The sequence below is a fragment of the Paenibacillus sp. FSL H3-0321 genome (genome assembly GCF_038002865.1).
GTDB lineage: Bacteria > Bacillota > Bacilli > Paenibacillales > Paenibacillaceae > Paenibacillus_AQ.
The window spans coordinates 1,787,812-1,845,099 of record NZ_JBBODH010000001.1 but is presented as its reverse complement, the minus strand read 5'-3'; the positions used below and the strand labels follow the sequence as shown (position 1 = coordinate 1,845,099).

Annotated in this window: 55 protein-coding genes and 1 riboswitch (2 of these 56 cut by a window edge); of the genes, 36 read left to right on the top strand and 19 right to left on the bottom strand. The window is 50.8% G+C overall.

Annotated elements, in window-relative coordinates:
* The 3 genes from MHI45_RS08205 to MHI45_RS08195 form a co-directional block, all read left to right on the top strand.
* Nucleotides 1–1,010, top strand: the 3' portion of a protein-coding gene (locus MHI45_RS08205; protein ID WP_340897196.1) for a hypothetical protein. Its footprint begins 7 nt before the window's first position; only the last 1,010 of its 1,017 coding nucleotides appear in the window; the start codon falls outside the window, past its left edge; its stop codon occupies nt 1,008–1,010.
* A gap of 103 nt (nt 1,011–1,113) precedes the next feature.
* A complete protein-coding gene (locus MHI45_RS08200; RefSeq protein ID WP_340897197.1) occupies nt 1,114–1,980 on the top strand; it encodes an alpha/beta hydrolase in 867 nt (288 codons plus the stop codon).
* A 23-nt stretch (nt 1,981–2,003) separates the two neighbouring features.
* On the top strand, nt 2,004–2,663 hold the full coding sequence (locus MHI45_RS08195) for a carboxylesterase family protein (protein WP_340897198.1): 660 nt from the start codon (nt 2,004–2,006) through the stop codon (nt 2,661–2,663).
* On the opposite strand, the gene MHI45_RS08190 is transcribed toward MHI45_RS08195, so the two are convergent.
* The gene (locus MHI45_RS08190) at nt 2,653–4,014 is read right to left on the bottom strand and encodes a response regulator transcription factor (RefSeq protein ID WP_341118954.1); all 1,362 of its coding nucleotides are present in this window, start codon (nt 4,012–4,014) and stop codon (nt 2,653–2,655) included. The two genes, MHI45_RS08195 and MHI45_RS08190, sit on opposite strands and share 11 nt — an antisense overlap.
* Nucleotides 3,992–5,722, bottom strand: a complete 1,731-nt coding sequence (locus MHI45_RS08185; protein ID WP_340897201.1) for a sensor histidine kinase — start codon at nt 5,720–5,722, stop codon at nt 3,992–3,994. The genes MHI45_RS08190 and MHI45_RS08185 overlap by 23 nt, the downstream gene beginning before the upstream one ends.
* A 264-nt stretch (nt 5,723–5,986) precedes the next feature.
* Between MHI45_RS08185 and MHI45_RS08180 the strand changes: the two genes are divergently transcribed.
* The 5 genes from MHI45_RS08180 to MHI45_RS08160 all read left to right on the top strand — a co-directional run bounded on the left by MHI45_RS08180 (nt 5,987) and on the right by MHI45_RS08160 (nt 13,010).
* Complete coding sequence (locus tag MHI45_RS08180) at nt 5,987–6,931, top strand: ABC transporter permease (RefSeq protein ID WP_340897202.1); 945 nt, start codon at nt 5,987–5,989, stop codon at nt 6,929–6,931.
* A 15-nt stretch (nt 6,932–6,946) separates the two neighbouring features.
* Nucleotides 6,947–7,816, top strand: a complete 870-nt coding sequence (locus MHI45_RS08175) for a carbohydrate ABC transporter permease (RefSeq protein WP_038595090.1) — start codon at nt 6,947–6,949, stop codon at nt 7,814–7,816.
* 23 nt (nt 7,817–7,839) lie between these two features.
* Nucleotides 7,840–9,516, top strand: coding sequence for a hypothetical protein (locus MHI45_RS08170; protein ID WP_340897203.1), 1,677 nt, complete (start codon nt 7,840–7,842; stop codon nt 9,514–9,516).
* A 55-nt stretch (nt 9,517–9,571) separates the two neighbouring features.
* On the top strand, nt 9,572–10,954 hold the full coding sequence (locus tag MHI45_RS08165) for a family 43 glycosylhydrolase (protein WP_341118953.1): 1,383 nt from the start codon (nt 9,572–9,574) through the stop codon (nt 10,952–10,954).
* A gap of 61 nt (nt 10,955–11,015) precedes the next feature.
* Nucleotides 11,016–13,010 (top strand): beta-galactosidase, encoded by a 1,995-nt coding sequence (locus MHI45_RS08160; protein WP_340897205.1) that lies wholly within the window; start codon nt 11,016–11,018, stop codon nt 13,008–13,010.
* Between the two features lie 203 nt (nt 13,011–13,213).
* Here the strand turns inward: MHI45_RS08160 and MHI45_RS08155 are convergent, their stop codons facing one another.
* Together MHI45_RS08155 and MHI45_RS08150 are read right to left on the bottom strand one after the other, a co-directional pair.
* On the bottom strand, nt 13,214–14,836 hold the full coding sequence (locus MHI45_RS08155; protein ID WP_076113363.1) for an MDR family MFS transporter: 1,623 nt from the start codon (nt 14,834–14,836) through the stop codon (nt 13,214–13,216).
* Between the two features lie 22 nt (nt 14,837–14,858).
* Complete coding sequence (locus MHI45_RS08150; protein ID WP_038595081.1) at nt 14,859–15,287, bottom strand: MarR family winged helix-turn-helix transcriptional regulator; 429 nt, start codon at nt 15,285–15,287, stop codon at nt 14,859–14,861.
* A 549-nt stretch (nt 15,288–15,836) separates the two neighbouring features.
* Here MHI45_RS08150 and MHI45_RS08145 point away from each other — a divergent pair.
* Nucleotides 15,837–16,775 carry a glycoside hydrolase family 43 protein gene (locus MHI45_RS08145; RefSeq protein WP_340897206.1) on the top strand — a complete coding sequence of 313 codons (939 nt, stop codon included), beginning with the start codon at nt 15,837–15,839 and terminating at the stop codon, nt 16,773–16,775.
* Between the two features lie 61 nt (nt 16,776–16,836).
* On the opposite strand, the gene MHI45_RS08140 is transcribed toward MHI45_RS08145, so the two are convergent.
* From MHI45_RS08140 to MHI45_RS08110, 7 genes are all read right to left on the bottom strand, one after another.
* Nucleotides 16,837–18,774, bottom strand: a complete 1,938-nt coding sequence (locus tag MHI45_RS08140) for an NAD(+) synthase (RefSeq protein WP_340897207.1) — start codon at nt 18,772–18,774, stop codon at nt 16,837–16,839.
* 311 nt (nt 18,775–19,085) lie between these two features.
* Complete coding sequence (locus tag MHI45_RS08135) at nt 19,086–19,928, bottom strand: sugar phosphate isomerase/epimerase family protein (protein WP_340897208.1); 843 nt, start codon at nt 19,926–19,928, stop codon at nt 19,086–19,088.
* Between the two features lie 22 nt (nt 19,929–19,950).
* On the bottom strand, nt 19,951–20,655 hold the full coding sequence (locus MHI45_RS08130) for a rhamnogalacturonan acetylesterase (protein WP_340897209.1): 705 nt from the start codon (nt 20,653–20,655) through the stop codon (nt 19,951–19,953).
* Between the two features lie 71 nt (nt 20,656–20,726).
* Complete coding sequence (gene uxaC / locus MHI45_RS08125; RefSeq protein WP_340897210.1) at nt 20,727–22,127, bottom strand: glucuronate isomerase; 1,401 nt, start codon at nt 22,125–22,127, stop codon at nt 20,727–20,729.
* A 42-nt stretch (nt 22,128–22,169) separates the two neighbouring features.
* Complete coding sequence (locus tag MHI45_RS08120; protein WP_340897211.1) at nt 22,170–23,657, bottom strand: UxaA family hydrolase; 1,488 nt, start codon at nt 23,655–23,657, stop codon at nt 22,170–22,172.
* Between the two features lie 135 nt (nt 23,658–23,792).
* Complete coding sequence (locus MHI45_RS08115; RefSeq protein WP_340897212.1) at nt 23,793–25,208, bottom strand: tagaturonate reductase; 1,416 nt, start codon at nt 25,206–25,208, stop codon at nt 23,793–23,795.
* Nucleotides 25,209–25,367: 159 nt separating this feature from the next.
* Entirely contained in the window at nt 25,368–26,363 is a 996-nt protein-coding gene (locus MHI45_RS08110) for a LacI family DNA-binding transcriptional regulator (RefSeq protein ID WP_340897213.1), read from the bottom strand.
* 162 nt (nt 26,364–26,525) lie between these two features.
* On the opposite strand from MHI45_RS08110, the gene MHI45_RS08105 reads away from it, so the two are divergent.
* The gene (locus tag MHI45_RS08105; protein WP_341118952.1) at nt 26,526–27,482 is read left to right on the top strand and encodes a pectinesterase family protein; all 957 of its coding nucleotides are present in this window, start codon (nt 26,526–26,528) and stop codon (nt 27,480–27,482) included.
* Nucleotides 27,483–27,967: 485 nt separating this feature from the next.
* Here the strand turns inward: MHI45_RS08105 and MHI45_RS08100 are convergent, their stop codons facing one another.
* The gene (locus tag MHI45_RS08100) at nt 27,968–28,186 is read right to left on the bottom strand and encodes a hypothetical protein (protein WP_340897216.1); all 219 of its coding nucleotides are present in this window, start codon (nt 28,184–28,186) and stop codon (nt 27,968–27,970) included.
* A 164-nt stretch (nt 28,187–28,350) separates the two neighbouring features.
* Here MHI45_RS08100 and MHI45_RS08095 point away from each other — a divergent pair, with 164 nt between their 5' ends.
* From MHI45_RS08095 to MHI45_RS08065, 7 genes are all read left to right on the top strand, one after another.
* Nucleotides 28,351–28,701, top strand: coding sequence for a DUF3139 domain-containing protein (locus MHI45_RS08095; RefSeq protein ID WP_340897218.1), 351 nt, complete (start codon nt 28,351–28,353; stop codon nt 28,699–28,701).
* A 30-nt stretch (nt 28,702–28,731) separates the two neighbouring features.
* Nucleotides 28,732–29,262: a hypothetical protein gene (locus tag MHI45_RS08090; RefSeq protein WP_340897220.1), complete on the top strand. Its 531-nt coding sequence runs from the start codon at nt 28,732–28,734 to the stop codon at nt 29,260–29,262.
* 26 nt (nt 29,263–29,288) lie between these two features.
* Nucleotides 29,289–29,810, top strand: a complete 522-nt coding sequence (locus MHI45_RS08085; protein WP_340897222.1) for a GNAT family N-acetyltransferase — start codon at nt 29,289–29,291, stop codon at nt 29,808–29,810.
* Between the two features lie 98 nt (nt 29,811–29,908).
* Nucleotides 29,909–31,045 (top strand): hypothetical protein, encoded by a 1,137-nt coding sequence (locus tag MHI45_RS08080; protein ID WP_340897224.1) that lies wholly within the window; start codon nt 29,909–29,911, stop codon nt 31,043–31,045.
* Nucleotides 31,042–31,323: a Dabb family protein gene (locus MHI45_RS08075; protein WP_340897226.1), complete on the top strand. Its 282-nt coding sequence runs from the start codon at nt 31,042–31,044 to the stop codon at nt 31,321–31,323. The genes MHI45_RS08080 and MHI45_RS08075 overlap by 4 nt, the downstream gene beginning before the upstream one ends.
* Nucleotides 31,313–31,855, top strand: a complete 543-nt coding sequence (locus tag MHI45_RS08070; protein WP_340897228.1) for a GNAT family N-acetyltransferase — start codon at nt 31,313–31,315, stop codon at nt 31,853–31,855. The genes MHI45_RS08075 and MHI45_RS08070 overlap by 11 nt, the downstream gene beginning before the upstream one ends.
* 158 nt (nt 31,856–32,013) lie before the next feature.
* Nucleotides 32,014–32,571: a hypothetical protein gene (locus tag MHI45_RS08065; RefSeq protein WP_340897231.1), complete on the top strand. Its 558-nt coding sequence runs from the start codon at nt 32,014–32,016 to the stop codon at nt 32,569–32,571.
* 220 nt (nt 32,572–32,791) lie between these two features.
* On the opposite strand, the gene MHI45_RS08060 is transcribed toward MHI45_RS08065, so the two are convergent.
* Entirely contained in the window at nt 32,792–33,346 is a 555-nt protein-coding gene (locus tag MHI45_RS08060; RefSeq protein ID WP_076108818.1) for a hypothetical protein, read from the bottom strand.
* Nucleotides 33,347–33,437: 91 nt separating this feature from the next.
* Between MHI45_RS08060 and MHI45_RS08055 the strand changes: the two genes are divergently transcribed.
* From MHI45_RS08055 to MHI45_RS08040, 4 genes are all read left to right on the top strand, one after another.
* Nucleotides 33,438–34,013, top strand: coding sequence for a TetR/AcrR family transcriptional regulator (locus tag MHI45_RS08055; protein WP_076108819.1), 576 nt, complete (start codon nt 33,438–33,440; stop codon nt 34,011–34,013).
* A gap of 150 nt (nt 34,014–34,163) precedes the next feature.
* A complete protein-coding gene (gene rnhA, locus MHI45_RS08050) occupies nt 34,164–34,829 on the top strand; it encodes a ribonuclease H (RefSeq protein WP_076108820.1) in 666 nt (221 codons plus the stop codon).
* A gap of 117 nt (nt 34,830–34,946) precedes the next feature.
* On the top strand, nt 34,947–35,615 hold the full coding sequence (locus tag MHI45_RS08045; protein WP_340897235.1) for a uracil-DNA glycosylase: 669 nt from the start codon (nt 34,947–34,949) through the stop codon (nt 35,613–35,615).
* Between the two features lie 31 nt (nt 35,616–35,646).
* Nucleotides 35,647–36,051, top strand: coding sequence for a hypothetical protein (locus MHI45_RS08040; protein ID WP_038595039.1), 405 nt, complete (start codon nt 35,647–35,649; stop codon nt 36,049–36,051).
* A gap of 106 nt (nt 36,052–36,157) precedes the next feature.
* On the opposite strand, the gene MHI45_RS08035 is transcribed toward MHI45_RS08040, so the two are convergent.
* On the bottom strand, nt 36,158–37,258 hold the full coding sequence (locus MHI45_RS08035) for an AI-2E family transporter (RefSeq protein WP_076108822.1): 1,101 nt from the start codon (nt 37,256–37,258) through the stop codon (nt 36,158–36,160).
* Nucleotides 37,259–37,491: 233 nt separating this feature from the next.
* Between MHI45_RS08035 and MHI45_RS08030 the strand changes: the two genes are divergently transcribed.
* Entirely contained in the window at nt 37,492–37,965 is a 474-nt protein-coding gene (locus MHI45_RS08030; RefSeq protein WP_340897238.1) for a hypothetical protein, read from the top strand.
* Between the two features lie 31 nt (nt 37,966–37,996).
* Here the strand turns inward: MHI45_RS08030 and MHI45_RS08025 are convergent, their stop codons facing one another.
* Nucleotides 37,997–38,287: a hypothetical protein gene (locus MHI45_RS08025; RefSeq protein ID WP_340897240.1), complete on the bottom strand. Its 291-nt coding sequence runs from the start codon at nt 38,285–38,287 to the stop codon at nt 37,997–37,999.
* 307 nt (nt 38,288–38,594) lie between these two features.
* On the opposite strand from MHI45_RS08025, the gene MHI45_RS08020 reads away from it, so the two are divergent.
* The 7 genes from MHI45_RS08020 (at nt 38,595) to MHI45_RS07990 (ending at nt 46,200) form a co-directional block, all read left to right on the top strand.
* Nucleotides 38,595–39,359: a DeoR/GlpR family DNA-binding transcription regulator gene (locus MHI45_RS08020; RefSeq protein ID WP_038595031.1), complete on the top strand. Its 765-nt coding sequence runs from the start codon at nt 38,595–38,597 to the stop codon at nt 39,357–39,359.
* A gap of 32 nt (nt 39,360–39,391) precedes the next feature.
* Nucleotides 39,392–40,303 (top strand): 1-phosphofructokinase, encoded by a 912-nt coding sequence (gene pfkB / locus MHI45_RS08015; protein WP_340897243.1) that lies wholly within the window; start codon nt 39,392–39,394, stop codon nt 40,301–40,303.
* Nucleotides 40,304–40,339: 36 nt separating this feature from the next.
* On the top strand, nt 40,340–42,262 hold the full coding sequence (locus MHI45_RS08010; RefSeq protein ID WP_076108826.1) for a PTS fructose transporter subunit IIABC: 1,923 nt from the start codon (nt 40,340–40,342) through the stop codon (nt 42,260–42,262).
* Nucleotides 42,263–42,403: 141 nt separating this feature from the next.
* Complete coding sequence (locus MHI45_RS08005) at nt 42,404–42,904, top strand: Crp/Fnr family transcriptional regulator (protein ID WP_038595026.1); 501 nt, start codon at nt 42,404–42,406, stop codon at nt 42,902–42,904.
* Nucleotides 42,905–43,220: 316 nt separating this feature from the next.
* Nucleotides 43,221–43,892 (top strand): YitT family protein, encoded by a 672-nt coding sequence (locus MHI45_RS08000; protein ID WP_038595024.1) that lies wholly within the window; start codon nt 43,221–43,223, stop codon nt 43,890–43,892.
* Nucleotides 43,893–44,385: 493 nt separating this feature from the next.
* The gene (locus MHI45_RS07995; protein ID WP_076108827.1) at nt 44,386–45,318 is read left to right on the top strand and encodes a phosphotransferase family protein; all 933 of its coding nucleotides are present in this window, start codon (nt 44,386–44,388) and stop codon (nt 45,316–45,318) included.
* An 87-nt stretch (nt 45,319–45,405) separates the two neighbouring features.
* Nucleotides 45,406–46,200, top strand: coding sequence for a TIGR00266 family protein (locus tag MHI45_RS07990; RefSeq protein WP_076108828.1), 795 nt, complete (start codon nt 45,406–45,408; stop codon nt 46,198–46,200).
* 138 nt (nt 46,201–46,338) lie between these two features.
* Here the strand turns inward: MHI45_RS07990 and MHI45_RS07985 are convergent, their stop codons facing one another.
* Together MHI45_RS07985 and MHI45_RS07980 are read right to left on the bottom strand one after the other, a co-directional pair.
* Nucleotides 46,339–47,073 (bottom strand): class I SAM-dependent methyltransferase, encoded by a 735-nt coding sequence (locus MHI45_RS07985; RefSeq protein ID WP_076108829.1) that lies wholly within the window; start codon nt 47,071–47,073, stop codon nt 46,339–46,341.
* A 29-nt stretch (nt 47,074–47,102) separates the two neighbouring features.
* Nucleotides 47,103–47,897, bottom strand: coding sequence for a class I SAM-dependent methyltransferase (locus MHI45_RS07980; protein WP_076108830.1), 795 nt, complete (start codon nt 47,895–47,897; stop codon nt 47,103–47,105).
* A 118-nt stretch (nt 47,898–48,015) separates the two neighbouring features.
* Between MHI45_RS07980 and MHI45_RS07975 the strand changes: the two genes are divergently transcribed.
* Both MHI45_RS07975 and MHI45_RS07970 read left to right on the top strand, forming a co-directional pair.
* Nucleotides 48,016–48,717, top strand: a complete 702-nt coding sequence (locus MHI45_RS07975; protein WP_076108831.1) for a response regulator transcription factor — start codon at nt 48,016–48,018, stop codon at nt 48,715–48,717.
* Nucleotides 48,714–49,688: a sensor histidine kinase gene (locus tag MHI45_RS07970; RefSeq protein ID WP_038595014.1), complete on the top strand. Its 975-nt coding sequence runs from the start codon at nt 48,714–48,716 to the stop codon at nt 49,686–49,688. Before MHI45_RS07975 ends, MHI45_RS07970 begins: the two co-directional genes overlap by 4 nt.
* Here MHI45_RS07970 and MHI45_RS07965 read toward each other — a convergent pair.
* Together MHI45_RS07965 and MHI45_RS07960 are read right to left on the bottom strand one after the other, a co-directional pair.
* Complete coding sequence (locus MHI45_RS07965; RefSeq protein WP_076108832.1) at nt 49,678–49,956, bottom strand: PQ-loop domain-containing transporter; 279 nt, start codon at nt 49,954–49,956, stop codon at nt 49,678–49,680. The two genes, MHI45_RS07970 and MHI45_RS07965, sit on opposite strands and share 11 nt — an antisense overlap.
* A gap of 127 nt (nt 49,957–50,083) precedes the next feature.
* Nucleotides 50,084–50,410 carry a MarR family winged helix-turn-helix transcriptional regulator gene (locus tag MHI45_RS07960; protein WP_438491385.1) on the bottom strand — a complete coding sequence of 109 codons (327 nt, stop codon included), beginning with the start codon at nt 50,408–50,410 and terminating at the stop codon, nt 50,084–50,086.
* Nucleotides 50,411–50,766: 356 nt separating this feature from the next.
* Between MHI45_RS07960 and MHI45_RS07955 the strand changes: the two genes are divergently transcribed.
* The 5 genes from MHI45_RS07955 to metE form a co-directional block, all read left to right on the top strand.
* Complete coding sequence (locus MHI45_RS07955; RefSeq protein WP_340897249.1) at nt 50,767–51,537, top strand: ABC transporter ATP-binding protein; 771 nt, start codon at nt 50,767–50,769, stop codon at nt 51,535–51,537.
* A complete protein-coding gene (locus MHI45_RS07950) occupies nt 51,512–53,461 on the top strand; it encodes an ABC transporter permease (RefSeq protein WP_340897250.1) in 1,950 nt (649 codons plus the stop codon). Before MHI45_RS07955 ends, MHI45_RS07950 begins: the two co-directional genes overlap by 26 nt.
* A gap of 17 nt (nt 53,462–53,478) precedes the next feature.
* Complete coding sequence (locus MHI45_RS07945) at nt 53,479–54,111, top strand: DedA family protein (protein WP_076108835.1); 633 nt, start codon at nt 53,479–53,481, stop codon at nt 54,109–54,111.
* Between the two features lie 71 nt (nt 54,112–54,182).
* Nucleotides 54,183–55,043 (top strand): undecaprenyl-diphosphate phosphatase, encoded by an 861-nt coding sequence (locus tag MHI45_RS07940; protein ID WP_038595003.1) that lies wholly within the window; start codon nt 54,183–54,185, stop codon nt 55,041–55,043.
* A gap of 286 nt (nt 55,044–55,329) precedes the next feature.
* Nucleotides 55,330–55,540: riboswitch (cobalamin riboswitch) on the top strand.
* A gap of 162 nt (nt 55,541–55,702) precedes the next feature.
* Nucleotides 55,703–57,288, top strand: the 5' portion of a protein-coding gene (metE, locus tag MHI45_RS07935; RefSeq protein WP_341118951.1) for a 5-methyltetrahydropteroyltriglutamate--homocysteine S-methyltransferase. Its footprint extends 715 nt past the window's final position; 1,586 of the gene's 2,301 nt are visible here — the first part of the coding sequence; the start codon lies at nt 55,703–55,705; the stop codon falls past the right edge of the window.

Below are 57,288 nucleotides of genomic sequence, written 5' to 3'. Positions count from 1 at the left end.
TTACGAAATTACATTACGCCCTATGGGATAACTTGGATTCCTTTGATCTGGGCGATTCCGGGGCAATGCCCGGGGAGTGGAATGGAAGTAAAGCTTTGTATTTAAGCAAAGTAAATGCTCCAATACACTTGCGGGAAGCCATTCCTTTTGAAGCCTTCCGGATTCAGGCTCAGGTAGCCATTCCTGGGGAGGTCGGATTTATTGGATTCATTTTTGGAGCCAAGGACCAAGGGAATTATGAGCTGGTCTATCTTGCGCCGGTTGAAATTCAATATGATCCGATTATGAACGGCTCCATGACTTGGCAAATCTATAACGGCCCCATGTATCAGAAACCATTGCCAAACACAACCGGTCAATGGCAGAAGTTTACGCTGGAAGTTCAGGCTAACGGTGTCTCCGTATTTCTTGGGGATGACCCTAAACCGCAATTGGTGATACCCAATCTGCAGCATGGCGATGAAAACCGGGGGAATATCGGAATCTGGAATTTCCTGCCGACTTACATACGGGATTTAACCATTGAAGAGATCCAACCGGCTCCCATTGCCAAGAGAACGATGGATATGAAACAGTTGCAGTCGGATTCCTTTGTTACCGAGTGGCTCGTCTCTTCCCCGTATACCGCTCCTTCTTCGCCGGATGGGGCATGGACCAAAGCGGTTGTGGAAGAAAATGGTGTGCTAAATATTAACCGGATTCATAAAGCTGAGCCGGGAATCTCCGTAGAAGCCAAATGCGAGATTATCGTTCCCGAGGAGAAGGAGAGCCTCTTGTCTTTCGGCTTTAGCGACCGCATCCGTTTATGGGTGAATGATCAAGAAGTTTACCAAGGAAATTGGAATTGGAATCCCCCTGCCAGCGATGGCCGTATTCAAGGTGATTTTGCAGGTATTCCAGTCAAATGGCGGGCAGGATTAAATACGGTTCGTGCCGAAGTCACGCAAAATGAATCCTTTGGATGGGGATTAGCCATGAGAACAGGGTTGTCAGCAATACCAAACCATTAAGAAATAAATAAATTCTAGTAAATAAGGTGGAGCGACTGTTGAGAAGTTGCTCCATTTTTCTGTAAGCAATATCCCTGTTCATTCTGCGTTTGGAGGTGTTACTATGGTGAAAAAAACGGTAGTTTTTAAGAAAACAGCATCCTGTGAGCTGAAAGCTGATGTTTATGATAAGGGAAATAATAGCCCGGTTTTAATTTATCTTCATGGTGGAGGGTTTATTTTTGGATCAAGAAGCTGGTTGCCGCCTAGCCAGATCGAATTTTTTAGTGAACATGGGTTTTCTTTGGTGAGTGTCGATTACCGGCTGTCGCCTGAAACTAAGCTTCCGGATATCGTTCAAGATTTGAAGGATGCATTTGACTGGCTCGTTCATCATTCCGGTCATATGTTTGGATTTAATCCCTTGAATTTTGCTGTAATTGGAAGCTCTGCAGGTGGGTACGCTGCTTTATTGATGGGAGCAATGGAATTGAGGCCCAAAGCGATAGTCTCTTTATATGGCTATGGGGATCTGCTGGGTGATTGGATAACAAAGCCCAGTGGTCATTACAACTTGCTCCCTGCTGTGAAAGAACACGGAGTCAAGAATACAGTTAACGGTAAAGAAACGGCAGAAGGGGGATGGGGCCGATATGACTATTACTTGTATTGCCGTCAAAAAGGGATTTGGGTTCAGGAGGTAACAGGTTATGAACCCGCAAAGGATCGGGATACTCTATTGGAATTTTGCCCTATCCATAGAATTACAAACAATTACCCTCCGGCTCTTCTGTTACATGGAGAAGAGGATACCGATGTTCCTATTGAACAATCGAAAATCATGAACGAAAAATTGGCAGGCGCAGGAATCCATAGTGAGCTCATTACGATTACGGGTGGCGGGCATGTATTTGACCAAAATTTCTCACATCCCGATGTGCAAGCTGCATTTCAGAAAGTGAAGGATTTCTTATGGACCCATTTACATTAGAGGTTAGGAGGAGATGATCGTTTATGTCGCTTCAATGCTTTAGACAGGATGACCGCTCAAACCTTAGCTTTTTTCTATGGATACCCGAAGGATATTCTGAAGAGGAAGTAAAGGAATGGCCACTGCTGCTTTTCTTGCACGGATCGAACAAACGAGGAAATGACCCGGAAGTTTTATCTAATTACGGACTTCATAAAGCTGCGAATGATCAATTGGATTTTCCGTTTTTTGTTATTTCTCCCCATTGTCCCGATCACACAGACTGGGTAGCGGAACGGGGTCAGGTATTGAAATTGATTCATGAAACTGCAGACAGCTACCAGATTGATCGGACCAGGATTTACGGAACTGGTTTCAGTATGGGAGGAGAAGGGATATGGGACTTATCTGTCCAACATCCGGATTTGTTCGCTGCGGTGGCTCCAATTGCCGGGTGGTATGATAAGACCCAAGTAAGGATACTTAAAAATTTGCCTATTTGGAATTTCCACGGAGAGGAGGATTTAATAATTCCGATAGAAAGATCCGAAGAACTTGTACAAGCCCTGGAACAAATAGGAGGAAATATCATCTTTACTAAGTATCCTGGGGAAGGCCATAACATTATAGATTTGACGTATAGCAATAGGGATTTGTTCAAATGGTTGTTATCTCATAGGGTTGCGGCCAAGCCTAAGTTGTGAAGTTTTGTCTGCGGTATTGATAAGGTGTGATTCCATACTGATCCTTGAACAGCTTGATGAAATACTGCGGCTTCTTGTAACCGACCATATGAGAAATATCGATCACATGCAAATTGGACTCTATCAATAGCTGGGAGGCTTTTTCCAATCGTTTGGCTGCAATGAAGTTCGATAGATTCTCACCGGTTTCCTGCTTATACACTTTGGACAGATAGACAGGATGAAGATGAACAATTTTACCCAGATCGTCCAGGCTCAAACCATCGCCGATATGACCGGCAATATGAGATTGTATGGTTTGGACAATATGATTGTTAGACAATTTTGCGCTTCGCTCGAATTGGGTGATGCAGAGCAGAATGGACTCAAGCGCAGCATCCGGCTCTGCCAGTTGACTGAAGGTCCAACCTGCGACCTCAACCTGCTGCAGCCGGCTGGCAGTGAAATACACCCTCTGAATAAAGTCGAGCAGAAAGAGGATTTTCTGTTTTCTGGACGCAAGCTGGGCGAAGGTCTTGAGAATGTTCTTTCTGGTCAGCTCCCATTCTCCCGGCTCCCACTTAGGATGAGCAGTAAAGTCCTGCAGCAGGGTACAGTCACCCGCGTGAACTTCCTCCTGGTAATAAAACTGGCAGAAGATATGCCGGACGGCATTCTTCCGGGTAAATTCAAATTTCTCCGAAAAGGAAATATTGCTGATGCTGTGCGCGAGCTTCTGAGCGTCGGATTCCAGAATTAATCCTGCCAGCCCCGAGCCTGTTGTCCAAATCAATTGATCCAGCTCCCGGCTGTTGTCTCTTAAGGTGATTTCATCTGCCCCCTCTGCATCTGGAACCTGAAAGAAGCAAAAGGTCTCCTTCAGCAGTACGGTATCATAAGCACTGAAATCAGTGCCTGCGGGGGAGGGTCCGCCAATAACGGACAGCAGATAACCCAGTCCGTCAAATTTCTCCCACATAATCTGGGGCTTCAGCTGCTGCTCATCAATGCTTTTGAGCACTTGCTTCATCGCTTTCTCCATATCCTCTTTATCCACGGGCTTCAGCAAATAATCCAGAGCACCCAGCCGGATCGCTTTCTGCGCATAATCAAATTGGGAATAGCCTGATAGAAAAACGACCTTGGTTTTCAGCATGTTCTCATTAATATGCTCCAGCAAATCAATGCCTGACACCTCGGGCATGCGGATATCCGTAATCAGAATATCAATCTGATTCTGATTCAATAATTGCTTGGCTTCAACCGAATTAGTTGAGGTCACAATCTGGTGTATGCCGAATTTATTCCAATCCAGCAGATGTTTTAAGTATTCAACAATGTAATGCCCGTCATCCACAATCAGTAATCGCATGTTCTCCTCCTTCATCCAGCGAGAAATCAATGTAAGCCATCACGGACAAGCCGCCCCAGTCATTGGTGAAGAAACGCAGGCCGCTTAATTCGCCGTAAGCATTTTTAAGACGCTGATGTATATTCCACAGACCGATTCCTCTGGAGCCTGGCGGAGGGGATTCGCTTTCGACCCTGGCTGCCAGGAGAATCATTTGCTCCGGCGTAAGCCCCTTGCCGTCATCCGCAATTATGATCAGTGCACCGTCATCAAGAGCTTTTATCTCTATGGATACCCGATGGGCGCCTTGCCGTTCCTCAATGCCATGCTGGATGGCGTTCTCTACGATCGGCTGGATAATGAGCGGCATAATTCGATGTTCTCCCAGCTCCGGGGGCAGGTTGATTTCATAATGAATCTCTTTGCACAGGGACATGATGGATAAAAAATGATCCGCAAGCTGCAGCTCAGAGGCCAGAGTGGCGTCATGACGATCCAGCTTCGTCAGATAGCGGTAATATTCAGCCAGATGTTTGCTCATCTGCATGACAGCCTCCGGAGACGTCTTCGCCATCGACATAATAAAGAACAGGCTGTTATACAGAAAATGCGGATTGATCTGCGCCTGCAGCTGCTTCACCTCGGCATCTCTCCGCAGCTCTGTTTCAATCTTCAGGGACGCAAACAGATTCTGGGTTTTGAGCACCATATGGTTAAAGCTTTTGAACAGATTAAAAAATTCATTAACGGGATTCTCGCTGATCCGTGTGCTGTAATTTCCTTGCTCCACCTGATAAAATTTCTTGCCCAGCAAATGAACATTCCGGTAGAAATTCCGGTAGAACATCAGAATGACGATCAGCCCAATAATCAGAATGACCAGGATACTGCCTACGAATACCTGCTGATTCCGGTCCAGCGGATTCAAAAAATCACTCATCCGTGTATATGTCACAAGATATGTGTCAATAGGCTCGATATATTTAGACAATACATAATAGTCGTCCTCGCCGGTATGATAGTCAAATTTCAGGATTCTCTGCGTATCCGGCGTAATCGTCTCCTTGGCTTTTTGCTCGATACGGCTGTCTACAGGTTTGCCGCTGATTACCAGATTGTCGTTCACAAGGAAAAAAGCATTGGAGCTGTCGCCGTTAACCGCTTTGCCCAGCAGGCTGACCAGATATTCCTTCTTGAGCTTCACCCCCACGATGTATTGAATATTTGCCGGGTTTTTGGGCTGATGGATGTAGGGGTAGACTGAAAAATAATACAGGCTGTTATTATAGGTCTGCCAGCCGCGCTCAGTGACCTGTTCGAAGGGAAGCTTAGCCAGAGAATCATGGCCGGTCTGAATAAAGGTGCTATCCGGCTTCCAGTAAATCCCGATTGATTCTACCGCCAGACTCGAAAAGAGCTGATCCGATAACCGGTCCGAGATTTCATTCTTGTTCATCTGTGCATCATAATTGCTTAATTCCTGTTTCCGGCTCTGATAGAACCGCACATCATTGTCGGCGGTATACTGGATGCCGTACATGCTTGCCTCGGAGATGACGCCATCCATAATGCTCTCCGCATATGCCAGCTGATTTTTGGAGGAGTTGATCAGACTTTCCTGAATCGTTCTTGAGCCCAACGTATTCATGATAAAAAACAGTCCCAGCGTAAGCAGCAGAAAAAAGACGAAAAAGTAGATGAACCGTTTCATATTCACTTTTTTAATCATATTCACTTCCTCGTTCCCCAAAACTGGCGGTTGCCGGATTCGTATCATTCCGTATAAATCTATCATAATTCATTAAATTCAAAAGAAAAAGATAATCCAGCCACAAAATGAAAGCGCTTATCAAACATGTTTAGGGATTGGTTATGATCTTTAGATTAAGACATTTTAGAATGAAAGCGCTTTTGCTAACATTAAACCTGAAAGAAAAACTTCTTGGCATGATAAAAGGGGGTAACACAAATAGCTCAGGTTATAAATACCCAAGTGGGGACGTTAAAGACAGATGACAGGAAAAAAAGCAGCAAAAATCCCTGGAACAAGGAGATCAGGAAAAACTGGCCGCTGTATGTGCTCTGTATCCCGGCACTCGTATTCGTTCTTATCTTTGCGTACGGACCGATGGTCGGCCTGGTGATGGCTTTTCAGGATTACAAGCCCTGGCTGGGACTTACCGGCTCAACATGGATCGGCTGGGACAACTTCGCGAGAATCTTCCAGTATAAAGAAGCGACACAGGCCATTACCAACACGCTCATCATTGCTGTAATCAAAATTATTGTCGGCATTATCGTTCCAATCTTCATGGCAATCCTCTTAAGTGAAATCAGAAATGTGGGAGTCAAGAAAAGTATCCAGACCTTGGTGTATTTGCCCCATTTCTTATCATGGGTAACCGTTGCCGGAATTATGATTGATATTCTGGGACTGGACGGCGGCATCAACCACTTTTTATCCAATCTGTTTGGATCGAAACCGATCTTCTTCCTGGGTGATCCGGTCCTGTTCAGGCCGACGGTTATTATCAGTGACCTGTGGAAAAATTTCGGCTTCGGCATGATTGTCTACCTGGCGGTCATCACCGGGATAGACCCTTCCTATTATGAGGCTGCAGAGATCGACGGCGCTTCACGCTGGCAGCAAATCAGGCATGTTACTTTGCCGAGCATGATGCCGATGATCATCGTCATTGCTACGCTGAGCCTGGGGAATATCCTCGATGCGGGCTTTGACCAAATCTTCAACCTGTACAATCCGCTTGTCTATAGCACAGGAGATATTATCGATACGTACGTGTACCGGTCTTCCTTATTGAATGGACAATACGGGTTCGGTACTGCCGTCGGGTTGTTCAAATCTGGCATCAGTTTTATATTGATCGTCGTTTCATACCGGATTGCCTATAAGGTTGCCAACTACAAGATATTCTAGAAAGGAGCATGGAGAGTGTATCATAAGTCCAAGGGATATAAGATCTTTTCGTTCTTCAATTATATATTTCTGATTCTGATTGCATTATCATGCTTCTTGCCTATGCTCCATCTGCTCGCGCAATCTCTTAGCAGCAAAGCAGCGATAAATGGCAATCTGGTCTCTTTTTGGCCGGTGGATTTCAATGCGGACGCTTATGTCAAAACCTTTAAAAACTCCAACTTCACCGGTTCCATGCAGGTATCCGTGTTCAGAACCGTACTGGGAACCTTAATCAGCATGTTTATTATTACTACTGCGGGTTATGCCTTATCCAAGGATTTCCGCGGACGCAATGCCTTGATGTGGGTCTTCATCTTCACCATGCTGTTCTCCGGGGGATTAATTCCGTCCTATATCCTGGTCACGAAGCTTGGATTAAAAGATACGATCTGGTCCTTGGTGCTTCCGGGTGCCTTTGGCGCGTACAATTTGATTCTGATCATGAATTTCTTCAAGACCATTCCGAAGGCGCTGGAAGAAGCAGCGTTTATCGACGGAGCTTCGTTCTTCGTGATTTTCCGCAAAATCTACCTGCCGCTGTCGCTTCCCGGTTTGGCCACTGTGGGATTGTTCATCATGGTCGGGCACTGGAACGCCTGGTTTGACGGCATCCTGTATATGTCGAATACTGAGAACTACCCGCTGGCTTCGTTCCTGCAGACGGTCGTCGTCCAAGGCTCTGCCCAGAGTATGGCGCTCAGCCAATCGGAAGCGGCAGCGATGTCGGAGCAGAGCATCAAGGCGGCCCAGATTTTTATCAGCACCTTGCCGATCATTCTGGTCTATCCCTTCCTGCAAAAGTATTTTGTGAAAGGCATCGTGTTAGGTGCAGTCAAAGAATAACCCACTATAAAGGAGCCTACTCAATGAAAAAAACAGGTGTTTTACTCTCCGCTGCTTTACTGATGACTGGATTGCTCGCCGGCTGCGGCTCAGATAACAAGGGATCAAGCTCCGCTGCGGAAGCAACGCTGAAGGACGGGAAATATGATCCTCCGATTACGATCAGCATTGCGAAGCAGCAGGATGAAAATGCCGGGAAATACATTAACGGCGAAAGCCTGAATGACAATGTCCTGACCCGCTGGGGTAAAGAGCATCTCGGCATCCAGATCGAGACGACGCTGCTGGGCGGCGATGCGACCCAGTATAACACCAAGCTGCGGCTCGCGCTCACCGGCTCCGAGAAACTCCCGGATGTTCTGCCTGTCTACGATACCTCGCTTGAGAATGACCTGATTCAATCCGGGCTGGTCAAAGATATTACAGAGGACATCAGCAAATATATGCCTGATCGGCTGAAAGAGATTTATAAGGAATACCCGACGGCCTTCAATCCGGTCATACAGGACGGCAAGGTGTACGGCATGCCGATTGCCCCTAATTTGACGGAAGGCCAAGTGATGCTCATCCGTCAGGACTGGCTGGATAAGCTGAACCTAAAGGCACCGACAACCCTCGATGAGTTTGAAAAAGTGATTGCGGCCTTTACGAATGATGATCCCGATGGCAATGGCAAACAGGATACCTATGGATTTGATTTCTCCGGTAAGGATTCCTACAACACAGGCTGGGTCAGTGACTCCGTGATGATCTTCAGTGCCTATACCGGCAAGCATCTTCCTGGCCAATGGTATAGCGAGGACGGTAAGCTCACTTACGGGTCGGTTTCTGAAGGAACCAAGGATGCGCTTGCCAAACTCCGCGACTGGTATTCGAAAGGGTATCTGAACAAGGAATTGGCTACACAGGGCGCATGGGATGCACTGGCTGACTTTACCGAAGGTAAAGCAGGCATTATCATTGGCCGGCCTTGGCTGTACGGCAGTGTAAAGGATGTTGAAACCAACGTTCAAGGTGCCAAAATTAGTGCTTACCCCACTATCAGCGGTGTCAGCGGAGATAAGACCTACCAATCCGGTCAACAGAATGACGGAGTGTTCATGTTCAATAAGGATTTTAACAATATGGAAGCTTTCTTCTTGTACTACGACAAGTTGTACGATGCGGCATTCGGCACGGGTGACTTCAAGTACGGATATGCCGAGGGGTACGATTATGATACCGTAAACGGCGAAGTAGTTTTTGATTCCAAGAAATTCAACACGCCCATGGATGCTGCACAAGGCGTAGGCAAGATGTCCTTTACCAAAAATACGCCAAGCGTTGACGGCCCGGGCAAATCGTTCTATGATCTTGCGCAAGGTGCGAAGCCGGATAATGGGGTTCTGATGAGATCCGCAGCCAATGATCCTACCGCCAAAGACGGATATGTTATTTCTTATGAGAACAGAGATGTGCTGCTTCCTAACGCCTTCAACGGACCGCCGACCAAAACGATGCAAACTTCGTGGGAACAGTTGAACACCATGGAGAAGGAAACCTTCACAAAGATCATTTACAGCAAAGAACCGCTTGAAGCTTACGACACCTTTGTTAAGCAATGGCATGACAAAGGCGGCACGCAAATTACAGAAGAAGTGAACGAATGGTACACCAATGCCAGCAAAGTCGATGTAATGTCCAATATGGGCCTGAAATAAGCCAATGATGGAAAATAACTTAAACACGGCAGTCATCCAAAACGGTGTTCCGCTGATGGACACAAACGGAAATCCCGTACATGCACATGGCGGACATATACTCTTCGAGGACGGATTCTATTACTGGTTCGGAGAAAACCGCACAGGACGATGTAAAGTGAGCTGCTACCGCTCCGCGAACCTGGCGGACTGGGAATGGCGGAAGGATGTACTGACGCTGGATTCTCCGGTACGGCCGATTTATCACCGTACTTCCCTGGAGCTGGAACCCGGGGAAGCACAGAACGGCGGGTACGGAAAGGGGGCTGTCATCGAGCGGCCGAAGGTGCTTTACAATGCGCTTACCGGCAGATACGTCATGTGGATGCATTGGGAGAACGGGCGTGACTATTCCGACGCGCGGTGTGCGATTGCCGATTGCGGGACAATCGACGGAGACTATGTCTTTCGCGGCAGCTTTAATCCGGTAGGCAATATGTCCCGGGACTGCACCCTGTTTCAGGATGACGACGGTACGGCCTATTTCCTGGCCGCGGCCAGGGAGAATGCAGACCTTATCATGTACCGGCTGTCACCGGATTATCTCAGTATAGAGGAGCAAGTGAAGACATTGTGGCCGGGGCAGGCGCGCGAAGCTCCTGCGTTGATGAAGCGTGGAGGTATCTACTTTCTGATCTCGTCAGCTTGTACCGGCTGGCTGCCTAACCAGGGTGCGTATGCCTGGGCCGGGCAGCTGACCGGCCGCTGGTCGCCCCTGATGCCGCTTGGCGACATTACGACCTACAACACTCAGCCTGCATTTATCGTTCCTGTAACGGATGCCGCACAGAGGCAGACCTCTTATTTATATGTGGGCGATCGCTGGGACCCTGCGGATTACTGCGCCTCGTCCTATGTGTTCCTACCGCTTGAGTTTCCGTCAGAAAGAGAGATGCGGCTTACGTGGGGAGAACGGCTGACTATAGATTTTGGTTCTGGAAAAATGAAGGCGGAATGCAGCTCCGGCAGCGGGCTGTTCCGGCTGAAGAGTGTAGGCACGGAACTTTATCTTGCCGCAGCAGGAGAGCTTGGAGAACAAGGCCAAACTCTGAGTGTGGAAGTCCGCAAGCTTGCTTATAGCGATAAGCAACAGCAATGGGCCGTGGAGTACAACGATGACGGGACTGTGAAGCTCATGAACGGGGAGTTCACATTATACTCCGGTACTGCCGGTGCCTTGACACTGGAGCCTGCACCGGACGACCTTGATAAATCACACTGGCTGCTTACAGAGACGGAAGAAGAGGCGCTGATTATCAGCTCCAGGGACAGCAAAGTGCTTAAGGCAGTGAGAGATTCAAGGGAAGGACCGGGCCGGGTGTTCCTTGAACCGGAATCTGCTCATGATCCACGCCTTGGCCCGGATAGGCAGTTGTTTCAGCTGATACCGGTAAGATAACGGGCTTACGGCCGGTCTTATAATTATGAAATCATTTATTTCTGAGAAAAGAGGGTTACTTATGAACCTTACGATCCCATTCTCCAATGAATGGTTTCAAGCTGCTCATAATTCACAAGTATCCGCGGCTCCGTCCGGCGGCTTCCGGTTGAACACAACGCCCGAGGGCGGGGGAATGGAGCTTCTGCAGGGCAGTCTGGACAGTTCTGTATGGCAGGAATACGAGTTTATGAATGCAGAGGTGTATCACGATTCACATGATGTACTGGTGCTGCTATTCAGTTTCCGTGATCAGGACAGCCGGATGATCACCTATCATACTGGCATTTTGCCGGGCGTCAGAACGGTGATCTGTTTGCCGCTGAAGCACTTGAACGGGGAGAAGCTGTTCCTTGACCGTTATCCGGGTGTGATGCAGACCGTGCTCCGCGGAGATGCAAAGGTCGACCGGAAGCGGATTGCCGGGTTCTCCATTGCGACCATTCCTTCAACGACAAGCCGGAGTGTGGAGATTAGCGGATTGTCTCTAAGCGGAGCCGAGCCGGATTTCACCTACGAATACCACCCTTTTATTGATGGGCTGGGCCAGCTGAAAGGCAGGGATTGGCAGGGGAAGACGGCCAATCAGGCGGAGTTGAGCGAAAGGCTGCATTTAGAAAGGCAGCTTGCAGCTACGGCTGATTTCAGCGGGAATGGTCTCGGCCGGTACGGAGGCTGGAAGGGACTCGCATTTCAGGCGACCGGCTATTTCCGGACAGAATTTGACGGCAGCAACTGGTGGTTTGCTGATCCGGACGGCTATGCCCTGTTCAGTACGGGAATGGACTGTGCCGGTCCGGCTTCTCCCATGCGCGTAACCGGCATGGAGCATTTGATCCCGCAGCTGCCGGAGCGGGAAGGGAGCTATCATGAGGCCTGGTCACAGGCAGGGCAGGAATTCAGCTTCGGGATCGCCAATCTGATCACAACCTTTGGGTCACAATGGCGCTCCGCCTGGACGGAGCTGACCGAATACCGGCTGAGACAGTGGGGATTCAATACGATCGGCAATTGGTCCGATGACGGATTTATCAAGGGTTCGGTGCTTCCCTATGTGTATCCGCTGTCTGATTTTCCGGCGACGGAGCAGAGAATCTTCCGCGATTTCCCCGACGTGTTCAGCCGGGAGTATGAGCAGAATGCAGAGGAATTCGCGAAGCAGCTGGTTCCGCTGCGCGAAGACCGGCGGATGATCGGCTATTTCATGCGCAATGAGCCGCATTGGGCATTCGTGGACAGTTTGAATTTGACGCAGCTAATGCTGAAATCACCGGTCCGTTATGCCAGCAAGGAGCGGTTCGTCCAGTGGCTGGGCGAAAAGTACGGGACTGTGGAGCAGCTGAATGAGGCGTGGGCCAGCAGCTACGCCAGCTTTGAACAGCTGTACACACCGCATGGTACGGCAGCTTCGGATCATCCCGTAAGGGAAGCAGATTACGCACAGTTCAACCGGATGATGATCCGGCGGTATGTCGAAATTCCGGCACGTCTATGCAAGCAGGCGGACCCGAATCATCTCAATCTGGGCATGCGTTATGCCTGGGTGGGCAGTGACGATGTGCTGGAGGGCTGCGAGTGGTTTGATGTCTTCTCGCTGAACTGCTATCAGTTCGCTCCTGACCGGGAACAGATCATGCATATCAGCGAGCGGCTGGGCAAGCCGGTCATGATCGGAGAATATCATTTCGGCGCAGCGGACGGCGGCATGCTGGCTTACGGCATACGCGCGGTGGCAACCCGGGAGGAGCGCGGCGCTGCCTACCGCTACTATGTCGAGCAGGCTGCAGCCATTCCGCAGCTGATCGGGGTGCATTATTTTCAGTGGAATGATCAGCCGGTGCTGGGGCGTTTTGACGGGGAGAATTACGGGATCGGCGTTGTGGATGTCTGCAACCGGCCGTATGAACATTTTGTAAAAGCAGCGAAGCAGGCCCATGAGCAGATGTATCAGGTGCGGACCGGCCTTGTTGAACCCTATAATGTACTTCCTGCAGAGATACCCAAAACAGGATTCTGACGGCACAATCCTTACTGTCTACACTAAAAGGGCAATCCCGGGTCATAGTGACCATGGATTGCCCTTTATTTAAAGATAAGAATTTATATGTTTCACGCTATAAATTATCCTTCTATTTCTCGCTGAAACGGATACCGTCCTTTTGAGGACGGCAAAGCCGTTTCCACTTGAGAATATTAGAAATATGATTTAATCCATTATACTTAAGCTTTTTCTACCGTAAGCTTGGAAGGATTCAAGCCTTCTGCTTCTCCTTCGGCAGGAGCCTTGTTCGAGGTGCGGAGCGGCAGCTCCTTCAGGAAGAAGACCAGAAAAAAGGCCACAACCAGTACGATGGTCCCTGTCAGGAACACGGTGGACAATGTCTGGCCCAGAGCGTCACGGATGCTGTCAATCATCTGAACGAAGATCGGCTGGGCATCGGCAGGCAGGCTGGCTTGTGTCTGCTCAAGCAGCGGCTTGTTCATCAGCGCCTGCGGATTGGCAAAGGCTGTCATTTGCTGGGTCACTGCCGGATCCAGCTGAGAGAAGTCTGCTGCCGAGGAAGACTGCAGGGCTTCCTTGAGATGTTTTGTAAGATTGTTCGACATAACAGTCCCCATCACGGCGATACCGATGGTACCGCCGAGGTTACGGAACAGCTGAGACGAAGCGGTAACTGCACCAAGCTCCGTATGGGAAACTGCATTTTGCGTAGCCAGCGAGAATACAGGCATACCCAGACCAAGGCCGAGGCCGAATACGATCATACTCAGAACTGCCATTGGCACATTGTTCATGAATACCATAATCGCCATGCCGGCAATCATAACCGGTACGCCAATCAAGGCATAACGTTTGTATTTTCCTTTTTTGGCGATCATCTGACCGGTAAAGGTACTGGCAACCACCATAACGATCGACATCGGCATTGTGACATAACCGGCGTAAGTAGCGGAGATACCGAGCACACCCTGCACGAAGAACGAGAGATAAATCATCGCACCCATCATGCTGAAGTTCATAATGAACCCGATCAGGTTGGAAATCGTAACTACACTGTTTTTAAATAGATGAAGCGGCAGAATCGGATTCTTCGCTCTGGTTTCGGTGAAAATAAAGACAAGCAGCGAAATAACAGATCCGGCTAACAGGCCGAGAATTTGGGATGAACCCCAGTTATATTCTGTACCTGCCCAAGAGAAGGCCAGCAGCAGCGGAACAATGGTCGTCGTCAGGAACAGTGAGCCGAGATAGTCGATGCTTGTAGACTCTCCGCGTTTGGCTTTCGGGAACAGGGCCAGGATCAGCGCAAAAGCAACAAAGCCGAGCGGCAGGAAGATCCAGAAGAGCCAGTGCCAATCCATATGGTCAACAAGATAACCGCCGAGTGTCGGTCCGAGTACACTGGAGAAGCCGAAGACAGCTGTCATTAGGCCCATCCATTTGCCGCGTTCACGCGGAGGGAACAGGTCGCCTACAGCTGTGAATGCGGTGGACTGGATAATACCGGCGCCCACGCCTTGAATCCCGCGGTAAATGATGAATTGATACACATCATCCGAAGTACCGGTCAGAAAAGCTCCGACCATAAATATCAGAATCCCTGCCAGCAGAAAAGGCTTGCGGCCGAACATGTCGGACAGCTTGCCGACAAGCACCGTGGCGATTGTTGAAGTCAGCATGTAAATATTGATCGTCCAGGTATAGTAATCCATACCGTCCAGTATCGCGATAATGCGCGGCATAGCCGTGCTGGTAATCGTCTGATTGATCGCCGCAAACAGCATAGCTGCCATAATGGCGATCATAATGGTAAGCTTGCGCTTATCAGATAAATGTTCCATTGATTTTTTCCCCACCGTTTATTTATTTTTTGTCTAATTCCGAAATTAATACTCCAAAAATTCTTCTTAAATGTGCGATATCCTCATCAGGCAAGATGCTGAAGTAGGAGCCCATGATCTCCTTTTGTTTATTATGCGCCTCCTCGATTGCAGCTTTTCCTTCCTTCGTCAGTGTAATATTAACCACTCGTCGATCGTCAGCCGCCCGTTCCTTCTCGACGTAACCTTCAGCAAGCAGCGAGTCTGTAACACCTGTGATTGCCGCGGGGGTCATGTTAAGCGCAGCGGCCAGCTGGGATACCATCATCGGGCCTTCCTTGGACAGAAAATGCAAAGCCTTGAATTGGGTCAGGCTAAGGGCAAAGCCTTGTTTATTCCAGCCCTGAGCCATTCCTTTCAGGAACGTTTTGAACATGGTAGAGATTTCAAAAAAATCATTGTGATCGGACAAAACTTCACCTCCGAAAGCTGTATGGAAAACGCGGACAAGTTAATTTAGCGTTTAATGATTAAGTGATAAATAGTTAAATACTAAATTATTAAGCTGTGAATCAATATATCACCAATTTTTTATCCCGTCAAGACAACAAGCTATATAGATTGAACTTTCGGATTTCTACCGCTAAATAGCGGTTTAAATCAAGAAATTTGAAGACAACAGCGGCCGGAAGTCCAAATATTCACCGTAGTTGCGACTGATCCAGTACTCTAAAACCACAAGTTCAATTTATATAGGGAATTTTCTTTGATTCTAATCGTTAAGAAGTAAATGGTTAAATACTAAAATAATAAACCGTGAATCAATATATCATCAAACTTTTATCCAGTCAAGAATGATATAAGTGGAATTTCATCGGATTTCTTGCCGTGAAAAGTGCAGGATAGTTCAGTTATGTCCCATAATAGATCATTTATGTTTATTTCCCGCCAGGGTACTATTAATGCTGGAGAAGTTCGGCACCAAAGAGATTATGAACTTTGATTAGGAGGAACCTATTTTATGGAAGCCTATTTGTTTGTACATTTTAAGGAGAAAAAGACTCCCGACGGAGAACAGGTCTACTTCGCACTCAGCACCGATGGATTCAATTGGGAAGCGGTTAACGGGGAACAGCCTGTTTTATGGAGCAATTTGGGTGAGAAAGGCGTCAGAGATCATACCATCATCAGAACACATAACGGCAAATTTTATATTCTTGCGACTGACCTGAGTCTGGCCAATTGTTTCCACACCAAATACAAAGGAGATTGGTCCAACATTGGCAGGGATGCGAGCAAATGCCTCTCCTTGTGGGAATCGGATGATCTTGTGAACTGGTCCGATCAGAGAATGATTGAACTCGGCGATACGGATTTCGGCTGCCTGTGGGCTCCGGATGTGATTTATGATTACCAGAATGAAGACTATGTCATTCACTGGTCTTCTTCGCATGCCTCCAATAATTATGGGGATAAGGCCATCTATTATACGCGTACTAAGGATTTTGACAGCTTTAGCGAACCACGGATGCTGTGCCGGAAGGATGGCAGCGGAATTATCGATTCGGCAATTTATGAAGAGAACGGCATGTATTACCGCTTCTTAAAGAGCGAGGCCAACCCGGCGGGGATTATTCTGCAGAAGGGCAGCACTCTTACCGGAGAGTACACCCGAATTGAAGCCTTTGATGAAGAAATGGCCAAGCTGGGACACAGTGCTTATGAAGCACCTACAGCGTTTAAGCTGAGCAACGGCAAATGGTGCCTGATGCTGGACTTTTTCGGTGTGGAAGGGGAGGGTCAGGGCTACGTTCCTTTTATAGCGGATGAAATCGACAGTGGACGGTTTATCCGCTCAGACGAGAGCTTCAGCTTCCCGTACGGTTTCAAGCACGGCACAGTGTTGGCTATCACAATGGAAGAATACAACCGGATCAAGGAAGCATTCGCCGGACAATAGAACAAAAGGAGCATCCGCCAGCGCAGCGGATGCTCCTTTTGTTGTTCATAAGCCTGTATCTCTACAATTCCTCGACTTCCCGCAGCCAGAGCGCGGCGGAAGCGTCGCTTGGCATCCGCCAGTCGCCGCGCGGTGAAAGACTGACGGTCCCGACCTTCGGGCCGTCCGGCAGGCAGGAGCGTTTGAACTGTTGGGTGAAGAAACGGGTGATGAATACTTTCAGCCACCCGACCAGCTGTTCCCGGGTATATCCATCGCCAAAGGCATGTTGGGCGAGGTACAGGATTTTGCCGGGGGAAGCGCCGGTGCGGAGCATATAATAGAGGAAGAAATCATGCACAACATAAGGACCGAGTATATTTTCGGTCAATTGGACAATTTCCCCTGTCTTCGAAGGCGGCAGCAGCTCTGGGCTGATCCCCGTTTCAATAACGCTGTAGAGCAGTTTGTTCACCGTCTCGTCCGCTTCGTGATCCGCATACCAGGCGACGACGTACTGGATCAGTGTCTTCGGAATGCCTGAATTGACACTGTACATGGACATATGGTCCCCGTTATAGGTACACCATCCAAGCGCCAGCTCGGACAAGTCGCCGGTGCCGATGACAATGCCGCCATTTTTGTTGGCCAAATCCATCAGGATTTGTGTCCGTTCTCTGGCTTGTACATTTTCGTAGGTCAAGTCATGAACATCCTTGTCATGGCCGATGTCCTCGAAGTGCTGCAGACAGGCAGCCTTGATATCGACAACCTTAAGTGAAGCTCCCAGCGCTTTGATCAGGCCGACGGCATTGTCGTAGGTCCGGTTCGTTGTGCCGAAGCCCGGCATCGTAACGGCGAGCACGTCGCTTGCCGGGCGGCCGAGCAGCTCCATGGCCCGTACGGCCACCAGCAGCGCAAGCGTGCTGTCCAGGCCGCCGGAAATGCCGATAACGGCCTGCTTGGTGCCGATATGGCGGATTCTTTTCATCAGGCCGGAAGTCTGGATGGAGAGGATCTCACGGCAGCGTTCGTCGCGCTGAAGCGGATTGCCGGGAACAAAAGGATTAACGCCGACGGTACGAACGAGTTTCCGTTCACTGTTAAGGAGGGCAGGCTCCGCATACAGCACCTCACGATAATTGCGGCCGCCCTTTCCGGCGCGGAAGGTACCCATGACCGCGCGGGAATACTGGATTTTCGGGATGTCGATATCGGCGATGATGATCCGGCTCTCATGGGTAAAACGCTCCGATTCCGCAAGTGTCAGCCCGTTCTCGGCGATCAGGGAATGGCCGCCGAATACGACATCGGTTGTGGATTCGCCGGCATTGCAGCCGGCGTAGACATAACCTGCCACGCAGGAGGCGGACTGGCTGGAGACAAGCTGACGGCGGTAGTCTGCTTTGCCTACCAGCTCGTTGCTGGCTGAAGGGTTAAACAGCAGCACAGCGCCGGCTTGGGCTAACAGACTACTCGGTGGAACGGGAACCCACAAGTCCTCACAGATTTCAACGCCAAAGGATAAATTGCTGTTCGCTTCACATGCGAAGATAAGATCATTGCCGATGGGAACGGTGATTTCCCCGAGACGCAGCTCTGTGATTTCAAGCTCTTCGGCACCTGCAAACCAGCGCGGTTCATAGAACTCACTGTAGCCGGGAATACAGGTTTTGGGCACAATGCCCAAAATGTTTCCCTGCTGGATGACGGCGGCACAGTTGAACAGCCGTCCCTTAATGGCAATGGGCAGTCCGGCAATGACTACCATGTGAAGTCCGGCACTTGCGGCGGCAATGCTATGTAGGCTCTTCAGAGCCGCATCCAGCAGTGCGGGCTGCAGGAATAAATCTGCACAGGTATAACCGGTGATGCAAAGCTCGGGCAGCACCAGATACTCTACCTGTTCCTCGTCCGCCTGCTTGATAACCTCAATAATTTGTGCTGCATTAAACTCGCAGTCAGCCACCCGCAATTCCGGGGAAGCGGCAGCCACCCGCGCGAATCCATAATTATGCATTGGTTTCACCTATCCTTTTTATAATAACGCGTTTCTAATAATTGTACCCATGATTCCCCATCAGTAACAAGCGGCAGTTTCATGAGTTATAGATTACGCGCAGCGGGGCGGGGAAGGGGAGTCACAGCAGCATTGGTTAAAATCGAACCGTACGTCGCTACATAAAAATGCCCGGAACTCCAGAGAGCCCGGGCATTCAACAGCAGCTCTGGATGATTTCAGAGTGCATGTTCTGGAATCATCCGCCATATTAGACACGGTAAAGCGGTCCTGAAATGTGTTTGTATCATCCAAAGAAATGCAGCGTTTCGCTAGACTTCGCTGTATAACCGCTGCAGGAAATCTACACTTTCCCGCAGATACGGTTCGGTAGTGCTCTCCAGGAGGCCCTGAATGTGCGGGCGTGTATATTTCATGTACCGGAGGACAGGAGCAAAACTAAGCTGTCCCTGACCGACAGGAACAATGACGATTTGGCCGTCCTGGACCGTGAAATCCTTCAGATGGATCACTGCGATTCTGTCCCCAAGCAGCTCAAGTGCTTCGGTAATGACCGCTTCCTGCTGCTGGTAATTATCGGGCGACATCAGGTTCGCGCAGTCCAGAATGATCTGCAGATTATTGGAGGGAATCAGATCCAGCAGCCGCCTCGTCAGCTTCGCAGAGTGCAGGGGATGATTCTGGCCTGCCTCAATGCCTACCGTTACGCCGAAACGTTCCGCTTCCGCCACCATGGCCTTGACCGAAACGACTACCTCCTGGAAGGCTTCCTCCGTAAAGTTATCCGTTGTATAGCCCTTGCCTACGCTTCCTGTTTCCGTACCTACCAGGCTGGCTCCGAAATCACGTGCCAGGCGAAGATGGGTGCTGAAATCATTTAACGCCTGCGCTCTTTTGCCGGGATCGGGATCAATGATATTTACATAGCAGCCGAGAACGGCGATCCGGACCCCGGCTTGCCGGAACGCTTCGCCAAAGTAGGCCGCTGTTCCCGGGCTTAATGCCGCCAGAGAGGGGACGCTTTCGGGAAAAGATTTGCGTACCGCAAACTGAATATGCTTAAAGCGGTATTGATCCAGCTTGGCGATCAGCTCCGGCAAAGGAAGCCGGGCAAAATCATGGGCGCGGATGCCAAGATGAAGCGGTGCGGACATAGGGTACCTCCCCTTTTCTTAGTTAAATCCTGTTCTGTTGCAATGGATGCATGTGTTGAATAAGAGTAGACAAGTCTGCAGAATGGCGGATTGCTTCTGCTACCAGCTCTGCCACTTGTTTGGCCCCTTCATTAGAGAAATGGGTATCATCCGTAATCCCTTCCGGATAATTGGGATGCCCGTTCTTGGGCAGATGCATAAATAAATGCCTGGACCCCTCGATACCGAGCTTCCGGTAGAGCTGCTGGGAAGAAGCGAAGATATCAAGCAGCGGTGTGCCGGTAAGCTCCGCCACTTCACGCATCGCCTGCGGGTAAGCTCCCACCGCCAGCGGATCGGGATCGCCCTGCGGAGTGAAGCGGCGGCGGCTGACAGAGGTCAGCAGGACAGGGAAACCGCCGCGGCTGCGGGCCGAATCAATAAACGTGATCAGATTGAGGCGGTAGTCCTTGCCGGGATCGGTATAGCGGGCCGGATCCTCCTGCTTCTCGTCATTGTGGCCAAACTGGATCAGCAGATAATCACCGGGCTGGAAATCCTGTTCAATATCCGCGAGCCGTCCTTGCTCGAGATATGATTTGGTGCTCCGTCCGTTAATTGCGCGGTTGTCCACGGTGATTTCCGGGCCGAAATAGCCCTGAAGATATTCTCCCCAGCCGGTCATCGGCTTCTGGTCCGCACCTTTCTGCGCTGCGGTGGAGTCACCGGCGATATATAGTGTCGGCATGAAGTATTCTCCTTCATTACATATTAATGTTTTTGCGCCAGCTCTTGCAGAGCTGATCGCTCCTGCTTTCTTTATTCTCCGGCTGGAAAACCGAAGAATCCGGCGGCGTTGTTATACGCGATATTCTCCACCAGTTGACCCAGCAGCACTTCGTCATCCGGCGCTTCACCGCGCTCGGCCAGTTCACCGATCAGCCCGCACAGCACACGGCGGAAATATTCGTGGCGGGTGTAGGAGAGGAAGCTGCGGGAATCTGTCAGCATGCCGACAAAATTGCCCAGCAGGCTGTTGTCCGCAAGCAGTGTCAGCTGCTCGCGCATTCCGCTGCGGGTGTCGTTGTACCACCAGCCGGAGCCAAGCTGGAGTTTGCCCGGTGTGTCCTTTTGATAGCAGCCCATCAAGGCCAGCAGGGCGGGATAATCGCCCGGATTCAGCGAATAAAGAATCGTCTTCGGCAGGCCGGTCCCGCATTCTGCGCGGTCGAGCAGCTTAGACAACGCTTCGGTCAGCGGCAGGTCATTCAGGCCGTCATAACCGGTATCCGGTCCCAGCTTCCGGAACATTGGTGTATTGTTGTTGCGGAAGGCGTGCAGATGCAGCTGCATCGTCCAGCCTTTATCGTGATAGAACCCGATTAGAGCCGACAGCAGCTCCGTGCGGTAGAGTGTGATTTCCTCCGGTGAGAGGATTCCGCCCTCCAGCCGTTTGGCGAAGATGGCTTCGGCATCAGCAGGTTCACCTGCACGGTAGCGCAGCACATCCAGCGCATGGTCGGACAGGCGGCAGCCGTTCTCATGGAAGAATTCCACGCGGTTTCTCAGTGCGTCCAGCAGCGAAGCATACGACACCACGTTTAAGCCGGATGCTTCTTCCAGCCGCTTGATCCAGGCCGGGAATCCTTCGGCGTCAATGTTCAGCGCCTTGTCGGGACGGAAGGTAGGGAATACCTTGAAGGCCGTCTCCGATTCTTTTAACAGCCGGTGGTACTCCAGCGTATCAGCCGGATCATCTGTAGTGCAGATGGTCTTGACTCTGGAGCTGCGGATCAGTCCGCGGCGCGAGAAGGCCGGTTCCGCCAGCTTGCGGTTGACTTCTTCCCAGATGGCCGGAGCAGACGTTTCGTTGAGCAGCTCATGGATACCGAAAAAACGGCGCAGCTCCAGGTGAGTCCAGCTGTACAGCGGGTTGCCTACGGCTTGCGGTACGGTCCGGGCCCAGGCCAGAAACTTGTCATAATCCGAGGCATCTCCGGTAATATGCGATTCCGGAACCCCGTTGGCACGCATCAGCCGCCATTTGTAATGATCTCCGTAGAGCCAGGCCTCGGTCAGGTTGCTGAATGCACGGTCTTCATAAATTTCTTTTGGATCGAGATGGCAGTGGTAATCAATAATGGGCATAGCTTTGGCATGTTGATGGAACAGAAGCCGTGCGGTATCGGTTGTTAATAGAAAATCATCGTTTAAAAACATAATGACGCTCCCTTTGCATGGATTTGGAATGGAAATAGGGTATTATAGCGTGACTCCAGTTTTGAAAATAGCCAGCTCGCGCACTTCGTTTTGCTCATTCCGTGTTTTTTGACCGCTGGCAACATCGATAATATAGGCGATAAACTCCTCAAGCACATCGGCCATCGGAACCTCCAGCAGCGGACCGGCGTTGAAATCCATCCAATGGCCTTTTTTGGCAAAAAGCTCATTGTTGGTTGCCACCTTAACCGTAGGCACAAAGCTTCCGAACGGGGTTCCTCTGCCTGTTGTGAACAATACCAGCTGGCAGTCTGATGCGGCTAGCGCAGATGCGGCCACCAGGTCGTTGCCCGGCGCCTGCAGGAGGCTGAGCCCTTTTTTGCGCAGCTTTACACCGTATTGCAGCACATCCACCACAGGGGAGGTTCCTGCCTTCTGGGTACAGCCCAGCGATTTGTCTTCCAACGTGCTGATGCCTCCGGCTTTGTTGCCGGGAGAAGGGTTCTCATAGACCGGTTCCCCGTAAGAGAGGAAATATTGCTTGAAGTTATTGATCAGGGATACGATATCTTCATAGACCGCACGGCTTTCCGCACGGGCCATCAGCATTTTCTCAGCTCCGAACATTTCAGGCACTTCGGTCAGTACCGAGGTGCCGCCCTGGGAGATAATGAAATCGGAAAAAGCGCCCAGCAGCGGGTTGGCGGTAATACCTGAGAATCCGTCGGAGCCGCCGCATTTCAGCCCGATGTTCAGCTCGCTGAGCGGAACCGTCTCACGGGCATCCTCCTTAGCTGCTTCATACAGCTCCTCCAGCAGCGTGAGACCTGCTTCCACTTCATTACCCACCTCCTGGGCGACGAGGAACTTGACCCGCTTCTCGTCATAATCACCCAGCATACTGCGGAACTCGGAGACGATGTTGTTCTCGCAGCCAAGACCGAAGACGAGCACCCCCCCGGCATTGGGATGATTCACGGCATCCAGCAGAATGCTGCGGGTCATCCGGTGGTCATCGCCAAGCTGGGAGCAGCCGTAAGGATGCTTAAGCACGGTAAAGTTGTCGAAGGTCCCCATATCCGGATGTTCAGCCTTGAATTCCTGCAGCATTTGCTCGGCGATACCGTTCACACAGCCTACTGTGGGAATAATAAACAGATCATTGCGGATGCCGACCTTGCCGTTTGCCCGGCGGTAGCCCTGAAAGGTCAAGTCACGGGAAGGGTAAGTGACCGGATGAAGATCGGGCACATATTCATATTCCTCTTCACCCGCCAGATTCGTCTTGATGTTATGCGTGTGAATCCATTCGCCTGCTTGAATCGGAGCAACCGCGTGGCCGATAGGATAACCATATTTCGTAATAACGTCATCCGCCGCAAAGCTGGTCAACGCCATTTTATGACCCTGCGGGATGTCCTGGATTGCCTTAAGAGTCATTCCTTCAAAAACAAGCTCTTCTCCTGCGGAAATGGGGCGCAGCGCCACAGCTACCGTATCCCGGGGATTCATTTTCATTAGACGCTTCATGCTGTCCCTCCTAAAAGTGTGGTGATTTCATTAACTTCCTTGATCACCTTCTTCTAAAGCTTGCTTTGGAACCTTTAGAAGAAGCTGTGCTTGTTAGTCCGCCTATCGTTTATTTACCTGCCAACTGTGGAAGTCTCAGCTTACAAACTGCTCCAGTGCAGCCCGGCTGTCCGAGCTTTCCAGCTTCTGCAGATGGGACGCAAGCACCTCTGCCAGGCCCGGCACCAGCGATAAATCTTCGCCCCACAGGCTCTCGTCCTTCAATATCGCCTGTACGAAGTTGGCAGGATTGCTCCACGCTTCATCAAAAATGGCCAGCATTTCCGGACTATCCTGACGCGCCACAAGGTCTCCACGGTAGCTGAGCAGCAGGCCGGCAAAGGAGAGGGTAATCAGCTCCGGCAGCTTGCCGCGCTCCTGCTGGAACTTTAGCAGCACAGGGAGCAGCCGGGTTTTGAATTTGGAGATGCTGTTCAGGGAAATGGATGTAAGCTCATGACGGATATAAGGGTTTTTGAACCGCTCCTGCACAGCGTCAGCATAAGGCAGAAGCTCCTCTTTCGGCAGATCCAGCATCGGGATCAGTTCTTCCGCTATTAATTCCTGAACAAACCGGGAGAACGTTTCGTCATTCATCACATCCTCAACCGTCTCAAGGCCGGCCATCATGCCCAGTGGCACCATCGCCGTATGAGGGCCATTCAGCAGATGAACCTTCCGCTCACGGTAAGGTGTCATATCATCTGTCACCACGACATTCAGTCCGGCTTCCGCCAGCGGCAGCTTCTCTGCAAGCCATGCCGGGCCTTCAATGACCCAGAATAGAAACGGTTCAGCGGTCACCATCAGGTTGTCGAGATAACCAAGTTCAGCCTCCAGCTCCGCGGCTTTATCGCGGGGATACCCTGGTACAATCCGGTCTACCAGACTGCAGCAGAACGTATTCTCCTGTTCCAGCCATTGCAGGAAGGCTTCACCCAGGTTCCATTCCGCAGCGTACTGCTGCACAATTTGCCGCAATTTCTCGCCGTTGCGGTCGATCAGCTCACAAGGGATGATGACGAAGCCTTTTTTGCCCAGTTGAAAACGCCGGTGCAGAAGCGCTGTCAGCTTGGCCGGGAAACTCTTCGGCGGTGTACCGTCCGCGAGGTCGCCCGGATGATAGGCAATCCCGGCTTCAGTGGTGTTGGAAGTGATGAATTCCAGCCCATCGTCCTCAGCCAGAGCGAGATAAGCTTCATAATCGGTATAGGGATTAATCACCCGGCTGACGCTGGAGATGATCTCGCGTGAATTCACAGGCTGCTGCTGCATGATTCCGTTTAGCAGTACAGTGTACAGGTTATCCTGGGCGGCCATCAGCCCGCCAAGACCCTGCTCAATCGGCTGAACCAGCACTGCACTTCCGTTAAACAGTCCTTGATTGTTCATTTGCTGCAGCTGCCAGTCTACGAAGGCGCGCATAAAGTTGCCTTCACCGAACTGAATCATCCGTTCGGGATGCAGGGGCAGATGGGGATGAGTGCTTCGGGATAAACGGTTTGTCGACATTGGTTTGATCTCCTTTGAGTTCAAATAGTTATATGCACACGTTAACATTTTATTTTAAAAAAGAGAGGCTCTTTTTTAAACAATACCAGGGACCCGGTAATTGCTCTGCCGGAGCGCATTGGACCGGCAGGGCAGGGGCGGGCAGATCCTTCCACATCCCTAAATTTCTGCGACCGTGTCCCGTACGACCAGCGAAGTCTTGACGAACAACTGCTGGGGTTTGGTCTCCGGCTGCTGCAGGAGCTGAATCAGCATCTTGGTGCCGAGCTCACTGATATCGGCAATAGGCTTGCGGACCGTAGTCAATGCCGGATTCGTGTAGCGGGCGAACATAATATCGTCGAAGCCGATGAGTGAAATCTGTTGCGGAATGCTGATCTTTCGGGCATAGCAGGCATTCATGGCGCCGATAGCCATATCGTCATTGGAGCAAAAGACGGCCGTAGGCGGATCAGGCAACTCAAGCAGCGTTGTCATTGCGGCATATCCGCTTTCAATGCTGTAATCACCGGCTGCAAAATAACTTGAATTCAGCTGAAGCTGGTGGGCGATCAGGCTATCTATGAAGCCCTGTTTACGCTCGGTTGAGGACTTGAAGCCGGGTTTGCCTTCAATAATTGCAAAACGCTGATGCCCTTGTGTTACGGCATAATCGATCGCTTCCTTCACACCTTCGCGGTCATTGGCTACAACGTTCATAATGCCGGGATCCTCCAATTGGCGGTTCAGCACCACAAGCGGGATGCCCATTGTTTTGACATGGTAGATAAAAGCGTTATCCTCGTCGCTCTGGCTCATGACCAGAATACCGTCAAAGCGTTGCGGCTGAATGTTGGCGTAATTGTGAACGCCGTCAATTCCGTTTACAGTCAGGTTAAAGTTCTCATCCAGCACATGGCTGATCCCTTTAATGACGTCGACCAGAAAGCTGGACGATGTTCCCTGATCAATACTGGAGAAGAACAGCCCGATGGTAAAGGACCGTTTGGTGACCAGGCTTTTGGCGCTGTAGTTCGGCACATAATTCATTTCCGCGGCGATTTTCTCGATCTTGTCCCGGGTTACTTTCTTGATTAGCGGGCTGCCGTTTAGTGCTCTGGAAACGGTGGTATGGGAAACGCCGGCAACACGTGCAATATCTTTGATAGTAATCATAATATCTCTCCGGGAAATAGAATTGTTAACGATTCCAGTGTAGTTCCTGAACGGGATCAAGTCAAGCGATTTATGAAATGCACACGTTAAAATTTATACTGGCAGAACACGCTTCCGGGAGCTATAATTTATTTGCATGGGACGGAAGAGGAGGAAAATGAAATGCTGGTGGGCAAAGAGGGCTTTTGCGATTTTCATTCGATCCAGGAGGCGGTTGATGCGCTTGAACGGCTGCCTTCAGGTAAAGCGGAGACGTTGTATATTCTGGCTGGTATTTATGAGGAGGCTGTGCGGATCTATCGTTCGGACCTGACGATCAGGGGCATCGGACAAGTTGAGATTACCAACAACCGTTACGCAAGGCAGAAAGATGAGACTGGAGAGGAACAGGGCACCTTTGCCACTCCGACCTTGTTTCTGGGTGGGAGCAGGCTGGTGCTGGAAAACCTGACCCTATCCAACACGGCCGGGCAAGGCACTAAAATCGGGCAAGCGCTTGCAGTATATGCACATTGCGACGAAACGGTCTTCCGCAACTGTATCTTAAAGGGGCACCAGGATACCCTGTTTACTGGCCCGCTGCCTCCGGCGAACAAACAGGGGGGAGCTTTCGGAGGAATCCCCCTCAAAGAGCGGCATAACCATTACCGCCAGCTGTACACCCATTGTTACATAGAAGGTACGGTAGATTTTATTTTTGGCGGTGCGACGGCTTATTTCGAGCATTGCGAAATCCGCAGCCTGCGGCACTACAATGATGGTCCTGGCTACATCACGGCAGGCTCCACACCGCCGGGCCAGCCATACGGTTACCTGTTCAAGGATTGTTACCTGACAGCTGCCCCGAATGTGGATGAAGTGTATTTGGGCCGTCCCTGGCGCGGCTATGCCAAGACGGAGATGGTGAATTGCCTCATGGGCGGGCATATTCATCCGTGCGGTTGGGATAACTGGGAGGAACCGGCCAATGAAGAGACCGTCCGGTACCGCGAATACGGTTTGGCGAAGAATGACCCTTTGAGAAAACAGCGTGTAGGCTGGGCTATTTTGCCGGACATGGGGGAAGAGGCGCCGGGCAAAGAGCAGGTTTTTGCCGGTACGGATTTTTGGAAAGTGTAATTCCCTGCCCGATTTTGAACAATTGTTTATGTGATGAGCCGCCGGGGAGCCTACTATGAGCTGGAACAAATGCAGGGATAAGTTAGCCCGCTGCAAGGGCATAAAAAAGTGGACACCGGGTCAATTTAAGTGTCCGCTTTTTTTGTTTTACTAGGGCTTGTCTTCAAACTGCTGGCTCTGAGCACGAACGGACCGAGATGCACCTATTTGGGGCTTTTAGCCTGTTACAGTAGGACAACGGACTCCAGCGCAGTTATTTCTCCCTGGTAGCCATTTTTAGATAGAATGCAGCGCAGATAAGTGCATCTGAGTCCGCAAAAGAGAATAAACAGGGGTTTTACTCTCCTTAGCGTCTCCTGAGTCCGTTTACGGGTAAACGTACCTGCTGCGAACTTTTAGGGACCCTGCTTTCAATACTAAATCTAGAAAAAGCAGGGGAATTGCCCTGAAAAGGGGAAATTAAAATAAAGCTTATGTGCGGTGCGTTAGGCCTTGTTATGCTGAAACTTCGTAATATCCCTGTCATAGTGCGAGATGGAGCCGTCGAATCTTTTTAAGCGTACATACTCTTCGGAGAATTTCTCAACAATCCCGAAGCCTACCTGGGAGTACATTCCATCGGGGTCAAGCTGCAGCGCGGACACAAAGGTCTGCGACAAGGCAGCAACAAAAAAATCGGCATTTTTAATAAGTGTTTGCGGCATAGTCCCGTCCCTCCGTTTATCGGCTCGAATTTTAATCGTTCCATAAAGTCATTTCAATCATTTTACGACAGGCTGTGACTTTTGAAAATAGGATTTAATTTGTAATATTTGCGAAAATAAAACTGTGGTTATGCAGGGAGGCAGGTGGCTTTCTAGTGAGGCCTATGAGGAAATTCGCTTACAGAGCGCTTGTTGTGCTGATTCTGCTAATTATTTTGACTGCTGTAATATACGTGCAAGTCAACAAATTCATCTTTTCTCATAGGGTAAAGGCCTATCTGATCGAAGAGAAGGGTTACAGCGATGAAACGATATCTTCGGTAAAAGGGGTTTGGGGAATCAAAGCACCGCCTTTTTTTGCCGTAGTGAGTTTTAGCGATGAGCCTGAGGTGGAGTATACTTATTTTGCCCATAATGAAGTAATGCAGTTCAGCCATGAGATCAGTCTTAAAGGCCGGAAGTCGGGAATCCGTGAGTCCAGTCTTAAGCATATTGAGCCTTATAATCCTTATTAAATACAATCTACAGAACAAGGTGGAACCCTCATGAATGACCTGACACAGCAAGCAAAAGAATGTTTTGCCCGGTATTTGGGCAGCTTTGTGCAGATGCACCGTGAAGGTGTACTGGAGCAGTACAAGAAATATGAAATCCCAAGGGAAATGGAGCTGCAATGGTTTCAGGAGATGGTAACCGGTTATTTGCAGCAATTGTCGATCCGTGATTGGGAGGCGGTGTCCGCACTGGATGCACTTTCCAGACAGTTCCAGGCTCCTGTTATCGTAGAAAATACAGCTTCCTTCGCTGCCCGCAACCTGCTCAGCGCCGACAGCATCGTCCGGCTGATGTATGCCGAAAGTCTGGTGGGAATCATCCGCTCGAACAAAGGGGGCATTCCCCGCGATCTTTTGTTCAGCGCTTGCCGCACAGCGGTTCAATTGCTTGAGTCTGTGATTGCAGAGCCGCTGGTCATAGATCCCGGACATGAACTGCAGTCGCTTGGACTTAAGGATAAGCGTGGGCTGAACAGCAGAGCGAAAAAAAGCATAGAAGAGATAGAAGTGCTGATCAATTAAAGCAAGCAAAGCAATATCGAAAGGGGATGGAAGATTTGCACTTAAGAACAGAAACAGCGGATGATTACCAAGAAGTATTTGATCTAAATTACCGGGCTTTTGGAAACCGTGAGGATGAATCGAGGCTGATTGAAAGAATAAGAGAGTCCGAAGACTTCATTCCTGAGCTTTCCATTGTGGCTGAGGAGGATGAGACGGTCATCGGCCATATTTTGTTAAGCGGAGCCAAGGTTACCGATGGTACTGCAGCCCATAACGTTATTGCTCTTGCCCCTATAGCTGTACATCCCGATTATCAGGGAAAAGGCGTGGGAAGACAGCTCATCGAGGAGGGGCTCAGCCGCTGCAAGGCGCTGGGGTATGGGCTTGTGCTGCTGATCGGCCATCCCTCCTATTATCCCAAATTCGGCTTTACACCAGCACGTGCATTTGGGCTGGAGCTGAAGCAATTTGAGGTGCCGGACGAGGTATTCCAGGTGTATGAGTTACAGGAAGGCCAGCTGGGGGACATTAAAGGTGAGCTGAGGTATCCAGAGGCGTTCTTTTGACACTTAAATGAAATGAATATGACATAAGGCTGTCTGGTTCGTTATGCTACGCTTTCCTGACAGAAAGTCTGAATGAAACAGCAGGAGGAGACTAACGTATGGCTGAACCATTAAAAGCAATGTACAACGAGGACTTTCTGCGTGGCCTCGGCGGAAAGATTAAAGCCGTATACGGGCTGTTCGATCTGGAAGGCTTCGTCCAGTCGGCGATGAAGGCGCCTTGGGAGGAACTGGAGCTTAAGGGACGGATGCGGCGGATTACAGAGACGCTTGGGTCTTTTTTGCCCCCGGGGTATGAGGACGCCTTGGATATTCTGTATGCGATAGATGAGCAATGTGTAGGTTTTCCGTACCTGATCTTCCCCGACTTTGTCGAGGTGTACGGGCAGGCGGAGGAACACTGGGAACGGTCGATGGCGGCACTGGAGCGGTTCACAAGAGGATCGTCGGCGGAATTTGCCGTTCGTCCCTTCCTGCTGCGCGAGCCGCAGCGGATGATGGCGCAGATGCTGCGCTGGTCCGGCCATTCCAGCGAGCATGTGCGGCGGCTGGCCAGTGAGGGTAGCCGGCCACGTCTGCCGTGGGGACAGGCGCTGCCGATGTTCAAGCGTGATCCGGCTCCGGTGCTGCCGGTGCTGGAACGGCTGAAGGCTGACCCGTCACTGTATGTGCGCAAGAGTGTGGCCAACAATTTGAACGATATCGCGAAGGATCATCCTGATGTTGTCATCGGGATTGCTCAGCGCTGGAAAGGTGAGAATGAGTACACGGACTGGATTGTGCGGCATGCCTGCCGTTCGCTGATCCGCAAGGCGGTCCCGGAAATTATGGAACTGTTTGGATATGCGGCTGAAGCGGAGGACACACCGCTTGTTGCCGATGCCTCGCTTTCCGTCGATCCGGCTATCGTGCAGATTGGGGGAAGCTGCGAACTGCGATACAGCCTTGATATTGCTCAAGGCGGCCCTGTGCGGATCCGGATTGAATATGGCATTGATTTTGTGAAAGCCGGAGGAAAGACATCACGCAAATTATTTCTCCTGTCTGATAAAACAGTGCCCGGCGGCAGTACTTTAAAGGCCACACGGACACACCGCTGGGGTGATTTGACGACCCGCCGCCATTATCCGGGAGAACACCGGATAACGCTGCTGGTGAACGGACGCGAAGCTGCTACGGCCATGCTGCAGCTGGAGAAGCAGGAGAAGCAGGAGAAGGGGGATATCGGGCTGTGATTATCAACAATTTATTAATCAAGCTGAAGGACAGCAGTCCGGGCAGCATAGCCAAGACAAGAGAGGTATTGCTTGGCATGCGCGAGAGAATAGAGTATATCCGCGATCTGAAAGTGGAGGTTGATGTCCGAAGCGGCACGTATGATCTTATGCTAATCGTTCAGTATGCATCAATGGCGGACATGGAGGCTTATCTGGTGCATCCTTATCATCTTGAGGTGTCCGGTTACATTGCAGGCGTGCTGGAATCGTCAGCTTCCCTCTGCTATGAATCGTGAGTATTTTGAATTTCCTGTATTGGAGACGGACAGGCTTAGATTAAGAGAAATTACAGCAGAGGATGCCGAGGGGATCTTCGCCTGCTTTTCCAGCAGCGAGGTCATGCGCTACTATGGGCAGGAGCCGCTTACGACACTTGCACAGGCGGGGGAATATGTTGATTTCTTCGCAGACAGCTTCCGGGTTAAGCGAGGTATCCGGTGGGGCATTGAGCTTAAGGGCAGCAAAGGGCTTATCGGGACAATCGGGTTTAACGCCTGGTCACCAAAGCACCAACGGGCCGAAATTGGCTATGAGCTCAATCCGGATTTTTGGCGCAAAGGTTATGCCGCGGAAGCGGTGTCCAGGGTTCTAGCTTATGGCTTCGAAAGAATGGAGCTGACCCGGATCGGCGCTGTAGTATTCACTGGAAATGAAACCTCTAAAGCGCTGCTGGTTAAACAGGGGTTTCAGCAAGAGGGGCTATTAAGAAACTATATGGTCCAGGACGGCAAGACGCATGACACAAATGTATATTCCATCGTAAAATGAGCAAGAGTTCTCTGAGTACAGCAATTTCAAAGATACGATCCCACGAGGATGGTATCTTTTTCTAGTTTTCGGCAGCCTATCTGCAACATATTGGAGTGTTATCATCGTTTAGAAAGAAATGGAGCAAGCGCGCGAAACCGCCAAAGGAGGAAATGAAGATGTTTAAGCTGCTGGCCTGTCTGCCGCTGCTGCTGGTTCTGCTGCTTGCAGGGTGTGAAAGCACGGATGGAGGAAACGGAAGTACTACACAGTCTGCAGCTCTACTGCAGAGGCCTGGCCACCTTATGCCTGAAGTGATGCCGGAGGATTTTGCCTTCTCCGTCCGTTTTGGAATTACCGGGAAGAATGAAATTAATACCTTTGAAGGCACCGTAACCAAGGATTTGGTGACCCAAGGTGAGGCAACTGCGGATCTGACGTTTACCGGGAGCGAAATGGCGGACATCTATACCCGCCTGCGGGATATTGATGTAATGGGTGAGCTGAAGCTGGAACCGGAACCGGCGAGGCAAAACTGCAATCAGACACCCTATGATGAAGAGCATTGGCAGATAAGGCTGAATGGAGAAGAGCAAACACTGGAATGGTCCGAGGAAAAATGCGAGGTCACCGAAGATGCCAAAAAGCTAAAGGAAATAAGAAGCTATATCTTTGAACTCGTCAAGACAAAAGCGGAATATCTGGAGCTGCCTGAAGCGGTGGGCGGATATGACTGAGTGAGAGAAGGAACGTCCACCCAAGTGCTCACGTTAATCCTGCTCAAAAAACGAGGGGTGTCCCAAGCAGCCATTTCACGGCTTTTGGGACACCCCTTGCGATCGGACGGAAATTAGTCCGTTTTGCGGCCATTCCCATGACATAACTCCACAGTCCGCCGGAGAGAGCATTCAGCAAGGCTGCGGATATCGTGATTGCCGGGAATAGGGCTCCCTCGGTTTATTTCTTCACTTCTGTGACGCCGGATACAATGCCCTGATCTGATGAGTCGAAGGTGGATTGATATTGATCATTCGCGAAATAGACGTTGCCCTTGATGGTGGCATTCACAACGCTGAAGCCGTCCGCCTCCACATAAACATCCCCGACAAAAGTGCCACCTTGAATCCGGGCATTTTCACTCTTAATGGTGATTTTGGGAGCAGTCAGTATGAACGAGTTAGTGATGTTGTGCTCCGCATCCTGGGTATAAAGGGCAATTTTGCGCGCAGGTTCTTCCTTGTTGATGAACTGGCCGTCCACAACGAGATCTTCGGTGAACGTAAGGTCATTCAAGGTTGCGGCAATCCAGGTGCCGTCTTTGCTGATCGCTTTTTTGAAATCCTCTCCATTGTTAACTACGGATGCTGAGGTAACAGCGTCAGTGGTTTCCGTAACATTGGTATTGCCGTTTGCGGACGCATCTGGATTTGCCGCATTATTGTTGTTCGAGTTACCGCATCCTACGAGTAGGGTCAAAGCGAATACTGCGGCCAGGCCTGCGATCTTTCTCATCTAAAGAACCTCCTTATGGTGTGTGAGACTATGTGTTATATTTACCGATCGTTCTATAAATGGTAAAATCGACCCAGAGAGGAGCATGATGATGGCAAGAAGCAAAGAGTTCGATGTCGACATTGTACTCGGCAAAGCAATGAATGTTTTCTGGCAGCAGGGCTATGAGAAAACCTCCATGCAGGATCTGGTGACCGGAATGGGAATTCATAAACGCAGCATGTATGATACTTTTGGCGACAAGCATACTTTATATATGAAAGCTATAGACCGGTATGTGCAGAATACCTCAGCCAATATGGAAGAACAGGTGAAGGAAGCGGCCTCAGCAAAAGGGGCAATTCGTCAACTGTTTGAACTGATTCTTCAGATGGCAGAAATGGACCCGAAGGGCTGCCTGCTTGTGAACACTGCGGTTGAGCTGTCCTATCATGATCCCGAGGCAGCAGCCAGAGTGAACGAAGCGTTCCTGGATACAGAGCAGCTTATTGAGAGATTGCTGCTGGATGGCCAGGCAAGCGGTGAAATCTCCAGACGCCGTCCGGCGGCGGATCTGGCGGCATATCTGCACAACGCGCTGGTAGGACTGAGGGTAATGGTCAAAACAACCAGGGATGTGAACAAACTACAAGGGATTATAGATACTACGCTTGAAGTGCTCGATTAAATTTCTCGTATAGTATGAGCTTGTGTCTGTCCAAATATCCGCAGATTTTTGAGCGGCAACAGGCTCTGATTATAATTTGACTTCAATATGGCCGCAGTTTGGATTACAATATTCTTCTGATGAATTTTTACGCGAAGGAAGGTCTGTTCCATGGCTAAGCAGAAATTTTATGTAGTATGGGAAGGCAAACAGCCGGGAGTGTACGGTACTTGGGCAGAATGCCAAGCCCAGACGGATCATTACACCGGAGCGAAATACAAGTCCTATGAATCCAGAGCTGCCGCAGACGCAGCGTACAAGGCTGGCTGGAAGGGGAATTGGGGAACGGGGGCATCATCCGCTTCCGGTAGCTCAAAGGGGAAACCGGCTGCCTCACGGGGACGGAGCGCCAGTGTAGAAACCTCGGCAGAGATAGATTATGACAGTATATCCGTTGATGTCGGCACACGGGGCAATCCGGGACCGGTAGAATACAAGGGTGTGGACACTCAGACCGGCGACATTATATTCAGCTGCGGACCCATTAAGAAGGGTACGAATAATCTGGGTGAATTTCTGGCAATTGTTCATGCGCTGGCCTTGCTGAAGAAAGAGGGCAGCAGCAGGACGGTTTACAGTGATTCTGTGAACGCGATGAAATGGGTCAAGCAGAAAAAGGTGGCCACGACTCTGCCTAGAGATGCCTCTACAGAGGAGATTTGGATACTCATTGACCGCGCCGAGCGGTGGCTGCAGAGCAACACTTATGACAACAAGCTGCTGAAATGGCAGACCAAAGTGTGGGGCGAGATCAAAGCGGATTACGGGCGGAAATAGCCCTGGCAACCCAGCTTTAGATCTGCCGTGCCACTGGAGTGCGTAAGCCAGCCTTATATTATGGGTAATAACAGGTAATGAATAATGATTACGTGAAAGATCGGAAGGAGAACGGGGATGTTCGGCAACGATTGGGATGAGGTATTGCAGGAGGAAACAACAAAGTCCTATTTTCAGGAACTGCGCTACACGCTTGCGGGTGAATATAAACAACATACAGTTTATCCGCCTAAAGAGCTGTTGTTCTCGGCGCTCAAGCTGACACCTTACAGCAAGACCCGGGTGGTCATTCTGGGACAGGACCCTTATCATGGTGCGGGACAAGCACACGGGTTAAGCTTCTCAGTGAAGCCCGGGGTGCGTATTCCGCCTTCGCTGCGCAATATTTATGCGGAGCTTCATACGGATACCGGGCTGCCGGTTCCGAACCACGGATCACTGCTGCACTGGGCCGAAGAGGGTGTCCTCATGCTGAACGCAGTGCTGACTGTGCGCGAAGGCCAGCCCAATTCACATAAGGGACTAGGCTGGGAGACTTTCACTGATGCCATCATGGAGAAGCTGAATGAACGGACAGAGCCGATGGTATTTATCCTATGGGGAAGCCACGCTCAGCAAAAAGGGGCTTATATCGACCGGGACCGGCATATGGTGATTCAGTCACCGCATCCGAGTCCGTTCTCGGCACATCGCGGCTTTCTGGGCAGCCGTCCCTTCTCCAGAGCCAATCAGTATCTGGAGTCACATGGTCTTAAAGGAATAGATTGGTCCATACCGAATGTATAGGTAGCACGGACACAGCGAAGGGGGTGGAGCAATGAAGCATTGGGTTGGCAGACCGGTCATTATGTATTGCGGGGAAGAGCCTTACACCATTATGAAGGGCGTTCTGCGCAAATGGGATCCAGCCGCTTCGGTGGCCGTGATCGGCCATCAGGAAATTGCTGTACCTTTTCGTGACATTGTGTTCATTAAGGCTCTGGCTCCCAAAGAGAGAGCCTTGCCCCCGGTTCTTCATTCCGTTGGATATGTCATGAGAGAGCGCCAGCAGTTCGATAACGCAGTTTATTTCAAATCAGCAGTAACCGTGTGGAAAGGTGATCAGCTGATTGCTTTTAATACAACCATAGCATCGCATACCAAAGGTTCGGTAACCCTGGTGGACGGGCAGAATCTGATGAAAGGCACACACATCTTTGTCGTCCGCTCCCTTCGGGGCTGAGGAAGACAATAAAGAAACGGCTGCACCCTCCCGATTAAGGGTGGCGCAGCCGTTTTTTGGTTTTGTTTCAGGGGCCTCTACGAGAAGTTAGCCTCACTAGCAGCTGTTATAGCTGTTCTTCCTTGATGACCTCAACTTCTTCAACACGTTCCGCGACGATAATCTCATAGATTCGCAGAAATATGATTTTGATAATCATATATACGGGAAGAGCAATCAGCACACCGATGATGCCGAAGAAATCTCCGCCGATCAGCACAAGGAGTACCGTCGTGAGCGGGTGAACATCCAGCGACTTGCCGTAAATAATCGGAGAAAGCACATTATCTTGAATTTGCTGGGCAACTACAATAATGACCAAAGACCAAATCGCCATGGATGGCGAATCAATGAATCCCACAATGACTACAGGGATTGCTGCCAGCAGAGAGCCGACATAAGGAATGAAATTAAGCGGTATGGAAATTACGGCGAGCAGGAGCGAATAGGGCAATCCAATAATCAGAAAGCCGATATAGAGCATAATTCCCAGCACAACATTGAGCAGAACCCGGGTCACGATAAAACCGCTGAGTGCGCTGTCGATATCCTTCAGCATTTCCTGGCCTTCCTTGCGGTACTTTCTCGGAATCAGGCTCTGCAGAATAGGGGACAGCTTGTGTCCGTCCTTCAGCATGTAATAAAGAATAATCGGCAAAGTGGCAATTACGACCACAATGCTTGAAATGACACCGATAAGATTGGTCATCGAGTTGGTGACCCAGGTAATCCCATCGTTCAAATATTCCGAGAGCCGGGCGGCCAAGTCGGTATCCCCTTTGAAGAATCTTGACAATGAAGGATCATTCTGCAGCTTGTTGAACTGATCCTGCATTCCCTGAACCAGGTAAGGGGTATTGTCAATAAAGTTCTGAATCTGTTCACGAAGTGTCGGCCAGACCAGCACCCAGAACAGGATGAATAGTCCCACAGCGACAAGATAAATCAGCAGGATGGATAATCCGCGTCCCAGTTTATGGCGCTCCAGGAATGAGACCAGCGGCCGCAGCAGGTAATACATGAATCCGGACAGCATCATCGGCACAAGCAGCAGATTCAGGATCGCCACCACAGGAGTGAACAGAAAAATAACTTTGGAGCCCAGATACAGAATCGTCAGAAAGGCGATAATGGCTAGGCATGTTCGAAAATACTTGCTTTGTAGCATAGCAGCCTCCCCTTCATTCTAAATAATGCCTGTATGTATCAGCATCAGGATCATTGGTAGATCTACCAATATACTAATAGTACATTAAAATCGCGGTAAATCTAAACCCGATTCTATCTTTATAACCGATATACGAGAGTTTGATTCAAGTTTATCCGGAACCAGGACAACCGGCCGGCCGGTTCAAGCCGCAAAGGTGGCGGTTAATATCGCTTAAACAGGAGGGATGTCATATGACTATGCTGGTTGTAGGAATATTCGGGCACCGGAGCGATGCAATACTGGCGATAGAGGCGGTGCAGGAGCTCGGAGTCAAAGCGAAGCAGATCTCGGTTGTGACGAAGGAGAAAAATACGCTGGCGGTCATCAGCCACGATACAGGGATTGGCAAGCCCGAAGCCGGGGAAGGCAATGCAGGCTTGTTCGGAACAGCGAGAGGCCTGGGGGTAGGGCTGGATATGTTGTCCGACACAGCGGTGGCAGCGGGGCCTGCAGCGAAGAAGCTGGCTGGGGCTGATCTGGATATCGACGGTCTTACCGTCAGCCTGATTAGCATCGGAATTCCCAAGGAGGATGCGGAGGCCTATGCCAAACATGCTCACCTCGAGCATATTATTGTGATTGTCACATTTAAGGATGAAGAACATCGCAGGAAGATAAACGCCATATTTGAAAAACATCAGGCCATACCTCTTGCGTCTGCCTAATGCGAAAGAACTTTTTGCCATAGATTAAGCTTTAACGCGGTGGACGGGATTTCCGTCGGGCCGCTTTTTTTTTTCTGGATTGTATGAATAAAAGCGGGTCGATATTTACCTGGCCTCCGGTTTCCTTGGTCACTTGCTTCGCTTTGACGAGGGCCAAAAATGCGAATACTTCTCCCAACGCGGCTAGACCGGCAGCGATAATTTCATAATCTTCAGCGCTTAGCTCCGCGGATTCTACCGGATTGCTGGCACCGGAATTATTATTCAGATTGCTGGCACCCATGCGGTTGCGATATCCAAAGTTGTTTTTGTTATTGGCCATTTCCTGTTCACCCGCTTTTCCCCATATGTATTATAAATATGTAACACCCCGGGCAGATGAAATAGGCGTTCGGGAGGATATTTCAGACAGCCGGCTTTGAGCAGATATGATCAAGAAAAAGGAGCTTTACAGATGATGAAAACGCTGTTATTATCATAAATAAGCAAAAGTAATCACAAACAGTCAATTTCAATCAAAATCGAGCAGTGGAATCTATTCGATCAAAATATGGAGTATAAGGATTATTGTTAATTCAGATCCTAAAGAAGCCGGAAGGTAACGCTGTTCCGTTAAGGAGTGAACCGTCATGCTGTTTGAAGAGGAAAGAAAACGTAGCATCGTGCAGTTTGTTGAGAAGCACACGAGGGGCTCGGTGCAGGAGCTTAGCCAGCAGCTTGGCGTATCCGAATCGACGGTCCGCCGTGATCTTAAAGAGCTGGAGGAAGCACGGCTGCTGAAACGGACGCATGGCGGGGCGGTCTCCCTGCAGAGCGTCAACTTTGAAGCGGTATTTCAGGACAAGGAAGACCGGTTCCTCGAGGAGAAGCTGCGGATCGCCCGCAAAGCGGTGGAGATGATCCAGGACGGCGATGCAATCCTGCTTGACGGAGGAACAACAACCCTGCAGATTGCCAGGGAGCTGAAATCCTTCTCTAATCTTAAGGTCATTACTAACTCTATCATGGCGCTAAACGAGCTGAAGGAGTGCCGTAATATCGAAGTATCCATCACGGGCGGTATGCTTCGTCCGGATACACTTGCTTTTGTGGGACCGATGACGGAGCGGTCACTGGAGATGGTGCGGGTGGATAAGGCGTTTCTCGGTACGAACGGGCTGGATGTGCATGAAGGCATTACCACACCGAATATGCTGGAAGCCGCCACCAAACGCAAAATGATCTCGGTTGCCAAGCAGGTCATTCTGCTGGCTGATCATAGCAAGGTCGGGCAGGTATCCTTTTGTAAGGTGGCGGATCTGCAGGAAATTGATCATTGCATTCTGGATTCGGAAACGCCGGAGAGCTTTATCCGTGAGCTTGAAATGATGGATATGGACTATACATTAGTTTGAAAACTAGAAAACCACAATAATGAGGGATAATCATGATATATACAGTGACACTTAACCCTTCCATTGACTATATCGTGGAAGTTGACCAGGTAAAGCTTGGCAGCCTGAACCGGATGAAACGTGATTTGAAGCTGCCGGGCGGTAAAGGGATCAACGTCTCGCGTGTTCTGAACCAGTTGAACGTCCAGAATAAGGCAATTGGCTTTCTTGGGGGCTTTACCGGCCGTTATATTGAAGATTGGCTGCATGAAGAAGGCATTGCGAGTGATTTCGTATCCGTTTCGGATGATACCCGGATTAACATCAAGCTCAAAGCCGGAGAGGAGACGGAGATTAACGGAATGGGTCCGGTGATCAGGGATAACGAAGCTGAGGCACTGCTTCAGAAGCTTGCTAATCTGCAGGCGGGCGACATCGTTATAATGTCCGGAAGCATTCCTCCTTCGCTCGGTGAGGATTTCTATAACAGGCTGATAGGCGTATGCAAGCATCACGGGGCCGAATTTGTTATTGATACGACCGGACAAGCATTGCAACAGGCATTGCCTCTGGGACCGCTGCTTGTTAAGCCGAATCATCATGAGCTGGCAGAGTTGTTCGGGGTTCAAATCAGCAGCAAGGAAGATCTTATCACCTACGGGCGTAAGCTGCTGGAGCTCGGGGCGAAGCATGTGCTGGTCTCCATGGCGGGAGAGGGGGCTCTGTTCATTTCAGAGAATAGCCTGTTCCGCGCCAACGCGCCGGCAGGCAAGGTGAAGAATTCGGTAGGTGCGGGGGACTCTATGATTGCTGGTTTTGTTGGCACATTGTCCTTGACAGGAGATGTACTGCAGGCATTCCGTGCAGGAGTAGCTTCCGGCAGCGCAACCGCATTCTCCGATGATCTGGCGGACAGAGAACTTATTGAGCAGCTCAAGCCCTTGATCGAAATTTCACAGTTGTAAACGGGCAGTTCAAGAAAAGAAGGGGAGTTGAAATAAATGAAAATTACAGACTTGATGATAAAAGAAACGATGATTATGGACCTCAAGGCCACGACCAAGGAAGCGGCGATCGACGAACTGATCGCCAGTCTAGCAGGCAGCGGGCGCATTAATGATCCTGTGCAGTTCAAGGAAATGATCCTGCTTCGGGAAGCCCAGTCCAGCACCGGCATTGGCGGAGGCATTGCAATGCCTCACGCCAAAACCCGGGCTGTCAACGAGGCAACGGTTGTGTTTGCTAAAAGTGCAGCGGGCGTTGATTTTGCCTCACTCGATGAGGAGCCGGCACAGTTGTTCTTTATGATTGCCGCGCCGGAGGGTGCTGGAAATATGCACCTGCGTACACTGGCTTCATTGTCCAGGTTGCTCATTGAAAGCGAATTCATCGAGGCGTTGATGAAAGCTTCCACCCCGGATGAAGTATCCGCTTTGTTCGATGCCAAACAGGCAGAGCAGGAGGCCAAGGAAAAGGAAAATGAATCCGGAAGCAGTACAAAGCAGGCTCCTGAACGCGTAATTACAGGCAACCCGGCTTCTTCAAACTTCGTCGTTGCGGTCACGGCGTGCCCTACAGGAATCGCCCATACCTTTATGGCTGAGGATGCATTAAAGAAAAAGGCCCTGGAAATGGGCGTCAACATCCGTGTGGAGACAAACGGTTCTGAAGGAGCACAGAATGTGCTGACCGAGGACGAAATCCGCCGGGCCAGCGGTGTCATCATCGCCGCCGACAAAAATGTGGAGATGGCCCGTTTCGCCGGCAAGCCGGTGCTGCAAAGACCGGTAAGCGACGGCATCCGCAAATCTGAAGAGCTGATCACCAAAGCAATGAACGGAGACGCGCCGATATACCGCAGTGAAGGCCGCAGCAGCGGGGATGCCCCAGCAGGGAACTCCTCCAGCATCGGTGGCAAGATCTACAAGGACCTGATGAACGGTATTTCACATATGCTGCCATTCGTAGTCGGCGGGGGGATTCTGCTGGCGATCTCCTTCCTGTTCGAACAGGTGGCAGGTGTAGATAATCCGCTTGTGAAGCTGCTGCAGACGATCGGCGGGGGAGATGGCGCCTTCCATTTCCTGATTCCGATTCTCGCCGGATTTATCGCTCTCAGCATCGGCGACCGTCCGGCGCTCATGCCCGGGATGGTCGGCGGTTATATGGCCTTGAACTCCAATGCCGGATTCCTTGGCGGACTTGCTGCAGGTTTCCTTGCGGGGTATGTGGTCATCCTGCTGCGTAAGGTTTTCGCCGGTCTGCCCAAAACCCTGGACGGCTTAAAGCCGATTCTGCTCTATCCGGTATTCAGTCTGCTCATTACCGGCGGCGTTATGTTCTACCTGTTTGATCCGGTCTTCAGCTGGCTGAATGAAGGACTTATCGATATTCTGAACGATCTGGGTACAGGCAATATGGTCATTCTGGGAATTATCCTCGGCGGAATGATGGCGATTGATATGGGCGGTCCGTTCAACAAAGCAGCATATACCTTTGCCATCGGTGTATTTACATCCAGCGGCAATACCAACGGATTGATGATGGCGGCTGTCATGGCGGGAGGGATGGTTCCTCCGCTGGCCATTGCGCTGGCAACCACATTCTTTAAGAACAAATTCACAGAAACAGAACGCAAGTCAGGTGTAACGAATTATGTGCTCGGCTTGTCATTCATTACTGAAGGAGCTATTCCCTTTGCAGCAGCCGATCCGCTGCGTGTCCTGACCAGCTGTATTATTGGTTCAGCTGTAGCTGGCGGACTTACACAGCTGTGGAACATCAACGTCCCGGCTCCGCACGGCGGAATTTTTGTAGCCGCTCTGTCCAGCAACGCTCTGCTGTTCATTCTGGCGGTTCTTATCGGAGCTGTTATTTCCGGCCTGACGCTGGGACTTTGGAAGAGGCCGCTTAAGGCTAATTAAGACAGTAAAACATCCGTACTGCGGGATTCAGATTTCAACTCTGAGTCCCGCAGTTTTTTTTGCCTGAACGAACTGCATTTTGCAGGCGTATTTCTGTATAATTACAAATATACTTAACGAGAAGATAAAGGAGCGAGCGAGATGATTCTGCACAAAGGGGAGGCTTTGTTCCGCCAGGGAGACAGCTGCCAAAATCTGTACAAGGTAAAGAGCGGGCTGTTTAAGGTGACAAGGCTGCATGAGAACGGGAACATGGTGCTGTTCAACCTGTTGTATCCCGGTGAGACGGTTCCCCATCATTCCCTCATTTCGCCAAAGGAGGCGCATGGAACGGCGGTGGCGATGATGAGGAGCGAGGTGGAGGTCATTCCGGCTGCGGAATGGTACCGCGAGCTGCGTGAGGAGCCGGATAAAGTGATGGAAATCGCTCTGCTGCTCCAGGAGAAGGTTCGTTTTATGCAGACACGCATTGACCACCTTACTGTCGGATCGCCGGGGGAGCGGATGGAGCTGCTGACCCGCTGGCTGAATGAGTACTCATATGGAGCACAGCTGACAGACCTGCTGACACAGGAAGAAATTGGGCAATTGATCGGCGTCCGGCGGGAGACGGTGAACCGTCTGCTGCGAAATCCGGGCTAATTCATGCTTTTTATTGGAAAACTGTTTAGAGTGACTCCTTTGCGTGGTATAATCTAAACAGAACATATCAAACTAAAGAAAGGATCAGGATACCATGTGTCCCCGAAGGACGATTCCCCAAAGGACGATTTGGAAACGTTATGATCTGTCTTATACTTAGCTTCCCTGTAGAATGTGCGCGAACCGTTGTTAATTGACGAAGCCGCCTCTGCGTGGGAAGGGAGTATTGTATGCGAAGGAAGAACTCTTCTGGTTTTACCCCTCGTAGAGGCTGGCGGGACGTCTAAGCCGCCATTTACGATAAGGGGAGACCTGTATGAAGAAACAAGACAGTGGCATGAGGTTGCCGCTACGACTCATTATTATTTTATCCGGAACATTGTTACTTGCATTTACTTATTATCACATCAATTATCAGAATCATTTGACCGAGGGCGGGTTTGTAGGCCTGGCACTGCTCGGCAAATACGTATTAGGAATTTCACCTTCACTATCTACGCTAATCTTAGACATTCCAGTACTCATAATCGCAATGATATTCAAAGGAAAATCGTTCGTGGTGAACACCTTCATCTCCGTAGGAGCCTTCACGGTATTCTATGGATTGATGGAACGCTATTCCGGATGGGTCATCGACTTGCAGGATAACTTGCCGCTTGCGGCTTTGTTGTCCGGTGTACTGACAGGTCTAGGAGCGGGAATGGTCCTGCGCGGCGGCGGGGCGAGCGGCGGAGACGATATTTTGTCCCTGCTGATCAGTGAATGGAAAGGAATTAAAGTGGGTACGGTATTCATCCTGATGGATGTAATTGTTTTGGCGTTGTCACTCTTCTATATGCCTCTCAAGGAAACCTTGTATACGGTGATGGCCGTGGTTGTAGCCGGCTATGTGATCACCTTTACCACGTCCTTGGGCAGACCGAAGCTGAGCAAGGCGCCGAAGATCCAGCCTGCACGCGTGAAGCCGCAGGATGGTACGGTAATGTGAATAGGGCAAAGTTAGCCCCATGTCATGGGGATCATTATGAGAGGCCAGCGGGAACTTACCCGGCTGGCCTCTTGTTTGTATGGCGAAGTTAACCGCCTTCCGGTAAAAAACAATTAAAAAGTTGATGTCGGGGAATTGTGTTATATAATGGAAACAAATAAAAGAACGGTGGGATCAGCGCTTTGATGATGACTATATTCCTGACAAAAGAAATCGGTTAATCCATTAACTGAATAACGCATGAACTGACCAGGCACAGGTATTCCCGGAGTACTGAGGGATTATTCCGCATGGCCGCAGCTCATGTTTCTTTTGTTATGAACTATAGTCTAGTCTCAAGCTGCCGTATCCATTGCCGCGATAGAGGTCTCTCTATTGCCGGGCACCGTTTGCGTAAAGCCGTGGATGAACAATGTTCATTCACGGCTTTTTGCTGTGCCCTGGAGGAGGCAGACAGGCTTTATTTTACCAAATCAAAGGGAGATGATGAGTAATGAACGGAGTTAAACCAAACGTCACTGCAGAGGAAATCGAAAGGATTGTCAGAAATGACCGGGGAATGCAAGCTGAGAATATCAGTGTGATGGAAGGCGGGAATCTCAGCACTGTTTTTTCATTCAAGGCTGAGGAACGCGAGTATGTTATTAGGTTCAGTGCAATGGAGGATGACTTCCAAACCGAGTCCTATATTGCAAATCTGCTCGCCTCACAGGGAGTACCTTTTCCGAGAGTATTGGGGCTGGGGCTACATAAGGCTTACAGCTATTGTATCTCGGAGCGCGTGACAGGGCATAATCTGGCAGACTTGCAAGCAGAGCAGAGGGCTGCACTGCTTCCCGAGCTGGTTCAAGTCATTACCGGGATGAACGGGCTGAAGCTGGACAGCAGCTCTTCTGGGTATGGTTTCTTGAACAAGGAAGGCCATGGCATCTATGCCAGCTGGGAGGAGTTCATCCGCTCTTTTTACGGGCAGGAGCAGCAGGAAGGCTTCTGGGAGAATTGGCATGAGCTGTTCACCAGCAGCTGTCTGGAGAAGGATGTGTTTGACGAGTGTTACGCCCGGTTGCTTGCATACAGCAAATATAACGCGCCGCACCGCCATTTTGTCCATAATGATTGCCATGAGTGGAACATACTCACAGACGGCCGCCGGATTACCGGAATTATCGACAGTAACAGCATATACGGGGATTTCATGATTGATGTGGCCTCAATGCATGCAATGATACCCGGTGTGGATATGGCACAGGTTTTCCGCAGGCATTATGAAGAGCTGGGAAAACCGATTGCGGATTTTGCAGAGCGCTTGACCGGCGCCCATTACTTTAAAGGGCTGGATGCCATGCGGTTTTACGCAAAAATGGGCTGGGATCATGCTTATACGGAGACGCGCGACCGTCTGCTGTCCATACCCTGCAATATTTAACAAAATGCTGAAACCGCTACAGGAGGGAGCGCGTATATATCTCATTCAAAAACATAGGATTACAAAAACTTTAGGGGGATAACAAGGATGAGTGCTCACGAAATTGATTATGTCATTATGGGCGAGGAAATTCAGTGTGTGGAGGTGCAGCTTGATCCTGGAGAGAGTGTAATTGCTGAAGCTGGGAGTTTCATGATGATGGACCCGGAGATTACGATGGAGACAATCTTTGGCGACGGATCAGGATCTGGACGGACAAATGGTCTGGTAGGCAAGCTGATGGGTGCAGGCAAACGCCTGCTGACCGGAGAAAGCCTGTTTATGACGATCTTCACGCACAGCGGGGCCTATGGCCGGAAGAGTGTCACCTTTGCCGCCCCGTATCCGGGCAAAATCATCCCGCTTGATCTCCAGCAATACCACGGCAAAATCATCTGCCAGAAGGATTCATTCCTCTGCGCTGCCAAAGGCGTGTCGGTGGGCATTGAATTCCAGCGCAAGCTGGGCGCAGGCTTCTTCGGCGGTGAGGGATTTATTATGCAAAAGCTGGAGGGCGACGGCCTCTCCTTCGTCCATTCCGGGGGATATGTGCTGGAACGGACGCTGCAGCCTGGAGAGACAATCAAGATCGACACCGGCTGTCTTGTGGCCATGACTTCGTCTGTGGATTATGATATCGAATTTGTCAAAGGTGTTAAGACCGCGCTGTTTGGCGGTGAAGGATTGTTCTTTGCTACCCTGCGCGGGCCGGGCAAGGTATGGGTACAGTCGCTGCCGTTCAGCCGGATGGCGGACCGCATTCTGTCGGCAGCCGGCAACACCGGCCGCAAGGAAGAAGGAAGCATCCTTGGGGGCCTTGGCAATCTGCTGGATGGCAGATAGGATCGCCAGAGACAAGAATTAGAATTGCCGCTTTTCCACTTCGCAGGTACAGCGTGATTAGAGAAACAGCCGTCTTCACCGGATTACCCGGGAAGGCGGCTGTTTGTTTAGCTGAGTCCTTAGGACATAAAAGGAATACTAGTGTTTGACAGCGGCCATCAGCAGGAACATCGGCCGGCGAAATTCCTCTTGCCAAGCCGGATTCTGCTCCAGCATTTCCTTGGTCGGCTGAAGCTCGGAAAGCTTGGTTACCGTGAAGCCGGATTCAATCAGTGTATTGATATAGGTAGCGACATTGCGATGATATTTAATCACATCATGATCCAGGAACCTTGCTTCACGCGCTCCCTCGGTATGATAGTTGTCAACGGGCCAATGCAGTTTTTCTCCGCCGGGGCCGTAGAACCAATCCTGTGCCGCCAAGGCCGTAAAGATTGGATGCTCCACCGACAGCACGAACTCACCGCCGGGCTTAAGACAATGATGAATGCGGCGGCAGAGGTCATCGAACCGCTCCACATAGTGGATGGCCAGCGAGCTTATTACAGTATCGAATTCCTCTTTGCTGAATTCGATGTCCTCAATGGCCATCTGCAGATATTGAATCTTGGGATCGCGGGTCATTGCTCTGGCCCGTTCCAGCATATTCGCTGAAAGATCTACACCGACTACCGATTCCGCTTGCTGTTCACGCGCATACCGGCAGTGCCAGCCAAAACCGCAGCCCAAATCCAGCACTCTTTTGCCGTGGAGTCCGGGAAGCAGGGAGCGGAAGGTACTCCATTCTCCGGCAGCTTCCAATCCTCTTGTGGAACGGGGCATTTGACTGTATTTATCAAAAAAGCCTGAATCGTCATATTTGTTCTGCTTCATCAGAGGACTCCTTGGGTGGGTTGTTTGTGTTATTTTACGGCCAGAATAATATTAGTATGAATTTCTTCAGTAAAGACGCCCTTGGGGTCCAGAAGCAATAAATTCTCTTCCAGCTCTCTCTCGAATTGAGGCGCCTGGTCGCCGAGAAACCGTCTCGAGCCAAAGGAGGTGGAATACAGATTCCCCAGTATAGCTTCTATAGTCCACTGATATTCATACATTGGCAGCCGGTGAGTTTCAAGGCGGAAGCTGGATCCGGCTACGATATCCGTGTGACTTTTGACCGGATGAGAATAGGTCGTATTGCCAGCCTTGCGCTCCTCGCCATACCATTTGCGCACGATCCGGTCCACTTCGTTCTGCCAAGGCAGGGGCGCTTGATCAGGCTTGTATTGATCCACAATAGCGACTCCGCCTCCCGGAGCAACCCGGTTGTAGAGCAGTTCGAGCACCAGGTCCCTGTCCATCCAGTGAAAAGCCTTGGCTATAGTAACCAGACGGTACACGGGAAATGTGGACTGAGCCAAATATTCTTCCGCTTTTCCCGCAACCCATTCCGTATTAAGCGCTCTCATTTCCTTGCTGATCCGCACTGCCTCATTGATCATTTCCTGTTCATAGTCAAGTCCGGTCACGCGCTGGACCCAATCGGCAAAACGCAAGGCAAGCTGCCCGGTTCCACAGCCCAAATCCAGCAGTTCGCCTTCCCCGTCCAGCCCAAAGCGGTTCACAAGGAATCTTACCAGCCCGGAAGGATAGAGCGGGCGATACTTCGCGTAATAACCTGCCGATCCTTTGAAAAGATCCTGACCATAATCTATCATGCCTGTCATCAGCTCCTTTGACTGAAAATTATAACCTATATTTGACTAGCCTGCAGTGACTGTATATATTATTGGGCAAACCCCTTAGCTTCACTAGGGCGTAAACCGGAGGCCTGATATGTTCAAAATATTTATCATTGAGGATGACCGGGGGCTGGTGGCGCTGCTCCAGGAATATTTACATAGGTTCGGCTATGAAACACAGGCGGTGAACGATTTTGAAGCGGTACGGACCGAGTTTGAGCAGTATGCACCGCATCTCGTACTGCTGGATGTTAATCTGCCTAAATTTGACGGTTATTACTGGTGCCGCCAGATCCGCGGAATCTCGACCTGTCCGATTCTCTTCATCTCCGCCCGCGACGGCAAAATGGATCAGGTGATGGCGCTGGAGAACGGAGCGGATGATTACATTACGAAGCCGTTTGATTATGAAATAGCCATGGCCAAAATCAAAAGCCATCTGCGCCGCGCTTACGGATCTTATGCTGTGGGAGCGAACGAGCGCAGTCTGGCGGTGTCAGGGCTGACGCTGGATGTGGAGCGTCTGGTGCTGTCGCGCGGCAATGCCAAAGTCGACCTCAGCCATACGGAAGCGAAAATTCTCGACGAGCTGATGAAAAAAACAGGCACCATCGTCACCCGCGACCGGCTGCTGGAGAAAATCTGGGATGACCAGGCATTTGTTGATGACAATACGCTGAATGTCTATGTCACCCGTGTGCGCAAAAAGCTGGCAGCGATGGGTATTCAGGACGGGCTGCAGACCGTACGCGGGCAAGGGTACCGGTTAAGCGACAACTGGGGGGAAGTGACGTGAAGCTATTTTTGCGGGAACAGACGCCGTTAATCGTGATCTACCTTGCCCAGCTTATGATCATTACCCTGGTGTACCGGCTGGACGGAGGAAGCGGTGTGAATGTCAGTCTGTACGCCGGGCTGCTCAGCACCTTTTTGCTGCTGGCCTATCTAGCGTACCGTTATTTCTCCAACCGGTCATTCTATGAGCGGCTGGAGAGCCTGCCTTCATCGCTGGATGAATCGGGAGGGCCCGCACAGGGCTCTCCGCTCGCGGAAAGCCTGCGCAAGCTGCTGGCACAGCAGTTCCGGCTCTACCAGAATGATTTGCACAGCTACCGCCACAAGCTGGAGGAGCATATTCATTTCATCAACCAGTGGGTGCACGCTATGAAGACTCCGCTCTCGGTGATCCACTTGATTATTCAGGATAAAGACGGTCCCCCGTTTACGGCCATTGGCGATGAGCTGGACCGGCTGAAAAAAGGGCTGGATACGGTGCTCTATACCGCAAGACTGGATACGTTCGAGCATGATTTCTATGTAGAGCAGCTGGAGCTGGCGGACATCGTGCGCGGTGTGACCTCAGAACAAAAACGGCTGTTCATCCGCAAACGGGTGTTTCCGGCGATAGCGATGGACAGCGGCATAACCATCACCTCTGACGAGAAATGGCTGACGTTTGTGCTGACGCAGCTGATAACTAATGCTTTGCGCTATACGGTAGAGGAGGGGCGTGTAGTTCATTTTCGCGGATATCTTCAGGAGAAGGGCAGAGCGGTGCTGGAAGTCCGCGACGAAGGGGTCGGCATCCCGCCGGGGGATTTGCCGCGCGTCTTCGATGCTTATTTTACCGGTGTGAACGGCCGCAGCTTTCAGGAATCCACGGGAATGGGCCTCTATTTGGTGAAGCAGATCTGCAGCAAGCTGGGTCATGAGGTGGAAATTTCCTCCGAGGTGGGCAAGGGTACGGCAGTGCGGATTATTTTCTGAGCCGGGGCTGAAACCGCAGGATCAGAATAACGACAGCCGATACTACTGTTAAAGACATGGTGTTTGTGATGAAAAAAGCAAGTCCCACGCCTGTCAACACCAAGTTGACAGCATAAGTCTCCATTAAACCAATCCCCAGCAGCATCAATAAGTAGGACTTCAGGTTTAAGTCCGCAACCGATTTTGTCTTGAGAATTTGGATGATTTGCGGTAGCCAGCCGAGGGAAAGAATGACACCGCCGATCAGCTGCATAAGCGAAAAGAGCATGAGAGCACCTCACAGTTCCTTTTTGTACGTTGTATGCGCCGCGGGCGGAATGGGTTCTTTTCACCCCAAAAAAACCGCCGCCTCTGGGATGAGGCAGCGGGTCGTGCAGGAAGCCAGGCTTACGCCATCATTGCTGTTTCAGACGCAGCAACTGCTCCAGCAGCTCCTGCACCCTGGTGTCAGGGAACGACTGGGCCAGAACCTCGTTAACGGTCACCCGGGCCCGGTCCAGCTTGTCTTGCCCTATGGCAGTAAGCGAGGTATAGATGCTTCTGCGGTCATCATCACAGGTCTTTCTTTGGAGCGCGTTGCAGCCTTTGGCTTCAAAACGGCTGACCAGTCTGGAGACGGCGCTCTGGCTTAACCCGACCATCGACTCCAATTGCTGCAGCTTCAGTTTCTTCTCCGGGGCTTCGGAGAGAAACAGCAGCAGATAGAATTCTTTTAAAGACAATTGGTAGTTCTCCTGAAGTTTGGTTTCCAACTCATTTGCTACATTCATTTGTATATGGGTCAATGACAACCAGCTGGTTATCAGTTCATTGGCAAGAGTATCCTTCATTGCATATCACAATTCCTCTCCCGGCTATTTACCGACTCATGAAATTAAATATTCAACTATTATAGCATCATAGGCCCGTGGTTTGATAGATATAGAGGAATCGGCTGCAGCGTACCGGAATTCTGTCAACTCTATTCTGCTTACAATAATGTAAGGTGACTGTAAGTTTCAGAAATAGCAGCTGTAGTTTACAGTTTGTATAATGAAGACAATCCAAAACGATCAGGTGAACGAAGGAGCGGAAGCACTTGCCCATATTAGACGTCCATAATTTATCCAAAATATATGAGGGCAAGGTATCGATTCATGCGCTGAACCATATTCGTTTTGCCGTGGAGAAGGGTGAGTTTGTAGGTATTATGGGACCTTCAGGCAGTGGGAAAACAACACTGCTCAACGTGATCGCCACGATCGACGAGCCTACCTCAGGCGAGGTAATGATTAACGGCGGAAATCCGAATACGCTCGGGCGCAAGGACAAAGCACTCTTCCGGCGGAAGGAGCTGGGTTTCGTCTTTCAGCATTTCAATCTGCTTGATACGCTTACCGTAGAAGAAAATATCGTGCTGCCGCTGACGCTAACCGGGGTGCCGCTTCCGGAAATGGAACGCAGGCTGCAAGAGGTGGCTGAGCGGCTGGCCATCGGTCCGCTTCTTCATAAACGGACATATGAAATCTCCGGCGGGCAGATGCAGCGGGTGGCGATTGCCCGGGCAATGATTCACCGGCCGGCGCTGATTCTGGCCGATGAGCCTACGGGCAGCCTGGACTCCAAAACAGCGGCCGAAGTGATGAGTCTGCTGGCTGAAGTCAATGAAGCGGAAGGGTCCACGGTGCTGATGGTCACCCATGACGCAGTGGCGGCGAGCTTTTGCCACCGGGTCATCTTTATCAAGGACGGACGTTTCTACAGCGAGATGTACCGGGGCAGCAGCAGGCCGGCTTTCTTCCAGAATATCATCGACATGCTGTCGCTGCTGGGAGGAGCCAGCCATGACCTTTCGGCAGTTCGCTTATAGAAATGTAACGCGGAATAAGCGTAAATACGCTGCTTATTTTGTCAGTAGCGCATTTTCCGTAATGATCTTTTTTCTCTGTGCACTGTTTATATTTCATCCGGCGATTTCGGGCGATATGATCCTGGATACGGCGGCTGACACCATGATGGTGGCTGAGGGAATCATCTTTGTATTTTGTTCCCTGTTCGTGCTGGTGTCAGTCGGGTCTTTTCTGCAGTCCCGCAAGCTGGAATTCGGCATCCTGCTGATGCACGGCATGACGAAGCGGCAGCTGAACCTGATGGTTTTTTTGGAGAACATGATGATCGGCAGCTCCGCCATCCTCACCGGCACTTTGCTCGGTCTGCTGCTGGGCAAGCTGTTCCTGATGATTGGAGCAGGGTTCCTGGGCATTGGCCCGCTGGAATTTTATCTTTCCTGGCATGCACCGGTACTGACGATTTGCAGCTTTGCGCTACTGTTCATGCTGATCTCGTTAAGTACCTTTGCTTTTATCGGGAACGAGTCGGCGAGAGGTTTGTTTCAGCGCGGACGCAAAGGAGACAAGGAGCCGCGGGTATCTGCCTTGCTGGCGTTCGCTTCGGCCCTGCTGCTGCTTGGAGGCTATGTTCTGGCCGCTACCACGACCGCAGCGTCGGTGGAGAGAGTGATGTTTCCGGTGGTGGCCATTACAGTCGCCGGCACTTACTTGTTCTATACACAACTTAGTTTATATGTGGTTAGGATAATGAGGAAAGTCCGGCGGTTTTATTGGCATAAGACAAACATTATTACGCTCTCGGGCTTAACCTACCGCTGGAAAGACAACGGGCGGATGTTTTTTATGGTGACGATTGTTTCGGCGGTATCCTTCACCTCTGTCGGGGTATTTGCTTCTATTCATACACTCTCCAAAGAGCTGAAGCTGGACTATCCGGCAGCGGTCGGTTATGTGGCCAAGGGCAATGAGGCCGGGTCCGCTGCGGAAGAGGATTTAAGCGGGATAAAAGCGGAACTGGAGCGGTTGAATCTTCCCTATCGCTCGCTGGAGATCCAAATCAAATATGCGGAAGTAGAGTCTCAGACCGGTCCTGACCGTACAGAGCGTTTGCCGCTGATGGCTTACAGTGATTACAAACAGGCGCTCCAGCAAGCCGGATTTACCTCCCGCGAGCAGCCGCTACAGGGGAACGAAGGTCTGGTCATGATCGGTTCCCAGCGTGACCGCAGCCTGACCTCTGATCGGGTTCATGCCCTCTATAAGCTGAAGCAGGGAGTAGATATTCAGGAGATCGGATATACGGAGCATGTGCCGGTTGCTGAATATCTGCTGCCGGAGCTGGACGGGAGGGATGGCGGTGATTTTAGCGGAGTAGTCGTCAGTGACAGCTTGTTCTCCGCCATTGATCCCGTGCAAAGCGATTTGTATACCGGGTTCTATATGGATCAATTCCAACAGACGGTTGGCATTGCTTCGGGACTTGCGGATAAAGGAAAAGTGTCCTACGAGAGCAAATCCCCTTATGCCGTTGTGGTCAGCGGCACGCTGTTCGAAATTCAGCGGACGCTATACAGTACGATGCTGTTCGCTTCACTTTTGGTCGGCACCGTTTTTTTTATCGCCGCAGGCAGCTTTTTGTACTTCCGGTTGTACATGGATCTTGACCATGACCGGCTGCAGTATTCCACCTTGTCCAAAATGGGCCTGACCGACCAGGAACTGGACCGGACTGTGACCCTGCAATTGTCACTAATGTTCTTTGTTCCGGTGGGGCTAGCCATCCTGCACAGCTTGTTCGCCTTTATTGCGCTGCAGCGGCTGTTCTATCTGTCCATCGCTGCCGAAACGGGCGCGGTGCTTATCGGCTACCTGGCTGCGCAGGGGTTATACTTCTTCCTTATCCGCAGCCGTTATTTGCGCAATCTCAAAAAAAATCTCATCTGAACGCGGAGGAGCACGAAATGAAAACATGGATTACCGATTTTATGGAACAGTTCGGCTATCTGGGCATTTTTCTGATGCTGGCCCTGGAAAATATTTTTCCGCCTATCCCCTCGGAGGTAATCCTTCCGTTCGGCGGTTTCATGACAACCACTTCCGGGATGACCATCCCCGGCGTGCTGATCGCCTCAACGGCCGGCTCGCTGCTGGGAGCGCTTGTGCTGTACTGGATCGGCCGGATGCTGGACGTGAACAGACTGGAGCGGATTGTGGACCGCTGGGGCGGACTTCTCCGGATCAGCGGAAAAGATATCCGTAAAGCGGATGCCTGGTTCGACAAATACGGCTACTGGACGGTATTATTCTGCCGGATGATTCCGCTGGTGCGGAGTCTGATCTCCATTCCTGCCGGAATGTCGGGGATGAAATTCGGATTATTCATGCTGTTTACGACGATCGGGACGCTCGGCTGGAATGTGCTGCTTATTCTGCTGGGTGCTGCGCTGGGAGAATCCTGGGAGGATATTGGCGTGTACATGGAAGCTTACTCGAGTGTCGTCTACGTATTGATTGCTGTGGGAGTTGTTGTGGGTGGTGTGCTCTATTTCCGCAAACGCCAGTCCGGTAGAAAACCGGTAGATACCACGGATTAATTTAATACACAGGTTTCTCAGAACATTTAAAGCCTCGCAAAGGGTGAGGTCAATAAAAGGAGGGGATCAATATGGAGCTGCTCACTATCATGAAAGCCATCATTCTGGGAATTGTAGAAGGATTAACTGAATTTGCTCCGGTATCCTCGACCGGCCATATGGTAATCGTGGATGATATGTGGTTGAAATCCCAGGAATTCCTCGGAAAATATGCAGCAAACACGTTCAAAGTAGTCATCCAGCTGGGGTCGATCCTGGCGGTAGTCATCATTTTCCGCAACCGGTTCATCGACCTGCTGGGTCTCAAGCGGTTCAGCCGCAAGGAGCTGACGGCGGTGCCGGAAGGACAGCCTCCGGTGGAGACGGAAGGCCGGCTGAAGCTGGCGCAGGTCATTGTGGGACTTATTCCTGCAGGAATTCTCGGGTTTCTGTTCGAGGATTACATCGACGAGCATTTATTCTCGACGTCGACGGTGCTGATCGGTCTGGTCATTGGTGCAATATTCATGATTTTTGCCGACCGGTTCGCCCCCAAAAAAATCAAGACAGAGAGTGTTGACCAAATTACATATAGACAGGCGCTATCGGTAGGTTTGATCCAATGCTTGTCGCTCTGGCCCGGCTTTTCACGCTCCGGATCGACCATCTCAGGTGGAGTGCTGCTGGGTATGAGCCACCGTGCGGCTGCCGATTTCACCTTTATTATGGCAGTGCCGATCATGGCCGGTGCGAGTCTGATTTCACTGGTCAAGAACTGGCAGTATTTTACGATAGATGCCCTGCCGTTTTTTATTGCCGGGTTCATTAGTGCCTTCCTGTTCGCGCTGCTCTCTATGAAGTTTTTCCTGAAGCTGATCAACCGGATCAAGCTCATGCCGTTTGCGATTTACCGTCTCGTTCTTGCCGGGGTAGTCTACCTCGTCTGGTTCTAAAAGACAGGCTGAAATAGTCCGTTGATTGCTATCATTTATCGAAAAGGAACCGGGTGTACCTCCTTGCCAAGGACGGTGCAGCCGGTTCTTTTTGCTGTATACCAAACGTTCTGCTGAAGCTGCTTCTTGAAGAGAGGCTGTGAGGGAATGTGCGGCAGAATCCCCGCAAAATGAGCCTGTACGGCACCAGCTATAGGGAATGTGTATAACGGGAATACCCGTAAATCTGTTGCGGATAAGGTATCGGATTCAGTATGATGGCATCAGATTACGGGATGAATACAATTTGCAAATATCGGAGACAGGCGCCAGCCGGAGCATCAGAAAGGCCCGGAGGCTTAATAGGGAAATTCGGTGACAAGCCGATGCGGTCCCGCCACTGTAACGGAAGAGTTCATAGCAGCCCATGTCACTGGCCATCTCTACTTCGCCGGGAAGACTTGCTGATGGATGCCGACGCCGCTAGCCAGGAGACCTGCCTGTCTCAACAGCACTGCAGTACCTACGGAAGATAGGGAGGTGTTAAGACGTTACCCATTGGCAGCTCATGGGCGTCTTTCCCTGCGGCCTGGTTAGGGAAGACGCTCTTTTTTATTGATAACGACTGAGATCATTAACTAAAGCTTAAGGCATTTACTATAGACAAGGGAGTGACTGTAATGACAAACAACATCAAGACGAGCAGCCTCGGTTATCCGAGAATCGGAAAGAACCGGGAGTGGAAAAAGACGCTGGAGGCTTACTGGAGCGGCAAAATCAATGAAGAAACCTTCCGCGCGGAAATGGCCGGGATTCAGCTTCAGCACCTCAAGACACAGCAGCAGGCCGGGATCGCACTGATTCCTGTCAATGATTTCACCTTTTATGACCATGTGCTGGATACCGCTGCTATGTTTGGCATTGTTCCTCCGCGTTATGCCTACGATGGCGGAGACATTCCGCTCGATCTGTACTTCGCCATGGCGCGCGGCAATTCGGCCGCCCCTGCCTGCGAGATGACCAAATGGTTCAATACGAATTACCATTATATCGTGCCGGAAATCGGCGGGCAGACTCCCCGCCTGATTGAGAATAAACCGCTCGCTGCCTACCGTTTCGCCAAAGAGCAGGCAGGTATTGAGGGCAAGCCGGTTATAGTCGGGCTCTATACCTTCCTGAAGCTCTCCAAGGGATTCGCTGCGGATCAAATTGCAGAGGTTGCTGCCCGTTTCCTGCCGGTGTATGTGCAACTGCTGCAGGAGCTGCAGCAGGAAGGCGTGGCTTGGGTACAGATCGACGAACCGGCAATTGTGACCGGATTAACCGGGGAAGAAGTTGAACTGCTGGGAACTATCTACAGAGAGATTGCTGCAGCAGTGCCTGGACTTCATGTCTTGCTGCAGACTTACTTTGAAGCCGCAGAGCCGCTGGAAGTGCTGCTGAAGTTGCCTGTGCAGGGCATCGGATTGGACTTCGTCCATGACGGCGGGGCCAATCTGGCCTCGATCCGGCGTCTGGGCTGGCCAGAGGACAAATGGCTGGGAGCGGGCATTATCGACGGGCGCAATATTTGGCGCTCCGATCTGGATGCCAAGCTTGAGCTGGTCCGCGCACTGAAGTCCCATGTGCCGGACGAACGGCTGATCCTCCAGCCATCCTCCAGTCTGCTGCATGTGCCTGTAACTGTTCAAGGCGAGGACAAGTTAAAGCCTGCGGTACGGCAAGCGTTGGCCTTCGCCGACGAGAAGCTGGCGGAGCTGAGCCTGATTGCAGCAGCGGCGGGCGAGGATGGGCAGGTCTATGCCGCAGCGCTCGCCGAGAGCCGCGAGGCGCTGAAAGTGTTCCGCGCCCTGCCGGAACGCGGGCGCCAGGATGTGGCTGAGCAGGTGCGCAGCCTGGATAAGCTGCCGGACAGCCGCAGCTTGCCCTTCGCGGAACGCGTAAAGGTGCAGCAGCAGAAGTGGCAGCTGCCGCTGCTGCCGACAACGACGATCGGCAGCTTCCCGCAGACGCCTGAAGTGCGCCAGGCCCGGCTCAAATGGCGTAAGGGCGTCTGGAACCAGGAGCGTTATGACGGATTTATCCGCCAGCAAATTGCAGATGCGATTACTTTTCAAGAGGAGCTCGGGCTGGATGTGCTCGTGCACGGTGAATTTGAGCGGACGGATATGGTTGAATTCTTCGGCGAGAAGCTGGCAGGGTACCTCTTTACCAAAGGGGGCTGGGTCCAATCCTACGGTTCACGTTGTGTGAAGCCGCCGGTCAT

Excerpts from the sequence above, each read along its gene's own strand:
- MHI45_RS08200 (WP_340897197.1), top strand. The coding sequence starts at position 1,114 with ATGGTGAAAAAAACGGTAGTTTTTAAGAAAACAGCATCCTGTGAGCTG.
- MHI45_RS08195 (WP_340897198.1), top strand. The coding sequence starts at position 2,004 with ATGTCGCTTCAATGCTTTAGACAGGATGACCGCTCAAACCTTAGCTTT.
- MHI45_RS08190 (WP_341118954.1), bottom strand. The coding sequence starts at position 4,014 with ATGCGATTACTGATTGTGGATGACGGGCATTACATTGTTGAATACTTA.
- MHI45_RS08185 (WP_340897201.1), bottom strand. The coding sequence starts at position 5,722 with ATGATTAAAAAAGTGAATATGAAACGGTTCATCTACTTTTTCGTCTTT.
- MHI45_RS08170 (WP_340897203.1), top strand. The coding sequence starts at position 7,840 with ATGAAAAAAACAGGTGTTTTACTCTCCGCTGCTTTACTGATGACTGGA.
- MHI45_RS08165 (WP_341118953.1), top strand. The coding sequence starts at position 9,572 with ATGGACACAAACGGAAATCCCGTACATGCACATGGCGGACATATACTC.
- MHI45_RS08160 (WP_340897205.1), top strand. The coding sequence starts at position 11,016 with ATGAACCTTACGATCCCATTCTCCAATGAATGGTTTCAAGCTGCTCAT.
- MHI45_RS08155 (WP_076113363.1), bottom strand. The coding sequence starts at position 14,836 with ATGGAACATTTATCTGATAAGCGCAAGCTTACCATTATGATCGCCATT.
- MHI45_RS08145 (WP_340897206.1), top strand. The coding sequence starts at position 15,837 with ATGGAAGCCTATTTGTTTGTACATTTTAAGGAGAAAAAGACTCCCGAC.
- MHI45_RS08140 (WP_340897207.1), bottom strand. The coding sequence starts at position 18,774 with ATGCATAATTATGGATTCGCGCGGGTGGCTGCCGCTTCCCCGGAATTG.
- MHI45_RS08135 (WP_340897208.1), bottom strand. The coding sequence starts at position 19,928 with ATGTCCGCACCGCTTCATCTTGGCATCCGCGCCCATGATTTTGCCCGG.
- MHI45_RS08130 (WP_340897209.1), bottom strand. The coding sequence starts at position 20,655 with ATGCCGACACTATATATCGCCGGTGACTCCACCGCAGCGCAGAAAGGT.
- uxaC (WP_340897210.1), bottom strand. The coding sequence starts at position 22,127 with ATGTTTTTAAACGATGATTTTCTATTAACAACCGATACCGCACGGCTT.
- MHI45_RS08120 (WP_340897211.1), bottom strand. The coding sequence starts at position 23,657 with ATGAAGCGTCTAATGAAAATGAATCCCCGGGATACGGTAGCTGTGGCG.
- MHI45_RS08115 (WP_340897212.1), bottom strand. The coding sequence starts at position 25,208 with ATGTCGACAAACCGTTTATCCCGAAGCACTCATCCCCATCTGCCCCTG.
- MHI45_RS08110 (WP_340897213.1), bottom strand. The coding sequence starts at position 26,363 with ATGATTACTATCAAAGATATTGCACGTGTTGCCGGCGTTTCCCATACC.
- MHI45_RS08105 (WP_341118952.1), top strand. The coding sequence starts at position 26,526 with ATGCTGGTGGGCAAAGAGGGCTTTTGCGATTTTCATTCGATCCAGGAG.
- MHI45_RS08100 (WP_340897216.1), bottom strand. The coding sequence starts at position 28,186 with ATGCCGCAAACACTTATTAAAAATGCCGATTTTTTTGTTGCTGCCTTG.
- MHI45_RS08095 (WP_340897218.1), top strand. The coding sequence starts at position 28,351 with ATGAGGAAATTCGCTTACAGAGCGCTTGTTGTGCTGATTCTGCTAATT.
- MHI45_RS08090 (WP_340897220.1), top strand. The coding sequence starts at position 28,732 with ATGAATGACCTGACACAGCAAGCAAAAGAATGTTTTGCCCGGTATTTG.
- MHI45_RS08085 (WP_340897222.1), top strand. The coding sequence starts at position 29,289 with ATGGAAGATTTGCACTTAAGAACAGAAACAGCGGATGATTACCAAGAA.
- MHI45_RS08080 (WP_340897224.1), top strand. The coding sequence starts at position 29,909 with ATGGCTGAACCATTAAAAGCAATGTACAACGAGGACTTTCTGCGTGGC.
- MHI45_RS08070 (WP_340897228.1), top strand. The coding sequence starts at position 31,313 with ATGAATCGTGAGTATTTTGAATTTCCTGTATTGGAGACGGACAGGCTT.
- MHI45_RS08065 (WP_340897231.1), top strand. The coding sequence starts at position 32,014 with ATGTTTAAGCTGCTGGCCTGTCTGCCGCTGCTGCTGGTTCTGCTGCTT.
- MHI45_RS08060 (WP_076108818.1), bottom strand. The coding sequence starts at position 33,346 with ATGAGAAAGATCGCAGGCCTGGCCGCAGTATTCGCTTTGACCCTACTC.
- MHI45_RS08055 (WP_076108819.1), top strand. The coding sequence starts at position 33,438 with ATGGCAAGAAGCAAAGAGTTCGATGTCGACATTGTACTCGGCAAAGCA.
- rnhA (WP_076108820.1), top strand. The coding sequence starts at position 34,164 with ATGGCTAAGCAGAAATTTTATGTAGTATGGGAAGGCAAACAGCCGGGA.
- MHI45_RS08045 (WP_340897235.1), top strand. The coding sequence starts at position 34,947 with ATGTTCGGCAACGATTGGGATGAGGTATTGCAGGAGGAAACAACAAAG.
- MHI45_RS08040 (WP_038595039.1), top strand. The coding sequence starts at position 35,647 with ATGAAGCATTGGGTTGGCAGACCGGTCATTATGTATTGCGGGGAAGAG.
- MHI45_RS08035 (WP_076108822.1), bottom strand. The coding sequence starts at position 37,258 with ATGCTACAAAGCAAGTATTTTCGAACATGCCTAGCCATTATCGCCTTT.
- MHI45_RS08030 (WP_340897238.1), top strand. The coding sequence starts at position 37,492 with ATGACTATGCTGGTTGTAGGAATATTCGGGCACCGGAGCGATGCAATA.
- MHI45_RS08025 (WP_340897240.1), bottom strand. The coding sequence starts at position 38,287 with ATGGCCAATAACAAAAACAACTTTGGATATCGCAACCGCATGGGTGCC.
- MHI45_RS08020 (WP_038595031.1), top strand. The coding sequence starts at position 38,595 with ATGCTGTTTGAAGAGGAAAGAAAACGTAGCATCGTGCAGTTTGTTGAG.
- pfkB (WP_340897243.1), top strand. The coding sequence starts at position 39,392 with ATGATATATACAGTGACACTTAACCCTTCCATTGACTATATCGTGGAA.
- MHI45_RS08010 (WP_076108826.1), top strand. The coding sequence starts at position 40,340 with ATGAAAATTACAGACTTGATGATAAAAGAAACGATGATTATGGACCTC.
- MHI45_RS08005 (WP_038595026.1), top strand. The coding sequence starts at position 42,404 with ATGATTCTGCACAAAGGGGAGGCTTTGTTCCGCCAGGGAGACAGCTGC.
- MHI45_RS08000 (WP_038595024.1), top strand. The coding sequence starts at position 43,221 with ATGAAGAAACAAGACAGTGGCATGAGGTTGCCGCTACGACTCATTATT.
- MHI45_RS07995 (WP_076108827.1), top strand. The coding sequence starts at position 44,386 with ATGAACGGAGTTAAACCAAACGTCACTGCAGAGGAAATCGAAAGGATT.
- MHI45_RS07990 (WP_076108828.1), top strand. The coding sequence starts at position 45,406 with ATGAGTGCTCACGAAATTGATTATGTCATTATGGGCGAGGAAATTCAG.
- MHI45_RS07985 (WP_076108829.1), bottom strand. The coding sequence starts at position 47,073 with ATGAAGCAGAACAAATATGACGATTCAGGCTTTTTTGATAAATACAGT.
- MHI45_RS07980 (WP_076108830.1), bottom strand. The coding sequence starts at position 47,897 with ATGATAGATTATGGTCAGGATCTTTTCAAAGGATCGGCAGGTTATTAC.
- MHI45_RS07975 (WP_076108831.1), top strand. The coding sequence starts at position 48,016 with ATGTTCAAAATATTTATCATTGAGGATGACCGGGGGCTGGTGGCGCTG.
- MHI45_RS07965 (WP_076108832.1), bottom strand. The coding sequence starts at position 49,956 with ATGCTCTTTTCGCTTATGCAGCTGATCGGCGGTGTCATTCTTTCCCTC.
- MHI45_RS07950 (WP_340897250.1), top strand. The coding sequence starts at position 51,512 with ATGACCTTTCGGCAGTTCGCTTATAGAAATGTAACGCGGAATAAGCGT.
- MHI45_RS07945 (WP_076108835.1), top strand. The coding sequence starts at position 53,479 with ATGAAAACATGGATTACCGATTTTATGGAACAGTTCGGCTATCTGGGC.
- MHI45_RS07940 (WP_038595003.1), top strand. The coding sequence starts at position 54,183 with ATGGAGCTGCTCACTATCATGAAAGCCATCATTCTGGGAATTGTAGAA.